At 68.8% G+C, this 57,535-nt stretch carries 48 protein-coding genes and 3 pseudogenes (1 of these 51 cut by a window edge); 20 read left to right on the forward strand and 31 right to left on the reverse strand.

Translation table 11 applies throughout. The features are described 5' to 3' along the window. Positions 1–911 precede the first annotated feature (911 nt). From AC0693_RS36320 to AC0693_RS36330, 3 genes and pseudogenes are all read right to left on the reverse strand, one after another. Positions 912–1,388: pseudogene (locus tag AC0693_RS36320) on the reverse strand (hypothetical protein). A 250-nt stretch (positions 1,389–1,638) separates the two neighbouring features. Further along, entirely contained in the window at positions 1,639–3,558 is a 1,920-nt protein-coding gene (locus AC0693_RS36325; RefSeq protein ID WP_478804254.1) for an ATP-binding protein, read from the reverse strand. Positions 3,559–3,806: 248 nt separating this feature from the next. After that, positions 3,807–4,073 (reverse strand): hypothetical protein, encoded by a 267-nt coding sequence (locus AC0693_RS36330; protein WP_478804255.1) that lies wholly within the window; start codon positions 4,071–4,073, stop codon positions 3,807–3,809. 589 nt (positions 4,074–4,662) lie between these two features. Between AC0693_RS36330 and AC0693_RS36335 the strand changes: the two genes are divergently transcribed. Together AC0693_RS36335 and AC0693_RS36340 are read left to right on the forward strand one after the other, a co-directional pair. Then, complete coding sequence (locus AC0693_RS36335; RefSeq protein ID WP_478804256.1) at positions 4,663–5,025, forward strand: hypothetical protein; 363 nt, start codon at positions 4,663–4,665, stop codon at positions 5,023–5,025. Between the two features lie 5 nt (positions 5,026–5,030). Beyond that, complete coding sequence (locus AC0693_RS36340) at positions 5,031–5,381, forward strand: DUF6233 domain-containing protein (RefSeq protein ID WP_478804257.1); 351 nt, start codon at positions 5,031–5,033, stop codon at positions 5,379–5,381. Positions 5,382–5,453: 72 nt separating this feature from the next. Here AC0693_RS36340 and AC0693_RS36345 read toward each other — a convergent pair whose 3' ends face one another. Then, positions 5,454–6,041, reverse strand: coding sequence for a hypothetical protein (locus AC0693_RS36345; protein WP_478804258.1), 588 nt, complete (start codon positions 6,039–6,041; stop codon positions 5,454–5,456). A 237-nt stretch (positions 6,042–6,278) separates the two neighbouring features. Between AC0693_RS36345 and AC0693_RS36350 the strand changes: the two genes are divergently transcribed. Continuing rightward, a complete protein-coding gene (locus tag AC0693_RS36350) occupies positions 6,279–6,941 on the forward strand; it encodes a hypothetical protein (protein ID WP_478804300.1) in 663 nt (220 codons plus the stop codon). 18 nt (positions 6,942–6,959) lie between these two features. Further along, a complete protein-coding gene (locus tag AC0693_RS36355; RefSeq protein ID WP_478804301.1) occupies positions 6,960–7,289 on the forward strand; it encodes a type I-E CRISPR-associated protein Cas6/Cse3/CasE in 330 nt (109 codons plus the stop codon). Positions 7,290–7,673: 384 nt separating this feature from the next. Here AC0693_RS36355 and AC0693_RS36360 read toward each other — a convergent pair whose 3' ends face one another. The 3 genes from AC0693_RS36360 to AC0693_RS36370 all read right to left on the reverse strand — a co-directional run bounded on the left by AC0693_RS36360 (position 7,674) and on the right by AC0693_RS36370 (position 10,214). Further along, on the reverse strand, positions 7,674–8,138 hold the full coding sequence (locus AC0693_RS36360) for a hypothetical protein (protein WP_478804259.1): 465 nt from the start codon (positions 8,136–8,138) through the stop codon (positions 7,674–7,676). 309 nt (positions 8,139–8,447) lie between these two features. Beyond that, positions 8,448–8,792 carry a hypothetical protein gene (locus tag AC0693_RS36365; protein WP_478804260.1) on the reverse strand — a complete coding sequence of 115 codons (345 nt, stop codon included), beginning with the start codon at positions 8,790–8,792 and terminating at the stop codon, positions 8,448–8,450. Positions 8,793–9,152: 360 nt separating this feature from the next. Then, positions 9,153–10,214: an outer membrane protein assembly factor BamB family protein gene (locus tag AC0693_RS36370; RefSeq protein ID WP_478804261.1), complete on the reverse strand. Its 1,062-nt coding sequence runs from the start codon at positions 10,212–10,214 to the stop codon at positions 9,153–9,155. 560 nt (positions 10,215–10,774) lie between these two features. Between AC0693_RS36370 and AC0693_RS36375 the strand changes: the two genes are divergently transcribed. After that, positions 10,775–11,494, forward strand: coding sequence for a DUF6193 family natural product biosynthesis protein (locus AC0693_RS36375; RefSeq protein ID WP_478804262.1), 720 nt, complete (start codon positions 10,775–10,777; stop codon positions 11,492–11,494). 130 nt (positions 11,495–11,624) lie between these two features. Here the strand turns inward: AC0693_RS36375 and AC0693_RS36380 are convergent, their stop codons facing one another. Both AC0693_RS36380 and AC0693_RS36385 read right to left on the reverse strand, forming a co-directional pair. Continuing rightward, positions 11,625–12,914, reverse strand: coding sequence for a ParB/RepB/Spo0J family partition protein (locus AC0693_RS36380; protein WP_478804263.1), 1,290 nt, complete (start codon positions 12,912–12,914; stop codon positions 11,625–11,627). Next, on the reverse strand, positions 12,911–14,071 hold the full coding sequence (locus AC0693_RS36385) for a ParA family protein (protein WP_478804264.1): 1,161 nt from the start codon (positions 14,069–14,071) through the stop codon (positions 12,911–12,913). Before AC0693_RS36385 ends, AC0693_RS36380 begins: the two co-directional genes overlap by 4 nt. Before the next feature lie 280 nt (positions 14,072–14,351). On the opposite strand from AC0693_RS36385, the gene AC0693_RS36390 reads away from it, so the two are divergent. Then, positions 14,352–14,840: a hypothetical protein gene (locus tag AC0693_RS36390; RefSeq protein ID WP_478804265.1), complete on the forward strand. Its 489-nt coding sequence runs from the start codon at positions 14,352–14,354 to the stop codon at positions 14,838–14,840. Positions 14,841–14,935: 95 nt separating this feature from the next. Here AC0693_RS36390 and AC0693_RS36395 read toward each other — a convergent pair whose 3' ends face one another. Beyond that, complete coding sequence (locus AC0693_RS36395) at positions 14,936–15,820, reverse strand: AraC family transcriptional regulator (RefSeq protein WP_478804266.1); 885 nt, start codon at positions 15,818–15,820, stop codon at positions 14,936–14,938. A gap of 508 nt (positions 15,821–16,328) precedes the next feature. On the opposite strand from AC0693_RS36395, the gene AC0693_RS36400 reads away from it, so the two are divergent. Continuing rightward, on the forward strand, positions 16,329–16,541 hold the full coding sequence (locus AC0693_RS36400) for a hypothetical protein (RefSeq protein WP_478804267.1): 213 nt from the start codon (positions 16,329–16,331) through the stop codon (positions 16,539–16,541). Positions 16,542–16,840: 299 nt separating this feature from the next. Here AC0693_RS36400 and AC0693_RS36405 read toward each other — a convergent pair whose 3' ends face one another. Then, the gene (locus tag AC0693_RS36405; protein ID WP_478804268.1) at positions 16,841–17,002 is read right to left on the reverse strand and encodes a hypothetical protein; all 162 of its coding nucleotides are present in this window, start codon (positions 17,000–17,002) and stop codon (positions 16,841–16,843) included. A gap of 3 nt (positions 17,003–17,005) precedes the next feature. Between AC0693_RS36405 and AC0693_RS36410 the strand changes: the two genes are divergently transcribed. Continuing rightward, the gene (locus AC0693_RS36410) at positions 17,006–17,923 is read left to right on the forward strand and encodes an NADP-dependent oxidoreductase (RefSeq protein ID WP_478804269.1); all 918 of its coding nucleotides are present in this window, start codon (positions 17,006–17,008) and stop codon (positions 17,921–17,923) included. 196 nt (positions 17,924–18,119) lie between these two features. Here AC0693_RS36410 and AC0693_RS36415 read toward each other — a convergent pair whose 3' ends face one another. Continuing rightward, positions 18,120–18,908: a hypothetical protein gene (locus tag AC0693_RS36415; RefSeq protein WP_478804270.1), complete on the reverse strand. Its 789-nt coding sequence runs from the start codon at positions 18,906–18,908 to the stop codon at positions 18,120–18,122. 1,101 nt (positions 18,909–20,009) lie between these two features. Between AC0693_RS36415 and AC0693_RS36420 the strand changes: the two genes are divergently transcribed. Together AC0693_RS36420 and AC0693_RS36425 are read left to right on the forward strand one after the other, a co-directional pair. After that, positions 20,010–20,660, forward strand: a complete 651-nt coding sequence (locus AC0693_RS36420) for a hypothetical protein (protein ID WP_478804271.1) — start codon at positions 20,010–20,012, stop codon at positions 20,658–20,660. 54 nt (positions 20,661–20,714) lie between these two features. Beyond that, complete coding sequence (locus AC0693_RS36425) at positions 20,715–21,131, forward strand: hypothetical protein (protein ID WP_478804272.1); 417 nt, start codon at positions 20,715–20,717, stop codon at positions 21,129–21,131. Between the two features lie 420 nt (positions 21,132–21,551). On the opposite strand, the gene AC0693_RS36430 is transcribed toward AC0693_RS36425, so the two are convergent. Together AC0693_RS36430 and AC0693_RS36435 are read right to left on the reverse strand one after the other, a co-directional pair. After that, positions 21,552–21,983 (reverse strand): VOC family protein, encoded by a 432-nt coding sequence (locus AC0693_RS36430; protein ID WP_478804273.1) that lies wholly within the window; start codon positions 21,981–21,983, stop codon positions 21,552–21,554. A 211-nt stretch (positions 21,984–22,194) separates the two neighbouring features. After that, the gene (locus tag AC0693_RS36435) at positions 22,195–22,677 is read right to left on the reverse strand and encodes a WapI family immunity protein (protein ID WP_478804274.1); all 483 of its coding nucleotides are present in this window, start codon (positions 22,675–22,677) and stop codon (positions 22,195–22,197) included. Between the two features lie 705 nt (positions 22,678–23,382). Here AC0693_RS36435 and AC0693_RS36440 point away from each other — a divergent pair. From AC0693_RS36440 to AC0693_RS36450, 3 genes are read left to right on the forward strand one after another with little or no spacing between them, the layout of a single operon-like run. Continuing rightward, on the forward strand, positions 23,383–24,486 hold the full coding sequence (locus AC0693_RS36440) for a bifunctional DNA primase/polymerase (protein WP_478804275.1): 1,104 nt from the start codon (positions 23,383–23,385) through the stop codon (positions 24,484–24,486). Then, positions 24,483–26,000: a DNA primase family protein gene (locus AC0693_RS36445; RefSeq protein ID WP_478804276.1), complete on the forward strand. Its 1,518-nt coding sequence runs from the start codon at positions 24,483–24,485 to the stop codon at positions 25,998–26,000. Before AC0693_RS36440 ends, AC0693_RS36445 begins: the two co-directional genes overlap by 4 nt. Then, positions 25,997–26,371 (forward strand): DUF6009 family protein, encoded by a 375-nt coding sequence (locus tag AC0693_RS36450; protein ID WP_478804277.1) that lies wholly within the window; start codon positions 25,997–25,999, stop codon positions 26,369–26,371. Before AC0693_RS36445 ends, AC0693_RS36450 begins: the two co-directional genes overlap by 4 nt. A 394-nt stretch (positions 26,372–26,765) precedes the next feature. Here the strand turns inward: AC0693_RS36450 and AC0693_RS36455 are convergent, their stop codons facing one another. The 4 genes from AC0693_RS36455 to AC0693_RS36470 all read right to left on the reverse strand — a co-directional run bounded on the left by AC0693_RS36455 (position 26,766) and on the right by AC0693_RS36470 (position 33,732). Continuing rightward, positions 26,766–27,782 carry a hypothetical protein gene (locus tag AC0693_RS36455; protein ID WP_478804278.1) on the reverse strand — a complete coding sequence of 339 codons (1,017 nt, stop codon included), beginning with the start codon at positions 27,780–27,782 and terminating at the stop codon, positions 26,766–26,768. Then, positions 27,779–28,393, reverse strand: coding sequence for an SMI1/KNR4 family protein (locus AC0693_RS36460; protein ID WP_478804279.1), 615 nt, complete (start codon positions 28,391–28,393; stop codon positions 27,779–27,781). The genes AC0693_RS36455 and AC0693_RS36460 overlap by 4 nt, the downstream gene beginning before the upstream one ends. 69 nt (positions 28,394–28,462) lie before the next feature. Beyond that, positions 28,463–28,960, reverse strand: coding sequence for a hypothetical protein (locus AC0693_RS36465; protein ID WP_478804280.1), 498 nt, complete (start codon positions 28,958–28,960; stop codon positions 28,463–28,465). 14 nt (positions 28,961–28,974) lie between these two features. Further along, positions 28,975–33,732 (reverse strand): RHS repeat-associated core domain-containing protein, encoded by a 4,758-nt coding sequence (locus AC0693_RS36470; RefSeq protein WP_478804281.1) that lies wholly within the window; start codon positions 33,730–33,732, stop codon positions 28,975–28,977. Between the two features lie 181 nt (positions 33,733–33,913). Here AC0693_RS36470 and AC0693_RS36475 point away from each other — a divergent pair. After that, positions 33,914–35,010, forward strand: a pseudogene (locus AC0693_RS36475) (hypothetical protein). Between the two features lie 21 nt (positions 35,011–35,031). Here the strand turns inward: AC0693_RS36475 and AC0693_RS36480 are convergent. Together AC0693_RS36480 and AC0693_RS36485 are read right to left on the reverse strand one after the other, a co-directional pair. Continuing rightward, a pseudogene (locus AC0693_RS36480) lies at positions 35,032–35,539 on the reverse strand (nuclear transport factor 2 family protein). Positions 35,540–35,757: 218 nt separating this feature from the next. Further along, a complete protein-coding gene (locus tag AC0693_RS36485) occupies positions 35,758–36,204 on the reverse strand; it encodes a DUF732 domain-containing protein (RefSeq protein ID WP_478804282.1) in 447 nt (148 codons plus the stop codon). Between the two features lie 205 nt (positions 36,205–36,409). Between AC0693_RS36485 and AC0693_RS36490 the strand changes: the two genes are divergently transcribed. Beyond that, positions 36,410–36,637 (forward strand): hypothetical protein, encoded by a 228-nt coding sequence (locus tag AC0693_RS36490; RefSeq protein ID WP_478804283.1) that lies wholly within the window; start codon positions 36,410–36,412, stop codon positions 36,635–36,637. Between the two features lie 245 nt (positions 36,638–36,882). Here the strand turns inward: AC0693_RS36490 and AC0693_RS36495 are convergent, their stop codons facing one another. From AC0693_RS36495 to AC0693_RS36515, 5 genes are all read right to left on the reverse strand, one after another. Then, positions 36,883–37,416: a CbrC family protein gene (locus AC0693_RS36495; protein ID WP_478804284.1), complete on the reverse strand. Its 534-nt coding sequence runs from the start codon at positions 37,414–37,416 to the stop codon at positions 36,883–36,885. Between the two features lie 112 nt (positions 37,417–37,528). Beyond that, positions 37,529–39,178 carry an IS1182 family transposase gene (locus tag AC0693_RS36500; RefSeq protein WP_478804285.1) on the reverse strand — a complete coding sequence of 550 codons (1,650 nt, stop codon included), beginning with the start codon at positions 39,176–39,178 and terminating at the stop codon, positions 37,529–37,531. Between the two features lie 743 nt (positions 39,179–39,921). After that, on the reverse strand, positions 39,922–40,452 hold the full coding sequence (locus tag AC0693_RS36505) for a hypothetical protein (RefSeq protein WP_478804286.1): 531 nt from the start codon (positions 40,450–40,452) through the stop codon (positions 39,922–39,924). Positions 40,453–40,626: 174 nt separating this feature from the next. Beyond that, positions 40,627–41,706 (reverse strand): NAD(P)H-dependent flavin oxidoreductase, encoded by a 1,080-nt coding sequence (locus tag AC0693_RS36510; protein WP_478804287.1) that lies wholly within the window; start codon positions 41,704–41,706, stop codon positions 40,627–40,629. Continuing rightward, positions 41,703–42,323: a flavodoxin family protein gene (locus AC0693_RS36515; protein ID WP_478804288.1), complete on the reverse strand. Its 621-nt coding sequence runs from the start codon at positions 42,321–42,323 to the stop codon at positions 41,703–41,705. Before AC0693_RS36515 ends, AC0693_RS36510 begins: the two co-directional genes overlap by 4 nt. 123 nt (positions 42,324–42,446) lie before the next feature. Between AC0693_RS36515 and AC0693_RS36520 the strand changes: the two genes are divergently transcribed. Continuing rightward, positions 42,447–43,040 carry a TetR/AcrR family transcriptional regulator gene (locus tag AC0693_RS36520; RefSeq protein WP_069930951.1) on the forward strand — a complete coding sequence of 198 codons (594 nt, stop codon included), beginning with the start codon at positions 42,447–42,449 and terminating at the stop codon, positions 43,038–43,040. A gap of 74 nt (positions 43,041–43,114) precedes the next feature. Further along, positions 43,115–44,089: a WD40 repeat domain-containing protein gene (locus tag AC0693_RS36525; protein WP_478804289.1), complete on the forward strand. Its 975-nt coding sequence runs from the start codon at positions 43,115–43,117 to the stop codon at positions 44,087–44,089. A gap of 67 nt (positions 44,090–44,156) precedes the next feature. Here the strand turns inward: AC0693_RS36525 and AC0693_RS36530 are convergent, their stop codons facing one another. Both AC0693_RS36530 and AC0693_RS36535 read right to left on the reverse strand, forming a co-directional pair. Next, entirely contained in the window at positions 44,157–44,375 is a 219-nt protein-coding gene (locus tag AC0693_RS36530; protein WP_478804290.1) for a hypothetical protein, read from the reverse strand. 89 nt (positions 44,376–44,464) lie between these two features. Next, complete coding sequence (locus tag AC0693_RS36535) at positions 44,465–44,683, reverse strand: hypothetical protein (protein WP_478804291.1); 219 nt, start codon at positions 44,681–44,683, stop codon at positions 44,465–44,467. A 475-nt stretch (positions 44,684–45,158) separates the two neighbouring features. Here AC0693_RS36535 and AC0693_RS36540 point away from each other — a divergent pair, with 475 nt between their 5' ends. Next, complete coding sequence (locus AC0693_RS36540; RefSeq protein WP_478804292.1) at positions 45,159–46,073, forward strand: hypothetical protein; 915 nt, start codon at positions 45,159–45,161, stop codon at positions 46,071–46,073. Next, positions 46,070–46,981, forward strand: coding sequence for a hypothetical protein (locus tag AC0693_RS36545; protein WP_478804293.1), 912 nt, complete (start codon positions 46,070–46,072; stop codon positions 46,979–46,981). The genes AC0693_RS36540 and AC0693_RS36545 overlap by 4 nt, the downstream gene beginning before the upstream one ends. Positions 46,982–47,545: 564 nt before the next feature. Here the strand turns inward: AC0693_RS36545 and AC0693_RS36550 are convergent. The 4 genes from AC0693_RS36550 to AC0693_RS36565 all read right to left on the reverse strand — a co-directional run bounded on the left by AC0693_RS36550 (position 47,546) and on the right by AC0693_RS36565 (position 54,284). Next, positions 47,546–47,842 carry a hypothetical protein gene (locus AC0693_RS36550; RefSeq protein WP_478804294.1) on the reverse strand — a complete coding sequence of 99 codons (297 nt, stop codon included), beginning with the start codon at positions 47,840–47,842 and terminating at the stop codon, positions 47,546–47,548. A 54-nt stretch (positions 47,843–47,896) separates the two neighbouring features. Next, on the reverse strand, positions 47,897–49,372 hold the full coding sequence (locus tag AC0693_RS36555) for a hypothetical protein (RefSeq protein WP_478804295.1): 1,476 nt from the start codon (positions 49,370–49,372) through the stop codon (positions 47,897–47,899). Positions 49,373–49,676: 304 nt separating this feature from the next. Further along, entirely contained in the window at positions 49,677–50,813 is a 1,137-nt protein-coding gene (locus tag AC0693_RS36560; protein ID WP_478804296.1) for a mannosyltransferase family protein, read from the reverse strand. A 306-nt stretch (positions 50,814–51,119) separates the two neighbouring features. Then, positions 51,120–54,284, reverse strand: a complete 3,165-nt coding sequence (locus tag AC0693_RS36565) for a DNRLRE domain-containing protein (protein WP_478804297.1) — start codon at positions 54,282–54,284, stop codon at positions 51,120–51,122. 549 nt (positions 54,285–54,833) lie between these two features. Here AC0693_RS36565 and AC0693_RS36570 point away from each other — a divergent pair. Next, positions 54,834–57,535, forward strand: partial view of a ricin-type beta-trefoil lectin domain protein gene (locus tag AC0693_RS36570; RefSeq protein WP_478804298.1) — the beginning only. Its footprint extends 4,564 nt past the window's final position; only the first 2,702 of its 7,266 coding nucleotides appear in the window; it begins with the start codon at positions 54,834–54,836; its stop codon lies beyond the right edge, outside the window.

The following is a 57,535-nucleotide window of genomic DNA, read 5'->3' on the forward strand; positions in this document are numbered from 1 at the left end:
ACCCATCCTCCCGACCTGGCTCAACGAGTCAGGCCCTCGATGGGGGTCAACTTTCATCCGCCGCCAACGGTCCACTTTTCACCCGCCGCCGACAGTCAGCAGCGGCCCTATGCCTTACCGCGCACAGATTCCGTCGGAGAGCGGTCAGGCTGCACGTCTGCGCCGTGGCTCCATCCACATCGTATCCCTGCCTGAGTGTGCTGCAGTAGGACATCGGCAAGGGCTGCCGCTCGCGAAGGGGCTCAACGAGTCGGCGAATGCGGCCCGCGGTCGTGGCGGCTGGGGACGGGCGAGAGTGGAGATCTGGGCACTGCCCGCGAAGCAGGACCAGCCACCCGCGCTGCTGATGACAGAGGCGGGGCGTCGTGTCGGGCTGCGGCGGCGGCCCGCTCGGCGGCCTCCCGGGCGTGGTGGGACAGGGCGGCGGTGCGCATGTCCTCGCGCAGGGCAGCCTTCCTGCGGCGAGCGGCCGCGGCCTCGTGGTGTCGCCCGCCGCGGGGACAGCTATCGATCGACGTCGACGGGCACTCCACGCATCTGCAGCCGGGCCTTCAGGAACTCCATCTCCCACAACGTCCCCACCAGACCACCGTGGCTCAGTTCCACGACCAGTTCGCGAGCCCGTGGCAACGAAGTCGCTGCGACCTCCCGAAGGACCTTCATCGCTGGGACGAGACTGGGAACCGAACCGACCAACCGCAGTCTGGCGGACCCATGCGCTGCGAGGAGAGCTTCCCGAACGTCATCAGGTGCCGGTCCTGGACCAGCGTGTTCGCACAGGGAGGTGCCACAGGACCCGCAAGAGAACTCTGAATCCCACCACAACTCATCGTGAAGGATGAACTGGTTCACCTGCCGCACCGCCATGCTGCCGCACTCGCAAGGCGTTGCGATCTTCGCGGTCTGACCAGTCACGCGGGCTGCCCGACGTTCCACTCCTTCGGCAGATCCTCGCCGCAGAAGACGCATACGAAGTCCTTCTCCCGCACGATGTTGAGCTCCCTGCAGGCGTGGCATCGGCGAAAGACCACCTCGTGCGTGAATCCGGACGGTCGATGGATCCCGATCACATCCAGAGCCTCGGCCACGGCCGGCCATGATCTGGCATCCGGTCAGTAGCCGGTCGACTGGTTGCTGACCTCCTCGACCACCCACCGCCCGGGCTCCTCACGGAAGCTCATCTCGCCGGCGCTCAGCACCTCTCCGCCGCCGGCGCAGAGCACGTGCTCACTGCGGCGCGGAGCGAGTCGCAGTACCCCGCCGCCATCGACGACGAACGTGAACGGCTCGGCCAACTCACCCAGGGTCAAAGCCGAGACCCACTCGCCGAAGTCCGCCGCCGAGCGGATACTTCGGCCCCCACCACCTGGCCGGGCGAGCTCCTTCAGCTCAGCCGGACCCACATACCGGTACCTCTGCCCCCGCGTCTCCGCGCACACCAACCTAGTGGCTGGCACAGCCAGGACCTGGGGAATTACAGGCTCTGGCAACGGTCGTAATCGTGGATGTGGCGAGGCTTCGGCGTCAGCCATCAAGACTCGGTGCCAACCGTCAAGACCGACTGCGCTGCCATGGTCCTCATCGTCGTCGCCTGCCTGTGAGCCGGGCGGGTCGATCGCCGCCAGTCGACGCTGCTGACTACTGGTCGCGTTCGCTGCGGTTGATGGTATTGAGGCGTTGGCGGATCGCAGCTGCCGCGTCGGGTTCGATGCCAGTGAAGATGGCGAGGGCTTCCTGCCAGGTACGAGTTGCCTGGTCCGGTTCCCCTGCGGCTGCCTGGAGATCCCCCAGATCGCGCAGGACCTCCGCGTAGGAGTACTCCACGCCGAACGGTCGAATGAGTTCTGCGGCCTTGTGCAGGGTGATGACGGCGTCGTCGGTGCGGCCCAGCTGATGGAGGATCGCGGCCAGTCGTTGGAGTGACAAGCCTTCAAGGACCACGTCGCCGATCTTGCCGGCGGTGTCGATGGCTTCCCGCATGTGGGCCGAGGCCTGATCGTAGAGTCCCAGGCCGCTCAGGGCATTGCCGAGGTTGCTCAGGCTCACGGCTTGATTCCGTCGGTGGCCGATGGACCGATAGATGTCGAGGGCTCGCCGACTCTTCTCGGCCGCCTCCGCGTAGCGGCCGAGCACGTTGTACGAACGCGAGAGGTCCCCCAGACAGGCGGCTTCGCCGAAGGCATGGCCGATCTGTCGGCCGATTTCCGCTCCTCGTCGGAAGTAGGCGATCGCCTCCTCATCGCGGTGCGCGTTCTGCAGTGCGCATCCGAGATGGCCGTATGCCCACCGCTGGCCGAGGTGGTGGTCGAGATGCCGGGCGCAGGCCAGACCCATTTGATGAACGGCGACTTGGTCGACGACGTGGCGAACGGTATCCAGGTAGCAGTCGAGCGCGTTGGGGAGTTGCCAGCCCGCTGTGTGCTGGCCGGCCGCGGGGGCTTGGCGGACGAGGGTCACCAGAGTGGTGTGTTCGGCGGCGAACCAGGTGCGGGCGTGGTCGCGGTCGGTGAAGGCCAGCGGGTGGCAGGTCGCCGGTCGCGGGTCGAGGGGGACTTCCGGGTGCTGGGGGTAGTAGGCGTACAGGGCGGCGTGCGCGGTGTGCAGGTACCAGGTGTAGAGCCTGCTGGTCGAGGCGTCGAGGGAGTCGGCGGGTTCGTCGGCGGCCGCGCATTCGGCGGCGTAGTCGCGCAGCAGGTCGTGGAACTGGTAGCGCTCGCCCGCGGTCACGGTGAGCAGATGGACTCCTACCAGGGTGTCCAGCAAGCGACGGGTCGCGGCGCGGGTGGTGCCGGTGAGTGCGGCGGCCGCGTCCAGGCTGATGCTGGGCCCTGGGTGGAGCCCGAGCAGGCGGAAGGCACGGGCTGCCTCCTCGGGTAGGGCGTGGTAGGACCAGGAGAAGACGCCGCGTACCGCGGTGGTCTCGTCGTCGGTGGCCAGTTCGTTCAGGCGCTGGTGTTCGGTCGTCAGGTCGTGGACGAAGTCTGCGATGGTCAGGTGGGGGCGGGCGGCGATGCGTTCGGCGGCGATGCGCAGTGCGAGGGGCAGGTGCGCGCAGTGGTGGGCCAGCTGGGCGGCCGCCTCTGGTTCCCGGTGGGTCCGGGCGTGGCCGATGATCCCCGCCAGCAGGGTGTGGGATTCGGCGGGGGTGAGGATGTCCAGGCTGATGCGGTGGGCGCCGTCGCGGGCGACGAGGCCGGACAGCCGGCTGCGTGAGGTAACCACGACGAGGCAGCCCGGTTCGCCGGGCAGCAGGGGGCGGATCTGTTCGGGTGTGGCGGCGTTGTCGAGGACGATCAGGATCCGGTGTCCGGCCAGGAGCGAGCGGTAGAGGGCGGCTTTGGCGTCGGTGGTGTGCGGAATCCGGTCGGCCGCCGTGCCCAGCTCGGTGAGGAAGGAGTCGAGGACCTGGTCGGTGGAGGGGGGCGGTCCCGCGTCGTAGCCGTGCAGATTGGCCCACAGCTGGCCGTCGGGGAACCGGTGCCGGGTGCGGTGGGCCCACTGCAGCGCGAGGGAGGTCTTGCCGACTCCGCCCGTGCCGGCGATGGCGGAGATGACCACCGCCGCTACCGATGGGGCGTTGTCCTGGATGCCGAGCAGCCGGTCGAGCGTGTCGAGTTCCGCCTCGCGGCCCGTGAAGTGCGTGACGGCCCGTGGCAGCTGCCGCGGAGGGGGCCGGTGTTGCTCGGCCGGGCGGCCGGCGTGGTAGTGGACGACCTGCTGGGCGTGGCCGACGGCGAATCCGCCGTGCTCGGCGGAGACGGCCCGATGGCTGGTGGCGGGTGTGGGCAGTGTGGCGCCGGGTGCGCTCAGCCCTGGGGCGGGCCCGGCTGCGGAGGGTTTCCGAGCGTCACGTCCCCCACCCGCAGGGCGGCCACCGACCCGTGGTCGGCCCTGACCTCCACGCGGCCGCCCACCGCAACGCCGTGGGCTCCCGCCGAAACCCCGCCGGGGGCAACCTGCTCCTGGACCAGGGCCCGCAGCTCGGCCACGACTCGCTCCCGCTCCGCGCCGGCCACGTCTTCCAGCACGGCCTCGAACCGGGTCTGCCAGGAAGCCTCCTGACGCAACCGCACGCGCTCGGCCTCCACCGCTGGCTGCGCCTCCAATGCACCGGCAGTACGGTCCAGCCGCTCCAGTTCCGCGAGCTCCCGCTCTCCGTCCCCGCGACCCAGCAACCGGGCCGCCCGGACTCGGATCGCTTCCCATGCCTGTGTCCCCGCGGCCTGGACCACAGCCGTACCACCTGCCGTGGCTAACGCCACAAGCCCCTCTTCGAGCATCCCCGCCCCTTCACTCACGCCCGACGCACCATCCCTGCAAACCGCAGCTCCGTCGTGATGTCACGCAAAAGCTCCGCGGGCATTCCCTCTCCTCCGACGGTCAGCGTAGGTCGCCTGCAGGACCAAGGTTGGCCGAACCGACGAGGTCACCATGGGGGTACCGACGGCGTGACGGGGTTGCTGCCAGTACTGGGCATGTCCCCCGGACCAGCCGGGAGGGGCGGGCGTCCGTCCGCCGACGCAGGCGAGGTAGTGCGGCCGAGCTTGCCGCCCCGTCCGCGGCGACGACGGTACGGCGGGCCAGGCCGATACTCGCCGTGCCACTGCGGGGGCCCCGAGCACCCACTTCCCTTTCATTATCGAACAGGCATACGATTCAAGAGTGACCAGCGACGCGACCCCCTTCCCGGACGACCTCCTTCAGCTGCAGGAGCGTCTCCACCGCGCACACGCCGAGCACCGCGCCTTCCTCTCCGGGTTGCCCTGGAACATGGATGCCACAAAGGGCTGGGCCAGGCGTGAGCGTTGCTCCCAGTCCGGTGGCATCCCCGACAGCCTCGGGTGGAGCGCCGCGCAGAAGGAGAGGGCCGACCGGATACGGGAGGAGATCCGGGCGCTGTCGATCGCCGTCGTCGGTCACTCCCACTGGGCGACGGTCACACGCGGGTCCGTCGTGAACCCGCGCACGATGCTGACGAAGCAGGGCCGCCTCGACCAACCCGACGGCCGGGCCGAGGCGGCGTAACCGCGATGGCGGACCCGCTCCTGCCCCTGCCACCGGCACTGGACCAGCTCCTGGTGCTACGCCGGTGGCTGGAGCTGACCCTCGCCCGGGTCGATGAGAGGATCAGCGCCGTTCGAGCCGACGAGGCCGAGAGGACCCGCCGCCGGCCGCCGCCGGAGCCGCCGCGCTGGTGGATCGAGTACGGCATCAGCGCCGCCCGCCGACCCGAACGCGTACATACCAGCGCCTGTCCGGTCACCAGCCGAGGCCGTGCGGCCACGCGCGAGACGGCCCGGGACCTACTGCGGGCCGTGCCGTCGGTGATCGCGTGCCCGCTGTGCCGACCCGACAGCGAGCTGGGGCTGCTCGACTGCTGACCGAACTCGAGCAGGGGCGGCAACGGAGGCTGGCGTCGGCCGGTGGCCGCCGCCCTTCAGCTGCCACAGGGCTCAGGGGCGGAGGTAGTCCATCACGTACCGGCGGGCGGCCCGTTCGCTGGTGCCGAGTGCGGTCGCCACCACCTCCATCGGGATCTCTCCGACCTGCACCTCGCGGGCCGCGCCCTGCCCCACGTCGGCGATCATGTGCCGGAGATCTGCCAGGGCTTTCAGGGCCACCAACGGGTCCTCTTCCGCGACCGTGTCCAGCTGTTCCCTCAGGGCGGTCAGGAGCACGAGGAGCGGCTGGGGCAGGGACACCGCGTTGTCCCGGACCACAGTGAGATGCGCGTGGTAGTCCGCGATGGGACCCAGCAGATCGACGTCCGCCTCGTACAGGGGCCGCCGGTCGTCCAGAACCGTCCAGTCGAGCGGATACTCCGCCATGCCGCGCCAGCCGCACGCGCACGCACCGCGAAGCACCGCCGCCCTCGGGCGCCCGTACCGGCCGTCGTAGGCGTGCCAGATCGTCGACGACGGGACGTGGCCACCGCTGCCCACATCGAAGTACACCGGCCCCGGCTCACTGCCGTCCTCCAGCAGGACACCCACCGACCCCTCGTGCGCCGCGCCCAAGTCCGTCAGACTCCGGTCCACCACGACCACCCCCTCCCACCGCGAGCCCGCCGTCCGGTGTGGTCCAGACGGCCCGACCCCAGCCTGCCGCACCTCGCCGGGCCGCGTACCCGGATCCTGAGGAAGCGTCACACTCTCGATGGGCCGCCCCCTGTCCGAAGACGCACCCGGCCTCAAGGTCCCTGCCGGAGACATCGGTGCCCGGCGTAGTCGGCAGGCGGTGAGGGCCTTGGGTGCGCGACACTTCGCCGAGTGATCGTGATGCAGCCCGTCCTGGAGATATACACACCCGACGGCTTCGACCTCTGGCCTGTCGCGGAGAGCGAGCCGTTCAGCTTCCTCGCCCTGAACGGTGAGCTCTCACCCGCCGAGGTCGGGACAGCGATGATGCGCATCGCCGGCTGCAATGACTCCGCCCCCGACGATGACCGCCCGCCTTGTCCGGCCGACGCGCTTGACTGGTTCCTTCAGGGACTGCTGACCTTCGACACCCTCTTCGCAGCCGGCGGTCTGCGGGTCACAGACGACTCCACAGGCATCACGTTTCTGCCCGGTTGCTGCGACGGGCTGGAGGACTGGCGCGACTGGTACCAGCTCGTCGACAGCGACAGCCTGCTCGGGTTCGGTCACGACCCCGTCTCACCAACTGCGGAACGCTCCGGCAAGATCATCCGGCTTACGGTGAACGTCGACCAGGGCGACAGCCCGGTAATCGAGCTCGGCGTAACCGAGCTCAGCCACCTGCTCTCCGGCGTCGAGCGGGACCTGACCGCCTTCTTCACCCTGGCGACCAAATGGTCCTCCAGACACCTGCCTCGCCACTGCGGCTCAGTCACGGCCGCTCTCGCCCGCGTTCTCGACCTTCCCGCGTCAGTCAGTCCCGCGCAGTCGGACACCATCCCTGCCACCCCTCACCGCGGGTGAACGAGCCAGGGTAAGCCGATATCGGAGAAGTTCCGCGGCGCCCGCGTCCCCCACAGCAATCCCGACCACGTCAAGAACTGGTTCCCACGACGCCTCCAGGTCGAGGGAGAATCGCCGTCCGGCGAGGGCGGCCTGGTCCGGATCGGGGCCACCGCCGAACCCGAGGAACTCGGCGTCCGCATGCTCCCGACCGTCTCCGGCTCCGCCTCCCACGAGGGCCTGCGGATCGCCCGCGCGGAGATCCGCGGATCCTTGACGGTCAACGACCCGGAGACCCTGGCGGAGGCCTTCTCCAATGGTCTCGGCCCCGCCCGCGCCTACAGCTGCGGCCTCATCCTGACCCGTTGACGAGCCGTTCGGCCCCCGCGGAACCGACGTGGCCAGTCGTCGTGCTGACGGCCGACTTTTGTCCGCGGACAAAAGTCGGCCCCAACACTTCGTAGAACTGTGCCCTTCCCCCACTCGGTCGGCGGGGCAGCGGCCAGTGCCTCGCTCCGCAGCACCTGTAGCTCATCTGGACACGTACCCCATCGGAGGCCCAGCCACAGTAGAAGCGGACGGCCTCCTCACCCCTCGCTACGTAGATCATCTCCAAGAACGGTGGCCTGCGGCTTCCAGGAACGCTTCACGATCACCGACGTCCGCAATGTCGGCGAGAAATAGGAACGCCCGCCACGGGAGCGCACGGTCGTAGGCTGGACGGCTGGTACGTCGGCGTTGGGGCGCCCTCGGTCAGCGGGGGCTCAGCACCGTGGCGGCCGCGGCGATGAAGGCGACGGTTGCTTCCTTGGCCACATGCCGCCGCGCGTCCAGCTCGGTCCGGTCGATGGCCTTGCGCAGGGCGTACGTGGCATCTGCGGCCTGCTGGGCGGGGCCGGCCAGCTCGGGGACCAGGACCTGAAGGCGGATGTGGGGCGCGGTGATGGCCGCCCGGGTGTCGTGGGACCTCGTCTGGGCCTCCAGCTGGTGCTCGGTGCCGGCCTCGGTCAGGGTCAGACGCTCCCGGTGGAACATCGCCGAGCGGTGCGCGTCCAGGGCGGCCGCGAAGTCGGTGACGGCGCCGAGCTGGTCCTGGCGGTGACTTTCGGCGCGCTCCTCGGTGCGTGCGGTGCGTGCGGAACGGTGCTGGAGGAGTCCGGCGGTCAGGGCACCGGCGAGGGTGCCGAGTACGGCAACGATCGAAGGCCATATGGACATCAGGTACGGGGTCCTCTCGAGCACTTGGTTGCGGTGGTGAGGCCGTCGGACAGCGAGGCACGCGGCGGCGCCTTCCGCGGCAGGGGTACGCCTGCGGCGCGGCGCTCCGGACCTACCCTGGCGGCCATGATCACTTGCCCCGAGCCGACCTGCACACGAGACGCCGGATGCACATACCGGCGCGCTCCCCGTACTCGGCAACATGCTTCTTGTCGCTGACGGAGCGTCTCCAGCCGTGACCACAAACGTTTCTGGCCCTCGGCGCCAAAGCCACACCCCAGCCCCTTCGAACCCACCGAACCCAGCGAGTCAGTCGCTCACCGTGTCGAAGGGCTCGTCGTGCCAGCGCCAGCCGGCGGTGCCGTCGTCGTAGATGTGCAGCAGGAACTCGGCGACCTGGCCACCGTCCGGGAAGGTCATGGTGAGCGCGCTCCGGATCCGATTGAAGCAGGCATCGGCCCGGTCCCAGTCCTCGGCGTCGACGGCTCGCTCTTGTTCTGCGAAGAGGGAGCGGAACTGTTCAAAGCCAGGAAGTGTTTCGACTTCGGCGTGAGTCCACGGCATGTCGGCGCCGGTCACGGTCAGCCGGGCGATCTCGTAGTCGTCGTGGTGCAGCCGCCAGATGCTGCCGGTGGTCAGGTTCTGGTTCGCCATATCCCCATGATGACGATCAGCACTGACAGGCCGGACGTGAGGTGATCAGTTCGGCGTGGACTCGCCCTTGAGCGAGGTCGCGCGTGGCCCGGCCTGCCCCCGACTTTTGTCCGCGGACAAAAGTCGGGCACCTCGCGCCACTGGTGCTGAACGCCTCCAGGGCAAGACGCGGGTGCACTCTGTGGTGATCCGCGCCCGGCATCGTCGCCGACAGGTCCGTTCGCCGCGCCAGGGCGAGAGCGACCCGCCACGTAGGAGAGCCATGTCGCCGGACGTTCGTCGGTCCCCACCAAGACCTCCCGTATGCCAGCCGCTCTGCGCCCTGCGCCACTCCACCCGCGGACCGCGCTGATCGCGAGGCTAGACCGCCTCTTTCGGATCTTGCCGAGTGGGCCCATGGACAAGCGAAGGCCCCGCGTCGCCTCCGGACGTGGTCGGCTGCAGGGATTCCGGGGTGAGAGCGAAGGAGCCGAAGGTTCCCTTAGCCACGAAGAACAGCCCGCCGTCGCCGTTCCCCGCCAGCCCGTCCAGGCGCTGAACAGGCAGCGAACAACCCTCCGCGGTCCTGCCGTCGGGCCCCAGCCGGCGGATGCCGCCGTTCGCGTCCCCCACCAGGAGACCGTCGGCGTACGGCAGCGGGCCGGCCACCATCCGCCGATCCGGCGCGACCGACCACAGTGACGTCCCCTCCGCGGGATCCACCGCGAGGAACCCGCCGCTTGAGCGCAGCATCCAGACCGAACCGCGAACATATCCGACCGCTCCGAACGGACCGTAGGATCCCAGCCGCGCGGGTTCGTCCGCACCGATCCCGAAGGTGACCAGCGAGGAGTCCTCGCAGAGCGCCACCACCCGCTCCGCACCCACCGGGACGAACGCCGTCGCGTCGGGCCCCCTGAGCAGGGCCGGCAGCCGCCACCGCGCCAGGTCGCTCCCGTCCGCAGGATCGAGGAGAACCGCCTCGCACCCGCTGCCGGTCAGCACCCCGCCGCCCCACGCGAGGGTCCGTACGGACGTCTCCGGCGACGGTGTCGTCCACCGGACGCTCCCGTCGGCGAGGTCCAGGCCGGTCATCGGCGTGTAGCCACGCCAACCGCCGATGACCACGGTGTCCGAGTGGACGGCGAGGTTCCCGGTCCACCTCGGTGTCGGGGCGCTCCACAGCAACGCGCCCGTCCGCAAGTCGATGCAGGACAGCAGGTCCGGCGTTTGCGGCAACACCAGTACGCGGTCCCCCGCGAGGACGATCCCGCGCGGCCAGGAACCGAGCGGGACGTCCCAGCGCACCGCACCGTCGGCGCGCTCCAGGCAGACCAGCCGAGTGTGCCTCTCGTGCATGACGACACAGTCCGGCCCCACGACGAAAACAGAAGCGCCGCCCCGCTGGTGCAGTTCGCGCTCCCAGCACACCGTGGCGATCATGCGGGCCATCCCACCACAGACGGCTCGCCCCAACAGCGGCACCCCCGGACCTGGGCCGCGACCTACGACGAGCTCTACGAGCGCTACCTGGAGTCGGACGATGTTGTCGTACCTCCGACGCCTCACATCGGGGCTACGTGGCAGCCCTCCTCGGGCGCTACCCGGACGACGACAGCAGTGTCGTATGGGCGTCACCGCCGGTCATCGAGGAGGCATCGGGGCCGCTGGTGTAGCTGCTCATGTCCTACGGCAACGCTGAGGAAGTTTCCGAGTGGTCCGCCGTGCTGGCGCGCGAGCGCGGACTCGTCTGCTTCGACCCACAGAAGGAATGCCTCCGACCGTGAACTGCCTGTTCCCTCAGGGGCAGACCAGAGGGAGACACCCGACCCAACCTGTCCCCGACTTTTGTCCGCGGACAAAAGTCGGGGACAAGCGCACCACCCCGCGGGCCGGGGATGACAGTCCGAGGGGGCCCTGAACCACAGCGGCGGAGGCGCGCCCGCCTGCCAGACTCGATGGTGTCCGAGATACCTCCCGGCGATGCGGCGCCGAGCGCTCCGATGAGCGAGTACGCGGAGTTCTACCCCGAGATCGTCCGGACCGGGTCCTTGCGGAACGTCCTCCAGGAGCTGGCCGATCACGCCGGTCAAGGGCTGGCGGTCGAGCTGACGTCCGCACCCGGCTGGCGGCAGGTGGCCGCGCGGGTGGAAATGGGCAGGCGCTCGGCCGAGGTCCGGATGGCCCGCGGCGAGCGGAGCTTCTCCGTTACCTGCTGGACCGGTGGAGTCGGCATGGCCATCGGCCACACCCAGGACCTGGCCGAGGTCACCGGAGCCCTGCATTCCTGGATGCGGGGGCCGCGGGTACGGGAACTCGTCGGGCGCTGGTCCTTCCTGCGGACCTGGGAGCTGGCCGAGGCCCATGAGCGGGGCGGGGCGGTCCCGGTGCGCTGGCGTCAACTGCGTGAGTTCGCCGTACGCAAACCGGACCCGGCGCTGCACGAACTCCTTGGAGCTGCCTTCGCGCAACCGCGGCTGCGGGTCCTGTCGCCGGGGCGGAGCATGTACTGGCTCGCCTTCAGCCGTCGTGCCGCACCGCCCATCTGGCACGACCTGCCCCGGACCATGTCTCTCGGGAAGGGCCGCTACCGCATCCGGTTCGCCGACGGCCGACTCCAGGAAGTGGACGACGCGGCGGTGGCCGCCGCGGTCATCGTCGCCGGCCTCCCTGACGACGCGCTCCCCGGCCTTGATCGCGCTGTAGGCGGGGGACAGCGCTGAGGTGGGCTTCCAGCCTCCGCACTACCGCTCCCCCGACACGAGGGGCCCGCCGCACGAGATCTCGTGCGGCGGGCCCCTCGTACAGATCAGCCTCTGCTGTTCGTCACCGGCTCCGTGTCCGGTTGCTCCCCTAATTCGTGTCGATCAGGAGCATCGTCAGCTCGACCCGGTGCTTGGCCGACATGTTCGCCCAGATCGCTTCGTACACGGAGCTGGGGTCCTGCCACGACACTGCCGTCGTGTCCACTCCCCTGGCCTGGGACGGGATGCCCCCCTCCGCCTCGCGCCCGGTCGCGGCCTCGCGCTCGACCTCATGCACCGGGGTCCCCGCTACGGGCGCGGGCGCGCTCGGGGTCGGCTCCGACACCGGCGCCTGACTCCCCCGTACCGGCTCACCGGATTCGGCTGCCGTCACCGGACCCGTCACCGAGCCCGCCACAGCATCCGCAACCGGCCGCACCCCCCGTTCCGCGGCCACCGCCGACCCGCTCTCCGGCTCCCGACTTTTGTCCGCGGACAAAAGTCGGGCCGGCTCCGCAGCCCGATCGGCCGGCTCCGCAACAGCCGGGACTCCCCCGGCCGGGCTCGCCCCAGCCGCCCGCACCGGCTCCGCGACAGCCTCCTGCGCCTCGCGCAGCAGCTCCCGCTGGGCCGCCTTGACCTGAGCCTCCTGGTCCTTGTTCGCCTTCAAGAAGGCCAGCAGCTCGGCCGCGTCCGCGCCCGGCCGGTCCTTCGCCGCCCGGGCCAGCAGCCGGCCGTCGCGCTCCGGCAGCTCCCCCGCGCTGAGCATGCTCTGAATCTCCTCCGGGAGTTCCAGCAGCACCAGCTGGTTGGTCACCCACGACGGCGAGCGCCCCAGCCGCTCCGCGGCCCGGGACTTGGCCCCGTGCTCCCGGCCCTCGTCCTCCACGCAGGTGTCGACGAGCTGCTGCACACCACGCGCGCGTTCGATGACGTCGAAGTCCTCGCGCTCGAGGTTCTCGGCCAGGAGGTGATCGATGAAGTCGGTCCGCGAGGTCGCCAGATCGTCGCGCACGACGACGTCCAGCGATTCCAGCCCGACGTGCTGCGCACTGCGGAACCGCCGCTCGCCGTTGATCAGGACGTACGAGGCCGCCCCGATCCGCGGCGCGTGGTCCGGCCACAGCCCCAGGTACGCCTCGCGGCTGACCGCGACGCATGCCGAGAGCTGGGCCTCGCGCAGCTCCTCGCCGAAGCGGGTCTTCTCCTCGTCCGTGCCGAAGTTCCGGCGGGGGTTGAGGGGGGTCGCCGACACCTGGTCGAGGGGGAGGCGGATCAGTTCGTACGCCGGTACGTCGCCCTGCGCGAGGGCCTTGGCTCGCCCGCGCTCACTCCGTCCGCTGCTGCGGCGGGCGTTGCTGAAGGCGGCGCCGGTGCCGAGGAGGTCGCTCTTGCTCATGCCGAGATCCTCCGGGCGATCTCGCGCATGGCCTCGGCCTGCTCGCAGTCCGGTGCGTAGTGCAGCAGGGGCAGCTTGACGCGGACGGCCTCGCGCTGTTCCTTCAGGTCGCCGATGACCGTGATGACCGGCGGGTCGCCGAACTCCTTCCAGCTGTTGAGAGAGGAGGTGACGACGAAGCCCTTGCGGCTGTCGTAGAGGTTGACGACGAAACCGAGCTGGGCGATCTCGATGTCGAGGTCGTCGATCAGGTCTTCCAGCTGCTCGCTGAGCATGTCGTACGCATCGGCGGAGGTGTCCTCGGCCTGGACCGGAACGATGATTCCGGAAGACTTGGGAGCCTCGTCCTCGCGGGTGCGCGCGTAGTAAAGGGCGGTGTCCATGGTGTAGCCGAGGCTCGGGGGGCAGTCGACGACGATGTAGTCGAACTCCTCCTCCAGTTCCTCCAGCGCCTTCTCCAGAGCGGTTTCCTTCGTCCGGACGTGGCGGGTCGTGGCCAGCCGGGCGTCGAGGAGGAAGGCGTCCTTGCAGGAGGGGAGGAGGAAGAGGCGTCCGGCGAAGACACCGTGCTCGATCGGTACGAGCAGCTCGCGGACGCGGCCCTCGATCTCACCCAGCATGTGCTTGGCCAGGCTGGGTTCCTTGATGCCGAGCATGTCGGCGCCCAGGTGCCGGGTCAGGTGGCCCTGCGGGTCGAAGTCGATGACGCAGACGCGGGCACCCGTCTCGGCGAGGGCCTGGGACAGGCCGTTGCTGATGGCGCTCTTGCCCACGCCGCCCTTCTGGTTGCAGACCACGACCCGGCGTGCACCCTCGCTGGAGGGCCGGCGCCTGCCGGTGGGGGAGGGGTGCGTGTCGAGCCACAGCCGGATCGACTGTGCGACGCCCTGGTTGTAAGGGACTTCGCGCGCCCGGCACTCCTCCTTGAAGTCCCCGTAGAGACCGGTGGGGAGGTAGGTGGAGAACGAGGACGCCCCGGAGGTGTCCACCGCGGTCGCCGCGGATGCGTCGGCACGCCAGGCGTGGATGCCCTCGGTGACGGCGTCCTGGATGTCCACGCCCAACTGGGCCGCGCGGACCTTGAGTTCCTGCCGCAGGGACGCCGGCAGCTTGGCGACTACCTTTTCCCTGACTTCCGGATCGTATGGAGCGGTCATGCGGGTACCTTACTAACCTCTGGCTCGGAAGGCGAAGCGCCACACCGATGTGTTGCCGTCCCGTTGTCCTGTCCTCTCGAAGCCTGGGCGGTCCCGGCACGGTCTGCCCACCTGGCGTGCGTCCGCGTCAGGTAGGGGCAAGTGAGGCAGCGTTCCGGTCTTGCCTGGGTACGCCAAAACGTCTGTCCCTGTTGGCCATCACGGCTGGCAGGAACGAGGGCCGAAGGGGAGCGCCTTCCGGAAGGCGCTCTTGCGTTCGACCCTCTGGAAAGATCGTGTGGTGCTGCGAACCCTTGAAATCACCGCCGAACTCACAGGCCTCCGCCAGAGCGAGCAGTCCCACAACCTGCACTGGCAACGGAAGCTCGAACTCAGCCTGGACTGCTTCATCTGTGAGCGCACCGGGCGCACCACCCGCCTCGAACACGGAGAGGAACGAGCGGTCTGCACGGGCGACCAGCGCTCGGAGCACCCCACCGCGGCCCGGATAAGCGGCTTCGATGTCACCGATGGGCAGGACCGGCTGATACTTCGCTCACTCGTCGACCACTGGTGGGCCCCGTTCCACGACGCCAAGCGAGACCAGCCCGGTAGCGCGCTAACGGACTGGGTCCGCCTGCACCTCGGTTACTACTGCCCCCAGTCACGGCAGACAGGATCTTTCAACGTCCAGAGCAACATGGTCCGGCCGGTGCAGCGAGCCTGTGCTCACTGCACGGAACCGCTCGCTACTGACGTGCAGTCTCCCTGTATCCGGCTTCTCACGTAGTCCCTGCAGACCGGAGACGCTGCACACGGCCTCGATGCCCAGCGACACCTGGGACACCTGGGACACGACAGCCCCACGGCCTCAGCCACCTCCTGTCAGCCGTGCTCCGGCTCAACGGGAAGCCACAGCTCGGCGTCGGCGTCAGCGTCGGTGCCGGGCTTGTCCCCTGACATTCGGATGCGCAGTAGCTCAGGGCCGGTGCGACTGCGGTACGGGTTCGACGGGAACCACTCGGTGAAGACGTCCCGCCACAGCTCCTGGATGGCCTGTGGCGCTGGTCCGGAGGCGGAGAAGACCGCCCAGGTGCCGGCCGGGACGGCCAGCGTGGTCACTCCCTCGGGCAAAGCCGGGGGAGCGGAGGTGATGACGCCCTGGTAGTAGTCGAGTTCGGTGCCCTCGGCGCGGCTGGGGTCCAGGTCATCACAGACCGCGACGATGCCGCGGGGCTCCTGATCCGACAGCTTCTCCAGGCCTTCCAGGGCCGGCCGATCGATCCCCCGGACGAAGTCGATGATCGCCTGGTTGGGTCCCGCGTGCACGAGCGGTACCCGCGCCTTGAACCCGACGACGTTGAACTCCGCCTTGTCCACGATCCGGTATCGCATACTGCTGCTCCCTTCGATGGTGAGGCGGAAGGCCATCCGGGACTGGGAGTTGAGCGCGGCGCCCGTACGGCGGGCCTCGCCCGGCCCGACGCCGTGCATGGCACGGAACGCCCGCGCGAACGCCTCGCCCGAGCCGTACCCGTAGCGCACCGCGATGTCCAGCAACGTCTCACGCCCCGCGATTACCTCGGCGCCCGCGAGGGTCAGCCGACGGCGCCGGACGTACTCCGACAGCGGCATGCCCGCGAGCGCTGAGAACATCCGCCGCAGGTGGTACTCGGACGTGGCCGCGATCCGTGCCAGCTCCTCCACCTCGATGGTCTGGTCGAGATGACGCTCGATGTGCTCCATCGCCTGGTTCAGCCGCTCCAGCATCCCGGCCTCCTTCCTCTTGACGACCACTACGCTAGACAGGAGCCACCGGGGCGGACCCGACATCTCGTGCCCGATCAAGTCGGGTCGACGACGGCCCCGTCCATTGAGGACTGACGGCTGACCAACCCACCGAAGATCGGCCGCCGCCTTCCGGTCAGCGGCAGCTCGAAAGTCGCAGGAGGGCCTCGCTACGGACGTCGGGGTCTTGATCCGACGTCAATGAGTCTCTCAGCAGGATGTCTCGACCCATCGGCGGTCATGCATCGGTGCGAGCGGTCAGCCTCCGGTGGGGACAGGACAGAGCAGGCGCTCCAAGCACGGATTTCCGGCGCACCCGCCCAAAATCGACCCACAGAATGGCCCCTCAGAGGCCCGATCCCAATGGCCCCTGGGTGATGAGACCTTCCGTCGCCTCACAGCCCCTCAGCGGGCCTCTCAGGGCGTTCTTGCCATCCTGAACTGCAAGTGAGGCTCCTCAAACTCCTCTGATCGGCTCAATTGCGAGTGCGTGCTTCAAGCCCTCGCGTTGGCCGGCCACGCGGGCTACTGGGCCAAAACCATCACGAAGATCAAGGGCAGTGCCGTCGCTGAGCTGGACCTCGAAGGGTTCGAGCCGGTACCTGAAGTCCAGGGCCTCGCGGACATCTGGTGGCAGGGCAAGAATTCGCTGGTTGCCGTCTACCACGGCGAAGCCTCAGGCTTTGACGCCCCCACTGTCTGAGGGCCCACATTTACGACGGCCCCGACACATGGGGTCGCAGAGGCAATTGACACGCCGATGACCAAGCTCGTCGACCCGTCGTCGCCAGCTGAGCACCTACTTAAGCGAAGAGGCTTCCCGATGAAGAGGCGGAACCGTAGGGCCTGTTCTGATGGCCCGCTAAGTGACTGCCGCCTGACAGCCACACCTTCCCTTGGAAACGAAGCTCAGGTGCCAGCGGCCATTGAGGTTTCCCCTCGTACGGTCACGTCTGCCGTCACTTTCCGTCGATCTGCCGGGGTCTGAGTTGATGGTGGGAGTCAGGCCACGGATGGGTCCTGGGCGCTGACGGCGTTGCTGTCGGTGGTGGTTTTGGGAATACGGATCCGCGCTTGGTCTTTGAACGCGTTGGCACGGTCGGTGTCGGCCCTCTGCTGTGCGGCGGGCCACGTCTTGTCCGAACGAGAGAGTGCGGTGATCACGCAATGCAGGCGGTGCGGTTTCACGAGTACGGCGGGATCGATGTGCTGCAGGTGGAGGAGGTGGAGCGGCCGGTGCCCGGTCCTGGGCAGGTGCTGGTCGAGGTCCGTGCGGCCGGGATCCAGCCGGGCGAGGCGCACATCCGCAACGGTGCCCTGCATGACCGCTGGCCGGCGGTGTTTCCCTCCGGGCAGGGGAGTGATCTGGCCGGCATTGTGGTGGAAGTCGGCCCGCACGTCCGGGGCTTCGGGGTGGGCGATGAGGTTGCGGGCTTCACTCACCGGCGGGCCAGCCATGCGCAGTTCGTCGTGGTCGACGACGTGAACCTGGTCTCCCGTCCGACGGGGTTGGCCTGGGAAGTGGCTGGGGCTCTGTACGTGGCCGGCACGACCGCCTACGCCACCGTGTTCGCGGTGGACCCCGGCCCGGACGACACGGTCGTCGTCTCCGGTGCGGCGGGCGGAGTCGGGTCGCTCGCCGTGCAGCTCGCGCGGCGGCGCGGCGCCACGGTGATCGGGCTGGCGAGCGAGCGGAACCACGCTTGGCTGAAGGATCGCGGCGTCCTGCCGGTCGCGTACGGGCCGGGTGTGGCCGAGCGGATCCGTCAGGCGTCCGGCGGCAGGGTGGACGCGTTCATCGACACTTTCGGCGACGGCTACGTGGCACTGGCAGTAGAGCTGGGGGTGCGGCCCGAGCGAATCGACACGATCTGCGACTGGCAGGGCGCGGCCAAGGTCGGCGCGCGGACCTACGGAGAAGGTGCGGCGGCGTGTGCCGTCGTGCTCGGCGAGCTGGCCCGGCTTGCCGCGCGCGGGGAGCTGGAGGTGCCGATCGCCCGCACCTATCCACTGGAACAGGTGCGGGACGCCTTCCGCGAGCTGGAGCAGCAGCACACCCACGGCAAGATCGTGCTCCGGCCCTAGCCGCGGCTGCCTGAGGCGGGCACAGATCCATCCGGGCTCTCGACCCGTGCACAAGCACTCCTGCGTCGCACCGGTCGCGGGAGTGCCCCACCCCGCCGCCCACCCCGATCTCACCTCGGCATAGCGGCCATGTGGCGGGCGCTTCATGTGGCTTCTCGGCCACCCATGGTCGCTTCTATACCGCTGGCGGCCGGGGTCAGAGGGCCCAGGGCAGTCGGACGGCTTCGATTTCCGTGTCGTTCAGGAAGGCCTCGATGAGCGGGGAGGGGCCCGCCACCTTCGTGGCCCAGAGGTCGTAGTCCGTGCAGAGGACCCAGGACCGGTCATGGGCCCAGAGCTTGGACGGGGTCCAACCGTCCTCCTCCGGGTGGTCGTACAGCACCTTGGCATCCGCGAGCGTGCCGGTCCGGACGTGCAGGTTGTCGAAGTCCTCAGCCCTCTGCAACAGCGGGTTGTAGTAGGCCAGGCATCGGGTCTGCGCACCCTGCGGGCTGTGCTCGGTGAGGATGTCGACCAGGCGGTTCCAGTCGGTCCGGTCCAGGCTGCCCTCGGCTGGCGCGTCGATGCCGACAGGCCAGCCGCTCGGCTCCCGGAGCGAGGGGAAGGAGCGGTAGCAGGGCAGCTGACCCTCAGAAGCGACTGGATCACCGGTCCGCCGGGAGAGCTCCGCCCAGCGCAGCCGGCGCCAACGGGGGCCGCGGTGCGCGCCCGGCGCCCCGTTGAACACGTCCCCGGGGTCGAGGCCCGGAATGATCTCGGACCCGCCTCGATTCAGCACGGCTCGCCGATACGCGACATAGGACATGTCGGTGGGCCCGAGATCGTGCTCGTACATGGAGTGGAGAACCCAGGCGGCGTCGGGCAGTGCCGGTGGCATGAAGCCGGTAAGCCCGTCGTCATCGGTCAGCTCCCGCAACCAAGCCGTCTCCCCAGCCGCAGTCAGCGGCCACCCAGCGGTCGCCAGCGCAGCGGATCCCTCGTTCATCCGCTCAGGATCGCACCCGCCGCAGCGACAACGGTCCGCCCCCGTCAACGACGGCTGCGTGACCGGTGTTCTTGTCCGTCGTCATCACCGGACCGTGAATCCCAGGGGCCAGCCCCTGGACCCCGCCAGCGCCTGGCCGCGCTGGACCGGCCGTGGCATGGGGGGCTACTCGCCCCCCAGACCCCCTCGCCAGGCGCTCGGGCGCCCTGGACCCGCTCCCCCTCGCGCCCTGCCCCACCTCCCTGACGGTCGGTGGTGCACCCCTCGGGCGCTGGGCGCCCTCACTGGGCACGAGGGCCATGCAACATCCGTACCCCACCACGCATGTGGCTGAGGAGGGGATGGCCCTGTGAGTTCGCTGACCGCGCGCAGAAGCAAGTGCAGGTGCGTCGGCTGGTGTTCGGCGAGTGAGCTAGCAGCCAGGCCAGGGGAGACCGATGTGAAGTACGAGCCGGTCCTGTGTCCTGTGTGTGGGTGTGTCCTCGGGAGCACAGCAGCCGCTCCAGAAGGCCCCCGCAGAGTGCTCATCAGGCGTCAGATGTGCCCGGTCCGAGGGGAGATGAGCGTCCCCGAGGCCGTCGGTCAGGTTGCGCTCTTTAATAAGAGGGCGCCGCGATTTTAAGCCTCTGACCTGCGGGTTCGTCGGAGGGTATGTGTCCCCCAGGACACATTTGGTCCTTCGGAATGTATACCTGGCGAGCACATTTCGCTGAAAACTCAAGCAGCGCTGTACTTTCTGACGCCGCCATACGTCCCGACGTCGTCGCAGGTCAGAGCGTCGGCCCTCGACCCGACACAGCGCCTCGGCTCGAACGCCGAAACACCCGAATGTGCCGCCATCACGACACACAAAAATCAAGGAGCCGTGTACTTTCGGCGCTTGTTCGCAAAATAACTTCACGACTGGTGTACTTTCGGCGGCCGGATCGAACAGTGTCTCCCCGAGACCCCACCCAGAGACGACTTTCGACGCGCCGACGCGGCAAAAGACAAGCAGCAGTTGATTTTTTGGATACCCTCGGACCGCCTGAGTAACAAGGAGGTCCTGTGACATCTGATCCGCCCGCCCGTCGTCGACAGCGCGGGCCGCGGCCAGTCCCCGTGCCCACAGCGGCAGGGAACGAGGCCGAGTACGGAGACATCCTGGCCGTCCTCGGTCAGCAACTCGGGGAGCAGGTGGCCAGCGCCGCCGACCCCAGCGGCCGACGTCGGCTCAAGGGAGTCCACTTCGAGTACGCGGCCGACCCGAAGGCCGTGCACGACATGGCCGGGGGCGCCGGGTACAGCTTGGCCAGCAACTGGTTCACGCAGCTCCTGGCCCAGCTCGCCGTGGCGAACAGCATCACCAAGTCCCAGCTCTGCGTGTTCCTGTTCGTGGCCGGCGGGCAGATGCCGGGTACCGGCATCACCCAGTACACGCAGCAGGAGATCACGGACGGACTGAACAAGATCGCCGCTCAGAAGGGCGGCAAGATGATCACGCGCTCCACGGTCAACCGTGCCGTCCAGGCGCTGTGCGGCTACAACTGGGTGGAGAAGGCGGGCAACGGCCGGATCCAGATCAACGTGCGCCTGTGGTTCCACGGGAACAGCACGGCCCAGCACGAAGTGCTCGCCGACATCGCGGAGAAGCACGAGTACGACCCCGGGGCGTTCCCGTACGCGATGGGGCCGGAAGGCGCCCATCAGGAGGAGCTGGACCTCGATTTCGGGGTAGAGGACAGCTTTCGTGGAAGGAAACGAACCGGGTGATAGCGCAGCCAGGCCAGTACACAGGCGACCGTTCACGAGGAAGGCTGTCCTCCCATGGCTAACGTCATGTCTCCGATCGTCGCGGAGCGCATCTGGGCCCTGCCCCTGTCAGGGTCCGCCGTCAAGTTCCTCCAGTACCTCGTCTCACGCAGCGACTTCGGCGGGACGCTCCCGGTCCGCCAGAAGGACATGGCGGCCGAGTACGGCGTCACGCCCCAGGCCGTCAGCGGGCTCATGGCGCCGCTGTGCGACCTGAACATCGTGCTGCGGCCGCGCAGTGAGGAGCGCACCGGCAACTCCTACCGGCTGCACCCGCTCGCGGCGAAGTACGAGAGCCCGGAGGCCATGGAGGCTGCGTTCCGCGCCGCGCTCGCGCGCATCCAGGCGGGGGACCTCCCGAACCTGAAGCTGCCGACGTACCACCAGGCCCCGCCCGCCCCGACGGGCCGGCCGAAGCTCCAGGTGGCCTGACCGGGCCGGAGACGGCGGCGGTACAAGCCGACAAAACAGCCCGACAAAACAGCCCGACAAAACAGGCTGGCAAAGACAGAAGGCCCCCACCGAGGTGGGGGCCTTCTGCGCCTGAGTAACAGTTGGTGATCCCACTATATCCGCGGACCCCGCATCCTGACAGCTGGATCGCGCCACCGGCGGCCGCCGTGTCACGCACTCGCCCAACCACCCGCCGCAGGAACAGGGCCGATGTTGGCCGGGCAGGACATGTGTTCTGCGTCGGCCCTTCGAGGGTGCGCCGATAGGGCCGAGGTTCGCCCGCCAAGCAGACAGCCGGCCACCCGCGGAGTCGCTGAGCTCAGTCCAGGCCCGGGTGTTCACTGCCAGAGGTCCCCGCAAGACGGCTCGGCTCCCACCCCTCTCAGTCTCGGAAGGGAATCAGGCGAGGCAGAACTCATTGCCCTCGATGTCCTGCATCGTGATGCACGACTCGTTGACGCCATCGGCGCGCTGCGTCAGCACGTGCTTCGCACCAAGCGCCATCAGCCGTGCGCATTCGGCCTCGAGCGTGGCCAGGCGCTCGTCACCCACGAGCCCTGTGCCGACCCGCACATCAAGATGCACCCGGTTCTTGACGACCTTCCCTTCGGGAACTCGCTGGAAGAGCACACGCGGGCCCACACTCGAGGGATCGGTACATGCGAAGTAGACCTCGTCCTCGGGCGGCAGCGAGTGCTGGTAGTCCTCCCACGTGGCAAAGCCCTCCGGGGCCGTCGGTACGACGTACCCCAGCACCTCGGACCAGAAGACACCGAGGCGCACAGGTTCCGCACAGTCGAAGGTCACTTGGAACTGCCTGATCGTTGACATCGGCGCACGATAACAGGGGCCCTGCTCATCTCACCGAGCGGGTGGATCCACACGTTGCCGGGAGGATGGCCCCTGCCATCCGCTGCTCTGCCGCGCGGTCACAGGGGTGAACCGGAGCCGGTGCCTCCCCCAAAGAACGGGACCCAGGCCCGATCTCAGCCTCACTCTCGTGCCAAAGGTCAGTTACGAGACAGTCTTCGACTCACGTTGATCAGCGGGCCGGGAAGGAAGCCAGGGCACCATCCCACTGGTCTGCTGCGTGAAGCAGTGCAGCTGTGTTCACGCGCACTTCCACGAAGTACTGGTAGATGTCCGGCCTGTCATCACCCTGGCGCCATGGAGGTGTCGCTTCCAGGGACAGATGAAGGCGAATCGTCGCCCCGGTTTCGTCTCGCTCAGCGAGGCTGAAGGCCAGGACCGGCTCGTTGAACCACGTGTCCGGGGAAAAATAGCCTTCGGCATCAGGCCACGTCACAGCTATCGTCCCGGCGGCTGCCGCACGCATCCACGCACTGACCTCACGGGCTTCATCGGTCAGCAAAGCCGGATCGCTGAAGGACCACACGCCGTCGGGAGTCGTCACCGTGCCACCGATAACGAGCCAGTTGTCGTCGTAGCGGTCGCCCTGAGCAGCAGGGAACTGATAGGCCAGCGGGCGCAGCTCGACGCTGGTTGCATGATCACTCAAAAGCACTGCCGCAGGATGTCACGGCCCTCGAGGCTTGCCCAGCGTTGGCCGACGATCGGGGCGACGCCGTGACAGGTGGCGGCCTGATCCCGTGGAGGCCACGGTCTCGGAACAGAGCCCACAGGACGTTGACGCGGCGGTGTGCGAAGGCGGCCAAGCCGGTCCAGCCACGGATGGCAGTCCCGTCCCAGGAACGTAAGGCCTCCTACGTCCCTCCCTCGGCTCCACCCGCCCCGCCCTTCAGTCGCTGTCCCAGCCGGTCCTTCGGCCCCCGTTCCTCAGCGACCCAAGCCAAGCGACCCAGCGACTGTTCAGTCGCTGCGCTTGAGTCGCTGCCAAAGGTGCAGGTCAGAGAGTTCTTCCAAGCCAGACAGCGACTGAAGCGACTCAACTTCCGGTATATGAGGACATTCATGTGTGCGCGTATGCGTCATATATAGGAGGCTTCAGTCGCTTCAGTCGCTGTTGAGTGCTTCACAGGTCTCTGACCTGGGATTCTTCTGAAGCGACTGAAGCGACCGAAAGGAGTTCAGTCGCTGAGCCCCGGTCTTGAGTCGCTGCGCGGGCTCTGCGGACCGAGAGGCCGGAAGGTCAGGTCGAGAGGGGCGACACGCCGGAGAGATGCGTGCGACACGCTGCTCACGCTGCCGCGCCACTTTCGCTAGGCTGTGTCCGTTGTTGAGTCGCTTCAGTCGCTGTGAGGGGAAGTAGATGCCCGCTGAGCTGCGGTTTTCTCGCAGCGACTCAGGGCGGCCCACCCCTGAGCGTGCGGTCGCGGGCCTCCGTCTGGCCCGGTGGTGCGCCAGCAACGGCTGGCCCGTTCACCCCCTCGCCCCGGGCCGGAAGACTCCCGCGGCCAACTGCCGGGACTGCAGCGCGTCCGGGCACTCCCACACCGACTGCCCCTGCCAGGCCGCTGGACGCTGGTGTCACGGCTTCCACGCGGCCACCGTGGACCACGACCGCATCCGGCAGTGGTGGGGCGCCAATCCCGCCCTGGGGGTCGGTGTGGCCTGCGGACCGGCCGGGCTGGTGGTCATCGACATCGACGCTCACGAAGCCGAACCGCCCCAGCGGGACAAGGTCCTTCCGGGGATCCCCATCGGCGAGCACATCGACCTCTCCGGCTTGAGCACCGGCTACCACTCCCTCGCCGTACTCGCCGCGCTCCGGGGTGAGGCGACGCCCGCCGAGGACTCCTCCACCCTGCGCGTACGGACCCCCTCCGGCGGCATGCACGTCTGGTACCGGGCCACCGACGGCCGCCGCTGGCAGTGCTCCACGGGCTCCGGCAAGCGCGGCCTCGCCTGGCAGGTCGACGTACGGGCACAAGGCGGGTACATCATCGCCCCCGGCACCACCACCAGCGCTGGCACCTACAAGCCCGTCGGCGAGGCCCGCCAGCCCGCCCCCCTCCCCGCCTGGCTGGCACAGGAACTGCAGCGCACCGGACACCTGCCGGCCGCTCACATCCCCGCGCCCCGGCCGGTACCACCCCGCGCCCGGCAGGCCGTTCTGGCCGCGGGCAGCGGCCCCGACCAGATGTCCCGTCTCCTCTCCGCCCTGCTGTCCGAGGTCGCGGCCTGTGCCCAGGTCGCGCACGGCGCAGGGTTCACGGAGAAGCTGAACCGGGCGGCCTACACGCTCGGAGGGCTCGCCGCGGCCGGTCACCTGGCCGTATCCGACGCGGAACAAGCTCTGCGCGCGACGGCGGAAGCGGCCCGCCCGGACCAGGCCCACCGCATCGAACAGATCGTCCGCAGCGGCATGACCGCCGGCGCCAAGCGCCCCCTGCACCTTGGAGGCCGCCGGTGAACCCCGCACCCGAAACCGACGACGTCCTCTTCGACTTCGACCCCCAGGCCGTGGCCGCGCAGATCCTCGCGCAGGCCCCGCCCGTCCCCGTCCCCGTCCAGGCCGGTGAGCAGCTCCACCTCGACCACGCCACGCCCGCGGGCCTGCTCCCGGACACCCTCAGTGACCGCGGCAACGCCAAGCTCTTCGTCCGCCTCTACTCGGGGGACTACCGGCACGTGCCGGGGCTCGGCTGGTACCGCTGGGACACCACCCGCTGGCAGATCGACGAGGACGACACCGTCGTCTGGGCGGCGGGCGACCTCGCCGAAGCCATCGCCACCACCGACCCGCGCGGCATCCACAGCAACCAGTCGCTGCAGAAGCACCGCCGACGGGCGCTCAGCACCTCCGGCATGAACGCGATGCTCACCCAGGCCAAGTCGGCCCCTGGCATGGTTCTGCGGGCCGAACTCCTCGACGCCGACCCGTACGCGCTCTGCACCCCCGCGGGGATCGTGGACCTCCGTACGGGCCTCATCCGGGCCCCCCAGCCCGACAAGGACTTCCACTCCCGGTCGACCTCCACCGGCCCCACGTCGCAGCCCACGCCCCGCTGGGACCGCTTCCTTGCCGACACCTTCGGTGACGACGCCGACGGCCGCGACATGATCGACTTCCTGCACCTGATGCTCGGCTACTCCATCACCGGCGACGTCGGCGCCCAGGTCATGCCCTTCCTCTTCGGGTCGGGCAAGAACGGCAAGTCCGTACTCCTGGACGTCCTGATGAAGCTCCTGGGGGACTACGCGGACGCCGCCCCGCCGGGCTTCCTGATGGCCCGCACCTTCGACGGCCACCCCACCGAACTCGCCGAACTCCACGGCCGACGCGTCATCGTCTGCTCGGAGGTCAAGCCCGGCGACAAGTTCGACGAGGCCCGTGTCAAGCTCCTGACCGGCGGCGACCGGATCAAGGCCCGTCGCATGCGCCAGGACTTCTTCTCCTTCGCCCCCACCCACAAGCTCTGGCTCATCGGCAACCACCGGCCCGAGGTCGGCACCGGCGGCTTCGCCTTCTGGCGCCGCATGCGCCTGGTCCCGTTCGAGAAGGTCGTCTCCGATGACCGGAAGATCGACAACCTGGCCGACATCCTCGTCACCGAGGAGGGCCCCGGCATCCTCGCCTGGCTCATCGACGGCGCCCGCCGCTATCTCGCCGGCGAGAAGGACCTGACCGGCCCCGCGCCCGTCCGCATCGCCACCACGGCGTACGCGGAGACGGAAGACCACACCGGGCGCTTCTTCGAGGAGTGCTGCACCTTCCACACCGACCATCGGGCCGAGCAGGCCCGCCTCTACAGCGTCTACCGCACCTGGTGCCAGAATGAAGGCGCGCCCACCGTCTCCTCCCGCGCCTTCGCGGCACGGGCCCGGGAGCTCGTGGGCCTGGCCTCACCCAAAGAAATGATCTTGTCCAACTCGAAGAAGTACTACCCCGGCATCGGCCTGCTGGCAGAGGAGGAGAACGCGTGAGCTCCCTCATCTCCGACGACGAGATCCACCACGAAGTCGACCTCGTCTGGCTCGAGGACGTCACCGAACTCGACTACGTCCGTCAGTCCCTGGACCGCCTCCCCACGCGCCGGGGCAAACCCGCCTACCACCGCGACGGCCGCCTCGTCGGCTACGCCCAGCTGGGCGCCCAGGCCAAGCCATCGCGCTCCAGCGGCACCTTCCGCCGCCGCGTCTTCTGGCTCCTGCCGCACGACCGCGACACGGTCCCCGACGGCCTCTACGCGAGCGGCGCCCCCGCCGAAGCGGTGGACCCGACCACGCTGACGGCCGGCAGCAAGGGCCGCAAGACGGAGCGCTCGGAACGCCCGGTCCAGGCGGCGGGGGCCTGAGCCGCCTGGATTCCTTCCGGCGGTGGCAAAAGTGGCGGGGCCGTGGAGTGGGGCCATGTCCGACTTTGAGTCGCTACAGTCGCTGTCTGCCCGGCTGCGCGTCTGTGACCTGCGTTGATGCGTGGAGCGACCGACCTTGCGGGACGCCCGTTCGGAGCTGTCCCGCAGTCGTCGTTGGTCGTGTGTATGGAGGGAAAGCTCCCCGGGATGCGGCCCGCCGCCTGGAGTCGCAGGCCAGGAAGTCCGCTTTCCGCGTCTGCCGAATGACCAGCAAGAGCTGCCGCTTCAAGCGAGGCTGTCCCTCTTCCCGCGGACGCGGGGATGACCCCGCACGCACCCTCTCGACGTGGATCCCACCGTGGTTGTGCAGGCGGGCGGCCGGGCGGCCGGGGTCTTACTGGAAGCTCAGCTGGTGCGGGTGCCAGGGGTTGGCGGGGCAGGTGTGGACGCGCATGTATCCGCGGCCGAGGTAGACCTTGGTGGGGGTGATGACGTGCCGGTAGACGTCGGGGCGCCGGTCCTCCTCGGGGGCCCAGCTGGCGGAGGCGGGGTCCCATTCGACGTGGTGCACCGTCAGGAGGGGTGGCATCGGGGTGCCGCACGTTCGGCAGTCGACGGGCCGGGGGTCGGTGGCGTGCCAGGTGGCGAAACCACCCACCTTCCAGCCGGGCGCGATGGACAGTGCGCTCCCGTACTCGATTCCGAACGGATCCTCGTCCTCGTCCTCGTTGTCTGCGGCTTCGTCTTGGAGGTCTTCCTGCCATGCGTCGATGGCGTCCCGGAGGTCTGCGGGGAGTAGATCGATGTATTCGTGTTCGGTGACCTGCTCGGGGTGGACGACGCAGCGCTCGGGCACGCATTCCTGCCGACCGACGACGACGGGCTCCGGCTGTTCGCTCAAGGTGCCCCGGGTGTCGGCGGCACGCCGCCACTTCAGGACCACTTCGACGCTCTGGTCGGGTCCGTGCGCCTCGAAAGGGCACCAGAACACCTGGAGGAGGTCGTACCCCTCGGGGCCCCGCAGATCGGGAATGTCACGTGCCCACAGCTGCGCGATCGCCAGCAGGGGCACGGGGTCCTCGTCGCGGATCTCCGGGGCGTGGGTTGCCCGCTGGAGACGGGCGAGGGCCTGGCGCTCCTCATCGGTCTTGTTCCGCCCCTGGGAGTCCGCGTCGATGAGGCGGGCACGGCGTACGTCCGCCACGCGGTATCCCCTGCCCTTTCGGTGGACAGCGGTGCACACCGGCCAGGGCTCCTCCGCAGGCCACAGCATCGGCCCGGCGACCGAGCTGTCCTGGGCCGACGGCTCCCCCGGGCGGGGGTGCAGACGGGTGGCCGTGCGCCGGAACGCGGCCAGAGCCGGGAACAGGGCTTCGATGTCGACGGGGCGCGGGGGCGTGATGCGGGTCATGAACGGCTCCTCCGCGTTCCAGCGGGCACTTGAGTCAGTGCGCCGGCGCCTCCCGAGGCGTCAAGAACGCACAGGAAACTGGCGCTCGAAGAGAACTGGTGCGCTTCTTCCGTCGGGGGGTCGTAGAACAGGTCGGACTCGATGTCGCCGGCAACAAGGACGGACCGCAGAAATGCGGAGCACGACAGAGCGTGGAACTCCCATTCCCGTCCCCGTCCCTCCTTGATTGCGACGGTCCACTGGTCGGGTTCGTTGCCGGGGCGGACCAGCCAGTACAGGCAGTCACCGTTCTCCGTCACGGCCCACGGGATGATGCGGGATCCTGCCGGTTCCAGTTCGGCCGGCTTGGGCTCTCCGCCTCGCCACAGCCCCTGCTGTGCTTCGACGCGGTCCCGGTTCTCCGTGAGCAGGTCGTAGTACTTGTTGGGGCAGTCCGGCTCCAGAAGCCAGATGGCGTCGTCGAAGAGCCCACCGCCGTAGAGGTCGACGAGCTGCTTGTAGTCGCCCGGCAGGACCGTGCCGAGTTCCTGTTCAACGCGCGCCCAGTCATGGGTGCGGGGGGCGTCCGCCGGGGGGATGGCTCGGGCGAGGTGGGTGATGGAGGGGTGCACGGTCGCTCCTTCCGCTTGTCCGCCGTTCTCCGAAGGCCGATCACTCCAGCCAGGCGCTGCGGCGGGCGTTCAGGCGGTGGTGCTGAGGAAGTCGTAGTAGTGGGTGCCTGCAACGAGGACCGAGGTGAAGGACAAGGGGAGTCCGGCGTTGTCGCGGGGGACTTCCTGTGAGGTCTGGCGGGTGAATCCCAGCGAGACGCCGGGCACGACCAGGCTCTCCGTGTCCGCGGCCGTCACGCTCCAGCCGCGTGTGCGCACCTGCTGGAGGATCTCCTCGGCGGGGTCGGCGAACACATCGTGGCCGTCGAGCAGGACCCGGGTGCTCGACGTCTTTCCTTCACCCGGCCACCACAGCTCGACTGCCGTGAGGTGTGCCTCTTCGTCGAAGAAAGCGGTGTAGCCCACGCCGTCGAAGGACCCCAGGGCGCGCCTCTTCGGCCGGGTCGGGGTCCCGCCGATCACCCGGGGTTCCCCCCACGGCAGTACGGCGGCCATCGCCTCGTCGAAGGTCATGCCGAGGCGCAGCGGCTCCACGCCGTTCGGGGGATCGAGGATCAGGTCCATCATGTTCTCCGGTTGGTCTATTTGAGGACGTCGTAGTCTATCGACCAGTTGTTCTTGGCCAGCATCGCCTGGAACTTCTTGTTGACCTTGAGGCTCTCGACCATGTCGGCGATGTGCGTGTCGTACTTGTCGCCGTACAGGTCGCGGATTTCGTCGATGTCCATCTTCATGGCCAGGTCCCAGCGGCCGTTGTCGATGTGGGCCCGCTGATCGGCCCGCCATTGGACGGAGTCCGCCCCGGAGCCGGTACTGGTGACGGCACGGTGGTCGTCGTACTCCATCCTGATCGACGGGCCCATGCCCGCCCCGCCGCCCCGTTTGTTCGTCTTGAAGCCGGGTTCGTCGAGGTGGGCGTAAGAGGCCTTCGCGGGGATGTGGTTGATTTCCATGTCCACGTCCGTGACCCGGGTACCGTCGGGCTTCTTGAGGTTCGCGGGCTGCATGCCGCTGTACCAGCCGCCGTCCTCCGTGCACCCCTTGGCGATCAGCCCCTCGGGGTCCGCCCAGGCGTGCGGATTGGTGACGTACGCGACCGGGTTCGGTGACGGCCCCAGACCGAGCGGGTCCGGGCTGGTGTACCGGGCGGTCTCGGGGTCGTAGTGCCGGAAGCAGTTGTAGTAGAGACCCGTCTCGGCGTCGTCGTACTGTCCGGGGAAGCGCAGCGGGGTGTAGGCGGCCGCGTCCCGGTTCCAGGCCGTCGTACCCCACACCGTCGTACGGGTCTGCCACGCGATCCGGCCATCCTCGCCGACGAGTTCACTGGGCGCGCCCACCAGATCGGTGACGATGGCGAAGAACCGCGAGTCCACGTCGCTCCCCGGCTCCGGCACGCCGCGCCGCTCCAGCTGTGTCAGCGGGCGGTGACCGTCGTATTCCCAGGTGGTGACCGTGCCGTGGGCGGTGTCCGTCTGTTCGGCCAGCCGGGTGCCGTCCCACGAGAAGTACACCGAGTGCACGACGGTGCGGCCGTCGGCGGCCAGCCGGTGTTTGGCCGTGCGGCGGCCCAGCGGATCGTAGGTGTACATCCACTGCACGCCGTCCGGGGTCCGGCAGCCGGTCATCCGGTTCTCGGCGTCCCAGGTGTAGTGCCAGACGTCCGCCTTGCGCGACGCCCGGGTCCTGCGGCGCATGACGGTGCGTCCCGCCGCGTCGTAGGAGCATCGCACCGCTCCCGCGGTGAGCAGCCGCGTTCCTTCGTAGGTGCGCTCGCCCCGGACATCGGTGCGCCAGGCATCGTCCGGCCACTCGGCGCTCGTCTGGTTGCCCGCGGCGTCGTAGACGTACGACTCGGTCCAGCCCTCGGCCGTCACGCGCAGCGGCCGGCCCACGGGGTCCGAGGTGAAGGTCCGGCGGGTGGAGTTCAGCTCGTCGGTGATCGACTCGAGGTGGCCGTCCGGGCGGTAGGCGTACGCGCGCGAGTGCAGGGTGCGCGCGGGGGTGGCCAGTACCTGGGCGGCGAGGCGCCCCGCCGCGTCCCAGACCGAGCCGATGGTGACCGGGGCTTCGTCCGGGCCGAACGCACGGGTGAGTTCACGCCCCCGGCCGTCCCGGCTGAAGGCGAGGTGGTGCCCGTCGGTATCCACCCCGCTGCGCAGGCCCGCCGCGTCGTAGGTGAACCGGGTGACCACGCCGGTCGGGGTGGTCCGGGACGTGATCCGGCCCGTCACGTCGTAGGTGTAGCGGGTGGTCCGTCCGTCCACGGTCTCGGTCAGGACCCGCCCCATCAGGTCCCGTTCGAGGACGATGGACGAGGTGGGGGAGACCGCCGACGCGATCCGCCCGGCCGCGTCGTACGTGTAGCGGGTGAGCTCGCCGGCCGCCTCCTTGGCCACGACCCGGCCGTCCGCGTCAAAGCTCGTGGTGATCCGGTCACCGAGCGGGGTGGTGCGGGCCACGGGCCGCCCCGCCGGGTCGGTTTCGTAGGTGACGACGCGGTCGTCGAAGTCGCTCTCGGCGATCAGATTGCCGGCCGCGTCGTAGGTGTAGTCCCAGGTGAGTCCCTGCGGATTGCGGACCTGGGTGAGGCGCAGCTCCGTGTCGTGGTGGAACGTGTAGCGCGCACCGTCGGCTCCGACCCGGGCGGTCAGCCGGTCAAAGGGGCCGTACTCGAAGCGGGTCACCGCTCCCGCCGGGCCGGTGTGGGAGGTGCAGTTGCCCTCCTCGTCCCAGGTCCAGCTCTCTGTCGAACCGTCGGGCGAGACCCTGCGCAGTGCCCATCCCTCCGGACTCCATTCGGTGCGCGTGACGGCTCCCTGCGGATCCGTGCCTTCGACCGGGCGGCCAAAAGCGTCGCGGAGCACGGAGAACCGGTTCCCCAGGGAGTCCGTGAGGGACACGGCCACACCCGCCCGGTCGCGGGTGAAGCGCTCCACCCGGCCGGCCGGATCGGTCCGGCTGACCATGGCGCCGTGCTCGTCGTAGGCGAACCGGGTGACCGCGCCGTCCGGCGCTATGACCGCGGTCCGGTTGCCCCGGTCGTCGAATTCCTGCCGCCACCGTGTGCCGTCGGGGCCGGTCAGCTCCACCGGTTGGCAGAACGCGTTGTAGACGGCCGTCGACCGGGTACCGTCGGGGGAACACAGGGACGTCAGATTGTGCTGCTCGTCGTAAGTGAAGGTGGCGGTCTGCCCGAGCCCGTCGGTACGGGCGAGGAGGTTGTCGTACTGGTCCCACTGACGGTGGACCGAGTGCCCGAGCGGATCGGTCTCGGTGACGACCTGGCCCAGCTGGTTGAAGTGGGAGAGGGTGACGGCACCGGTGGAGTCGGTGAACCAGGTGATCCGGTTGTCCGTGTCGTAGGCGAACCGGGACGACAGGGTGCCGTCCGGACCAACGGTCTCCACGACCCGGCCCGCGCCGTCGTAGACGTAGCTGTACGTCGCCCCGCGCCGGTCCGTCCAGGAGGTGATGCGGGCGGCTTCGTCATAGGTGAAGCGCAGCGGCGCGGAATCGGCGTGGGCCACGCCGTTCAGGTTCCCGGCCTCGTCGTACCCGAAGGTGTGCAGGGTCTGCGGGCCATCGGGCGTGCGGAGCGCGAAGGCGCTGATGCGCCCGGCCGGGTCGGTATCGCAGGTGATCAGGTAGCCACCGGAGTGCGTGGCCGTCGCCAGGCGTCCGTCGTCCTCGCGGTGGAAGTGGACGGCGTTGCCGTTGCGGTCCTCGATTGCGTGGAGCCAGTGCAACCGGGTGCCGTTGTAGGGGTTTCCGGTGAAGCGGCGGGTCAGGCCGGACAGCGGGTCACTCACCGCGTAGGTGACGTCCCCGAAGTCGTTGCGCTCCAGGAACCGCAGCGGGAGACGTGCTCCGGTGAGCGGCAGCACCGCCACGTCGTCCCCCTCCCGCGGCAGCCGCGGGTAGACCAGCAGGGAACCGTCCTCGCGCGCCCAGATCACCGCCCCGCCGGTGTCCGCGCCCCATTCGAGCCGCTCGTCCACGGTGGACGCCCAGCTCGGGCCGAAACTGCGGCCGTACCGGTAGCCGGATATGTGGGTGCGACGCAGGACGAACGGCAGGACGCCGGGCAGCGCGAGATCCGTCTGCGTCAGCACCATCTCGCCGCTGGCGATGTCGACGGGGTCGGTCTTGCACCGGCGCTTGTCGAGCGGGATCCCCTTGCCCCGCGGATCGTCCTTGGCGATCCGGGTCGAGGCGGGGTCCTTCGCGGCGGAACCGGGCTTGCCCCGGCCGCCGGGTGCGCCGGGACCGTTGCCGCCCTTGCCGTCGTGGGTGTCCTTGAGCTTCTGGCGGTTGATGCGGTCGCGGATGGCGTCGTCGTTGTTCTTGTGGTCGGTGGAGATCTGTTTGACGGCTTTGGGGAGGGTTTTGCCGACGTGGTCGCCCATGGACTTGGTGGCTTTGGTGAGGGCGGCCATGGCCTTGTCGGCGATGGGGTCGATGGCGCTGGCGATGGAGTCGCGGCCGCGGGTGCGGCCGTGGTGGCTCTTGGCCTTGCCGAGCTTGGCGGTGGTCTTGCCGTGGATGCGGGTGCTGACGGTGTTCAGCTGGGTGCCGGCGCGGTCGTGCTCGTCGTGGTCGATCTGGAGGTCGACCAGGCCGGTTCCTGCGGGGCCGGTGCCACCTCTGCCGGAGCCTGCGCCTGCGGAGGCGAGGTGCATGGCTTCCTTGCCGCCCTGGACGCCACTGTCGAAGCCGTCCTTGCCCGCCTTCTTGGTCTGGCCGAGGTCGACGCCGTCCTGGAGGCCGATGGCCATGGCGCCCAACTGGACGACCAGGTCCGCAGCCATCTCCTCCAGCGCGGAGACCGCGGGTTCGGTAAGGGCGGAGACGATGTAGCCGACGGCTTCCTCGACGCACTCCTTGATCAGGCGCTTGATGACTTCCTGGGTGGCACGCATCGCACCGGCGCCGATGAGGGCGGAGAGACCGCCGGTCACGGGGATCAGGGATATCGCGATCCCGGCCTCGGAGGCGAGGTAGCCGAGCTGGACGAGAGCGGCCAGCTTCATGCCCTCGACGGCCCCGGCGGCCAGATCCATCGCCCCGCCGATGGTCCGGGCAGCGCCGGCGATGTCCTTGAAATGCTTGCCCTTGACCGTGTTCCAGTGCTCGTTCAGCGCCTCGATCGACTCGCCCTTGCCGGAGGACAGCAGCCGCTCGAAGTGGTTGTTGGCGAGCTGCCCGTCGTCCTCGAGATCGTCCGCGAACTCCCGCAGCGCATCGGCCATGTCGCGGTAGGCGTCCTCGTCGACATTGGGCCAGGCCACACCGATGAGGTCCAGCAGTGTGTCCGCCCAGTCAGGCACCGTGACTGACATGTCCCACCCCCGTGGTCACGCATGATTGATTAACCGAACATTCGTACCACAGATGGTTTCTGACGAGGAATCTGTGCATCCGGATCGGGCTCGGCTTCGGCCCGGCAGAGGGCTTCGAAACACGTTGGCCCGTCTGCTGCCGGGCCGAGACGATGCCCTCTGTTTCTGTGGCGGAGGGCGTTTGTTCGTTTTCGTTTGTGTGGGATGCGGCGCCGAGCTGACCAACCCGCTGTCCCGGGTCGCCCTACCGGTGCACGCTCATCAGGCGTACGGGAACGGGCTTCAGCTTCCGGTGCTGATGGAGCCCGGAACGTTTGCCGTGGACCCGGAGCCCTGGGGGCCGCCGTGGCGGCGATGGGAGGAGATCCATCCGGACGAGGCGGTGACCCGTGGCATCTACGCACCGGTCCACGCGCTCTCCGACGGCGCCCCCGGCTCGATCGTCATCGCTCCCGGCGATGCCCGCGGCACCCTGCTGATCCCGGAGCGGGCCGGCGGCTACTGCTGCGGCCTCGACGGAACAGACGGCCCCAACATGGCGTGCGAGGACTGCGGCCTGCCCGTGGCGAGCCGGATCGACGACTGCTCGCTCTGGCAGGCGGTATGGCTCGCCCCCGACGCCGTGCGCTGCCTCCTCGTCAACGGCGCCGACTCCGCACCGCTCTCCTGGGCAGAGCTGCTGGAGGAAGGGAAGGTCACCCCTCCGTTCGAGCCGATCGCCACATGGAGGTCGCGGTTCAGACCAACCACTTCTGGTCGTGGAGCCCGCAGTGGGAGGCCGCGGCCGGTCGGGCACTCGCCCACTTGCTGGTCGCCTCGGAGGGCCGTCCGGTGACCGTCCCGAACGGTCTGAGCAAGGAAGTGTTCCAACGCGCCCTCGATTCCATGCTGCCCGCGGGTCCGCCGGCACGGCGCGCCGTCCTGGCGGGTCCGGGACAGCCCACCCCCAACGGGGAAGCCGACATCGTCCTCGTGCCGACGCATCCGCAGACCGGAGAGATGTGGCACCCGGCCACGACGGCCTACCCGGTACCTCTGCCGTTCGGGGTGTGGCTGTGCCTGGCCTTCCCCAGGCCGCACCTGCCGGTTCCCACGTCGGGCGGCATGCCCGACGGCGTCCTCAGCGACGACCCACCCGCACCGCGCCCCCGGTACTCGTTCCGGGCCGACCCGGGCACGTTTCAGCACACCCTGGTCCGACTGCCCACCGTCCGGCGTCCGTGGTTGCGCGAGATCATCGAGAACCTCCCGCAGCGCATGCGCGCCGTGCTCTTCTAGACGGGAACGGACAGCAGACGCTCATGACTGGATGGGCCCGTCGAGGCGTTCGGTGGGGCCGGCGAAGGCGAGGAAGAGGGTCCGCGTGGTGAGCAGCCAGGTGTCGTCCACCTTGCGGAACGTGTCTTCGTAGTGCCCCACCTGGACCGGGGGCCGTGGCGGTACGAGGCACTCGCTGTAGCCGTCGACACGGTACGTGGTGAAGTAGGTGGTGGCGGCGGTATCCGCCGAGGTCACGGTAACCAGGATGTTCGTGCATATACGGCGTGACAGACGGTCTGGTGGCCGGTTGCCGAAGTAGGTGCGCAGGGCGTCGTGACCCGCGGTGCGGCGGTCGCCCGCTGGGCCGTTCCCAGGTGCCCTCCCGCGTGAAGAGGTCCGCCACCGAGCCCGGGTCCCCGAGGTCGAGCCGGTGGACGAAATTGACGACCAGCCGCTCACAAGCCCGCTCTACGAGCAGGCGTTCCACCGGGTCAAGAGTTTTAGCGTTCGTGATCGACTCATACCAGGCCACCCATGGCCGAGGCATCCATACCTGAGCTGAGCCCCGGTTCCGGGCGCATGTGGCCGCAGAGGTGGCAGACGTCGGACTCGGTGAGGAGGTGGGGCGCGCCGCTTGCGGTGGGCGTAGGTGGTGAGGTCTGTCCGCTTGGTCCTGCAGCCTCCCCGTCTGCGGGGTGCCACCCGGGGCTCCGCCTCGGGTGGCCGTACCCGCACCCACCCGCACCGTGGTGGTCTGCGGCCCCGTCAGTACGTGGGGCAGAGGTTGGTCTGTATGGCGGCGAGGATGAAGGCGGCCTTGGTGGGGCCGAAGCCGTCCGGATGGTTGGGGCTGATGAAGCGCCGGTTCGTGGACTCGACACGCTTGGTCGGGTCCTTCTCGTCCTTCATGGACTGGCACTGACTCAGCCCGCGGCTGACGGCCTTGTCGTCCTTGCCGTTGACGATCTCGGGGTCGATCTTGTTGAGCGCGGCGAGGTAGATGGCGCGCTGCTCGGGGGCAGGACTGGGCGGGATGCCCGCGGCCGCGGCTGCGGAGCTGAGTGCCTCCGGGGCGATGCTCGCCTGTGATGCGGACGGCGAGGAGGTGACCTTGTCGTCGGGCTTGGGCTTGCTGGTGACGGCCTCGGAGCAGCCGGTTAGGGCGAGGAGGCCGGCAGCGGCGAGGAGGGTGATGACGTGGTGTGTGCGCATGGCGTCATGGTGTCGGCGCCGGGACCGGTGTGGGTGGGCTGTGGCTGATCTGTGACGCGCGGAAGCCCTTCAAGCCGGTGGGACTTCTGTGTCCGGGCACTACTTGAGCAGCCGGGCTCGTGACCGGCAGTGACGCCGATGCAGTCGCTACTTTCCAAGGGCCTAGGTGATGCGGCGAGCCATCGTCAGCGCCTGAATCTGGAGCTTGCAGTCGAAGAGCCTTTCGCTGAGGCCCTGTCAGCTCCGGCGGCAGCTGCTTTACAAGCTCCCAAGCGGCAGCGCGCAGCGACTGGGCCAGCCGTACCTCCTTGTGCCGGAGGGCGACACGCAGGCCCTGGATGCTGGCGTCCAGCCGCTTCAGGGCGGCTCGGTGCTTTTTGGCGAGCTTCTTCTTCCGATGTTGTTCCTGCGCGGTCTTGGCCTGCTGTACTGATCGACGTTCTTCCCAGGTCGGCCCTCCAGTGAACAGGTGGACTCGCGGCCGACCGCGGTTTGTCATGTGGGCTCCTCGTCGCGCTGGAGGCGTGCGCGGCACGCGTAGTGCTGCCACAGCATGCCAGCGTCCCCGACGATGGGGACTTTGGGTGCCGGTAAGAGTGCTGTCACCGATCCTGCTGGCCAATTCCGTTGGGTGCGGATCCTTTGAAGGGAAAGGGTGCCTGCTGGGTTGGGCCGTGGCTATGAAGCGTCGGCGTAAGCGAGATGGGTGCCGCAGACCATGCAGCGGAAGAGCATGGCGTTTGCCCCCTGCCCGAGGTGGGTCAGGAAGGTGTCGAGCTGGGACGCGTCGTGCCAACCGCTCATCCGAAGGTCGAGTCGAAGCTGGTCGAGGGCCTCGGGGTGGGCTGCCAGTTCGGTGTATCCGACCTCGCCGATGAAGGCGGCCGCGTCGTTGCAGTGGACAAGCCAGTGCGGATCCTGCCAGGCGTGGAAACCGGGGGTGCGGCGGGTGACCTGCACCAGGGCCTCCTCGCTGACGCCGTCGAGCCCGTATGCGTCGGTGAATTCACCTTCGAATCGTTCAGCGGCACTGCCGTCGGCGATGCACCAGGGGCAGAACCTCCCGCTGACATCCTGGGCCGTGAAGAAAGTAGCGGTGTAGATCCACCCCGTGTTGCGGTTGCAGCAGGCGCAGGTCTCGGCGCTCTCGCGGATGGACTCGCTTGCGACGGGGTCGGGGTGGTAGCGGAAGTAGGGCAGGTTGGTACTCACTGGTAAGCCCGCTGTTGCATGGAGAGGTCCGCTTCGACGCCGGTGGTCTGTGTGTCGACGGGCAAGCCTGTGAACCTCATGAGTCGCAGTCTCTCTGCAAGCAGGCCCGTGATCAACCGGTGAGGTTGAAGTCCTGCTGGTCGAGTCGGGCGAGGTGGCTGGTGCGGGTTCGGTCGAGGGGACGGCCGTTCCACCAGGCATCGAGACGGATGAGGTTGAGCGCGACCGCTGAGAACGAGTGTTCCAGGTGAGTCTTCTTCAGGCCGCGGTAGCGGGCGCGTCTCATACCGATGACGGCCATGGCCTGGTGGATGGTGCCCTCGACGCCGGCGCGGGTGGCGTACTTGGCCCGCCATTCCTGGCTGGTCTGCTGGGTGCGAGCCTCATCGAGGACCTGCTGCTGCTCGCGGGCGCGCAGGGAGAGTGTGCGGCCGCCGTTTTTGGCCCGTGTGCACTTGTCTCGGACCGGGCATGGCTGGCAGGTCTCCTTGTCGAACTTGACCACGATGGCCTTGGTACCGCGTTGGACGGCGGGGCTCCACCAGGTGCTGGTGTGTCCGTGCGGGCATGTGGCCTGCCGGTTGTCCCAGTCGATGGCGAAGGCGGTACGACCGAAGCCAGCACCGGAGCGGGCCTGGGGTGAGCTGTCCAACAGGACCGGGGTGACCAGGGTGACGCCAAAGCCCTCCTTCATGCCGACGATGAGCTCGGCGGAGGGGTAGCCGGAGTCCAGATAATGCTCGGCGGGCAGCAGGCCGCGGGCGGCGAGCATGTGGTGGATCGACTCGGTCATCTCCGCGTCGGTCACGGTGGCGTCGGTGGTCGCGATGTTGGTAATGATGCGCAGTGGGCCGGCCGCACCCGATCCGGAGGCGAGAGCAGTCCCGCCGACAGCCGGGAGGATCTCCTCCTCCGGGTCGCAGGTCTCGCTGATGTGAACCTTGTAGCCGGTCCACCATGAGCCCTGTTTGAGGCCGTAGCGTGCGTGCAGGTCATACGGTGAGGTCAGACGCAGTCTGCTCGGCGGGAGATCCTCGCTCTCCCGCCGCTGCACCTCCAGCCCGGTCTCGGTGACCGTTCGCGTGTAGTTCTGCACCCACACCATCCGCAGGATCTGCACTGCGGGAAGTTCTCGCAGCCACACCGGAGCGCCTGCGGTATGCGCAGCTTCCAGAAGCGCGAAGCCGTCCTGGCCGTAGGCCAGTGCCATCTCGGTGCGCTTGACCGGGGAAGAAGGCAGCTGCCAGGAGTCGATTCGCGGCCCGTACCGCTCTGTCCACTGTGGGATCGGTACCACCTCGGATAGCCAGCCGGGTGCCGCGCAGGCCAGAGCCTCCAGGGCGGCACGTCGGGTTTCGCCGGCCAGCTCCAGGCGGTTCAGGTTGCGCACCGCGGCGAGCACGCGCGTGGAGTCCGTCCGCTGCTGCCCGCCGGCCTTCACCAGGCCCTTGCTCTTCAACGCGGCCAGCAGCAGGTCCAAGGCCCGTTCCTCCAGGTTGTGCGCCACCAGACGAGCGCGGAACTCGGACAGGACCGACGCGTCGAAACCTGGATCGTCCAGGTCCAGGCCCAGCGCGTACTTGAAGTCCATTCCGAACCGCACCCGATGCGCCGCGGCCCGGTCGGTGAGGTTCTCAGCGAACTGCAGCACCGTCACCAGTGCCAGCTGCCCCGGCGACCACCCTTGTCGGCCTCGTACCCCGAACGCCTGGGCGAACTCGACATCCGCGAACAACTCGCCGAGCTCGTCGCGGACACGCATCGCCAACGGATACGGCCCTTTCGCCGCCGCGGCCCGCGCTGCCCTCCCGGTCGTTTCCGGCACCTGCGGCCACGGCCGCGCCCGCATCGACACCCCGCACCCCACCCCGCGACCGCAGACGGAAGAACACGACCGCTACATGACCAACGAGCGTCACGACCGCCCAGCAACGGAATCGGCCAGCAGGATCGTCACCAGCCGCAAACGGCGAGGATCACGTGCGCCGACGTGCGGCGGGGTCGCGTTCGGCGACGTGCCGGGCGACCGAGTCGACGCCCGGCCGCGCGTATCGCTCCAAGGAGCGGACGGAGGCGTGGCGGGAGCGGGCGAGCAGCATCGGGGTGGAGGTGCCGTCCTCGGCGTCGTGGGTGAGGGCGCTGCGGCGGAGCCGGTGCAGCGTGAAGCCGGCCAGGTCCTCGATGTCCTCGGGTGAGGCGAGCGGGTTGGCCAGCAGTCGGGTGTTCTCCTCGAAGATCTCTTCGCCCCGGCGGTAGGAGAGCCGGGCCCGGCTCGTTTCCGGGCAGACGTCGAGCGTCGGTGTTGCGGCGGGGGCCTTGCGGTCGGTGAGGAACAGGGGGCCGCGGGTGCGGCGGGCGATGAGGCGGGGCAGGAGCTGGGCGGTGCCGGACTGCCAGTGAATTCACTCGGTCGCGCCGCCCTTGGCGGTGATCTTCCCGCGTTTGTCCTGCGGGTACAGGTCTTCCACGTTCAGGCACAGCACCTCATCTGCCCGTGCGGCGCTTTCATAGAGGAGCTTCCAGAACGTCTTCTCCCTGAGCCCGACGTCCAGGCGCCACAGGGCGGCGATCTGGTTCTCGGCCAGGGCCTTGGCGGTCGGGTGGTGCCGGCCGACGCTCGATGCCGATCGTCGGTTCTCCGACGATCCAGCCCTGGCGCTGCCACCAGCCGATGGCCTTGCGGGCGATGGACAGTTCCCGGTTGACGGTGTCGGCGTCCATCTCGTCCGCCCGCGCCGCCGCCAGCTCGGCCAGCACCTCCGGCAGGGCCGGGTCGTCGATCGCGGTGACGGGGAAGACGGGCGGCTTCGCGCCCCGGCGGGCGGGTCCGGTCGGCGCCGGTTCGCCGGCGAGCATCCACCCCCACGTCGTCAGCGAGATCCGGTAGATCCGCGCGGAGGACTTCGCGATGCCCGCGCCGGTGAGGTATCGCTCGACCGCCGCGGTGTACGACGGGGGTAGGGCGGACAGGGGCACCACCCGGGCGCGCGGCAGCCGGAGCGCGCCTCCGCACCGGCGGCCGAAATACCCCGCCACAGGTCGTGGTGACCACCGTAGGGGTTCTGTCGCAGTAAATCCGGCATTTACTGCGGCAGTCGACTGGCGAGCCGTCAGGCGATGGAAGAAGGTGACAGTGCCTCAGGGACTGCTCCTTTCAGGGATGGCAACGCCTACCCGAGATCCACCGCCCGACCGGCAACGGCGAAGCCATCAGCTCCTCAGCAGCCTGTCTGCCTCGTTGACGAGGTCGGCGAGGTACGAGCCCGCCGTCAGCGACTCCCGAGCCAGGGCTGCCGACTGGCCGGCCCACAGGTTCACGTACTCGGGCCGGCCCTGAGCCCCCGCAGCCCGGCGGATCGGCTGCATCAGGGCGTTCTGTACGGGATACGGCGGTACGTGGTCCTCGTGGGCTGCCATGTCGCGGACGAAGCTGTTCGGGATGCCCCTGGCTGTGCGGCCCGAGAACAGACGGGTCAAGACCGTCGTGCGGGCCTCGGGGGTGCCGAGAGCCGCCTTATGGACCGCGCTCGCTCCCGACTCCTGGCAGGCGAGGAAGCCGGTGCCGATCTGGACCGAGTCCGCGCCGAGAGCGAGGGCTGCGGTGACGCCGCGACCGTCGGCGATCCCGCCCGCGGCGATCACAGGCACCGTGACCGCATCCGCCACCTGCGGGACCAGCGAGAACGTGCCCACCAGGGACTCCCGCATGGGCCTCAGGAACGCTCCCCGATGGCCGCCCGCGTCGCTGCCGGAGGCGACGATCGCGTCCACGCCCGAGGCCTCCAGGGCGATGGCCTCGTCGACGGTCGTCGCGGTACCGATCAGCGCGATGCCGAGCCGCCGGGTCTCCTCGACCAGACGTCGGGGCGGTGGCCCCATCACGAGGCTGATGACCGGCGGGGCGGCGGCGAGCAGGGCATCCACCTGCGCGTCGAAGTCCGGCCCGGCGGCCACGTCTGCGGCGGTGGGGGAGGGGATGCCGAGTTCCTCGTAGTACGGCCGCAGCCGCGCCACATGAGCGGCCAGGTCCGTCTCGGACGGCCGGAGTTCGGATTCACCATCGAGCGGAACCCACAGGTTCACCCCGAACGGCCGGTCCGTGCCCGCTTTCAGCCGTGCTACCAGGTCCCCGATCTCCTCCGGGAAGAGGATGTGGGCCCCGTACGAGCCGAGCCCGCCGCCCTCCGACACCGCCACGGCCAGCTCGACGGAGGAAAGTCCGCCGCCGAACGGCCCTTGGATGATAGGCAGTTCAATGCCGAGAAGCTCGCCGAGACGTCCCGGTCTCATCCGGTCACCGCCGAGGCGAGCTCGGCCTCACGACCCAGGGCCTGACGAAACGCAGCCCGTGCGACGCGCTCTCCCAGGTGCCGGGCCGTGCGCAGGTCGGCCGTGCCGGGTGCCTGTTCCGGACCGAGGTCGGAGGGCGACTGGGCCATGGCGCCGACGAAGCCGCCGAGCCGGTTGAGGTCCTCAGGGCTGCCGTTGGAGGAGTAGATCCAGCCCGGCGGCAGACCCAGCAGCACCCAGGCCATGCCGTGCTGGGCGGCGAACACGGTCATCGACAGCAGGGCGTTGTCCTTGTTGCCGTTGACCCCGGCGGAGTTGGTGAAGCCGGCTGCAAGCTTGTCCTGCCAGCCCCGCTCGGCCCAGACCGGCGCGCTCGCCTCAGCGAAGCGCTGGAAGACCGCAGAGGCCGAGCCCATGTAGGTGGGGGAACCGAAGACGATCGCCTCGGCGGCACCGAGGGCGGTCCATAGGCCCTCGTCGAGGACCGACACGTCCCGCAGATCGGCGCGGACGCCGGGCACGGAGTCCGCGCCCTCGGCGACGGCGGCGGCCTGACGGGCGGTGTGTCCGTACCCGCTGTGATGGGCGATGGCGACGGTGATCGGGGGTGCAGCCATGGGGGTGCCTCCTAGAGCGCGGCGAGCCGGTTGCCTGCCGACCTGCCGAACACTAGACGACCGGTCAACTAAAAATCCACTGCAGGAACGCTCCGGATAGTTGACCGCCCGTATAGTGGCCTCATGGGACGCACCAGCACGGCACGCACAAGGCTCCTTGCAGCCACCGGCGAACTCATGCGCAGCCACGGCTACAACAGTCTCGGCATCGCCGAGATCTGCGCCCACGCCGAGGTGAAGAAGGGCAGCTTCTACCACTTCTTCGAGTCCAAGCAGGCCCTCACCGTCGAGGTCGTCGACGCCTACTGGCAGGGCGAGCGAAGCTGCTGGGTCGGGGAGCTGTCCGTCCCCGCGCCCGCCCTCGACCGGCTGCGGCGGCTGCTCGACGCCATGGCTGCTGTCCAGCGGCGGATGAAAGAAGACTCCGGCACGGTCGACGGCTGCCTCCTGGGCAACCTCGCCCTGGAGCTAAGCACCCGGGAACCGGACATCCAGGCCCGTCTGAAGGAAATCTTCGACGAACAGATCCAACTGGTCGCCACCGTTCTCACGGACGCGGCAGCCGAGGGCGCAATCCCGACAGACCGGGCTTCGATGTCGACCGCCCGGGCCCTCGTCGCCCAGCTGGAGGGCATGGTTCTCTTCGCCAAGCTCAAGAACGACCCCGCGGTGCTCGACGACCTCTGGCCTCACACACTGATGCTGCTCGGTGCTTGACTTACTGATCGTTTCAGAATGAGGTTCGGAGTCGGCGGAGGCTGGCGGAAACCCTGTACGAGGGGCCCTCACTGGTGTTGTCCCGACGGCGCCAGATGTGGCCGCTGTGCCGCTCGGTCTATCCGGGCGCCGGAGGGACCGGTGAGGTCGTCGTCCTGGGAGCCCGCGTCGAGGTCCACGTCGGCCGTCAGCTCAAGACCCGCCCCCGTCTGGAGGTCCGCGACGCGGTGACGGGGCGCCTGGTGAAGCATCTGGACGTCGGTCCCGTCCTGGCGGTCGAGCCGATCCCCTCACCCGCCGGTACGGCGTTCGTCGCGGTCGAGAGCCGCAGCACGTGGTCGATCTGTGACCTCGTGTCGGGGGACATCGTTCATGTCGTCGAGAGAAACCCCACGACCTACTTGCCGACGTGCCTCACCAGCACGACGACGGACGGCCTGCCGATGGTCGTCTGGTGGGAGGCGGAGCGGGGCATCCGTTCCGTGGTGTGGGATCCGGTCAGCGGGGTGGAGAGTGACTCTTCCTTCATGCTCGGCCCGGGTATCGGCTCCCCCCAGTCGCTCGCGCCGGTCCCCACGCCGGACGGCACCACCATCGTGATCGCTGTGGTGGGGAGCAGGGGCATCGCTCTGGTCGACCTCACCTCCGGAAGCACCGTCACCACCTTGAGACCCCCGGGCCGGCGGGGTGCGCTCTTCCTGCGCCCGTGCGTCTTCCCGTCCCACGGCCGGACGCTGCTGGCGGCCGCGACCTCCACTGACATCCAACTCTGGGACACCGCCGACGGCTCCCCGGTCGCCCACAGGCGCACCCCGGACACCCTGGCGCTCGCCGCGATCCCCCTGGACGACGGCCGCACCCTGCTGGCCTCGGGGGACCGAAGCGGCGTCCGCATCTGGGACCCCCTGACCGGCGAGCTGAGGCACACCCTGCTCACCGGTGCCCCCGTCCACGCCCTGGCGTTCGGCACGGGCCCGGAGGGCCCGGTCCTCCACCTCCACGGCCCGGCCGGCCTGGCGACGCTGACGCTGGACCAGCGGCTGCTGTGACCGGGCAAGCGCCTTCGTCATGGCGATGCCGGGCCAGTGCCGAGGTCGTAGGCGCTCTGGCGGCGGCTCAGCGGAGTACGACTGTGACGCCGCATCGTTCAAGAAGCCACACGATGTCCTCGAAGTAGGAGAGCCCACCCTCCGGATCCCCCACCACGTCGGCCAGAGCGCGCCGCGCGATACATACGTCGGCCCCGATGAACCTGGGGATGCCTCGCACATCACGGTCGGGCTGTTCGGACGTTCCAAGCGCCACCGTGACGGCACGGAACTTCACGTCATCCATGTCGAGGACAAGCGACGCTCAGCGGCCTCGGCGTAAGCAGCCGCGCTTCACCGCTGGTGGTCGTCCGGGGCGTACCGGCTTCCGTCTGGTCAAGGAGTCGTATCCCAGCGATGACGGAGCGAGCCGTCTGGGCCGAACACATCCATCAGGTAGCCACGGCTCAATGCAAGTCCTTCCTTTCTCGAGAAGAAGGAGACGACGGTTTCCGTAAGCTTGCGGAAGCTTTCATTGTCTCTACCAGGATTGCGTGTACGGATAATCAGCAGAGGGAAGCCACCTGGGGCATCTTCCTTCTGGATGGAATACACATCCGAGTCTCCTCCATCCTTTCGATAGCGTTCCGCCAAAGCCATCGCGGCTTCCGGCGCAGCCGTGGTGGTCGCGGTGGGTCGAACGGGAGTGGTCGACTCCGGACTGGGGCGAGCCACACTGACGGGGTGCTCCTCAGCCGTCTCCGTGCATGCGGACAGAACGACCATGAGGACCAGCGCCATCAGCCTCGCAGTGCGCCTCACGGCTCGCTCCGCGGCTTGGCAGCCGGCACATACAAGGCAACGTGCGTAGGCATCTCACTCACAAGACTCTCCGAATTCCGGGCATAACAGCCAACTTGGGATGTCGATCTTCGAAATCCGACGCAACGCTAGGCGCCTGGCCAAGTTCGAGCACCCGAGTTTCCAAATTTCAAGGTCCACCTTGGCGAAAATCCGCTTATGGCGCATCGCCGCTCGCTTACCCGGAGGGCCTCGGCCCGCCTCATCGTGGTCTCGGTAGCGTGTCCGCATGGAACACGACGTCACCGCGCTGGTCGAGGAGTGGCTGGCCGGCCCCAACTCCGAGGCCTCCGGTCACTTCAGCTACCAGGCCCTCGAGCACTACCGCCCCGCCCTCCTGCACTGGCTCACCATCGGCTGCGGCGACGACGGCCGCCCCGAACCCGGCCTGTACCTGCGGCCCACGCCGACCGCGCTCCAGGAGTGGGCCATCGGCTACGCCTCGGCCGCCCGTTCCCGGGACGCCGCCTGCGGGGCCGTACGGTCCTTCTACCGCTGGGCGGAGACTCCCGCAGCCGCGGGCGGGCCCGGGCTCGTACGACCGAAATCCCTGCAGTTCCAGCGCGGCGGCAACTTCGCCGCGGGTCTGCCGGGCCGCGAACTCCTCACGCCCGACCAGTGCCGCTGGCTCGCCCAGGCCGCCGACCGCTACCCCGGCACCCGCCGCGAAGGCCCCCAGCGCGCCCGCGCCCTGGTCTACCTCGCCCTCAACCACTACCTGTGGGGCCGCCACAGCGAGGACGACGTGCTGCGCCCCGGCCAGATCACCGCCATGCGCCTGACCGGCCGCCACCAGGAGCAGCACCGCACCACCTGGGACGTCCCCCAGAAGAACGCCGCCTCCGACGCCACTCGCCTTCAGCCCGTCCACCGGGACACGGTCCGCGCCATCGATGAGTACCTACCGCACCGCGCCACCGGCCGCGATCACACCACTCACCTCTTCACCACCGTCAACGGCCGCCCGCTGGAACCCCAGAGCCTCATCCGCATCCTGCGCACCGTCGCCGCCACCCACCCGGACCTCGAGGAGATGGCCCCCCACCTCTCCGCGGACGCGGTCACCCACTCACCGGCTGATGCGAACGCCAACGCGGACGCGGACCGGAAGGTGGCCACGAGCGGCAACGGGGCGTACCAGTGACCTACAACCTCCTTGCCGTCGGCGCCATCAGCACGCAGACCATGGGCGCCGCACTTGCCGGATGCCTGGGCATCGAGACCGTTGACGTGGAAGTGGCCGGCCCTGACGGCGACCCCGACCTCCGCAACTGGGATGCGCCCGTCGCATGTGAGTACAGATCGGTCCAGGGCGACGTAGCCCTGTCCCTCGACATCTACGTCCAGGGAGAGGCCGCGGACCGGCCGAGCGAAGCCGACCTCGCGGCGCGGTTCGCGAAGGCCGCGACGACGACCGTCCTGTACCCCGCCGCGGAGGCGCCCCCAAGCGCCTACTGGGCCGTGACGCCGGACGGCCTCCTCACGCGTGCACGGCTCGAACTCTCGGACGACGAGCTTCCCCTCTACATGGTCACCGCCGTCGAGGCGCCGGTGCCCCTGCTCCCTCGAGCCGTGGTGACGCGATTCGCCGAGATCGTGAGGGAGCAGCGGCCGGACACCCCTGTGGCCGAGGCGTTCGCAACCTCGGTCGAAGTAATGCGACAGGCCGCCTCGGGCCTGGCGCAACTCGGTCTTGAAGACGAGATCGGGAGCCCCATCTGGTCCGCGAGGGGCAACCTGATCGTGTGGGAGCGGCTCATCACGCAGATGGAATCCGGGTGGGCGCCGTCAGGCTGGTACCCGGCCGATCTCTATCGCGAACGGCTGGAGGCCCGCGACGAACTCGCCGGCATCGGCCCCCGCCTGCCCCGTGACGTCGCCGAGCTGTTGGCCAAAGCCTTGGAGCAGTTGGACGGGCGGTTCGCAGCGGCGACCGAGGAAGACCCGTCAGAAAGCCTTCACCGAGAACTGGCAGGCGGCTCCGTGGAGGGGCTTACAGTCGGCTGGTGGCGGCGACGCCGCCCGGACCGCACGCCTTGGGCGCAGGCTTAACGTCGAGCATCGACGCAAGGTCGGCTCATACATGCCTGCCTGTCGAGAGTACGAGTGTGGAGATTCGCCCATGAATATCGCGGTGCCGGCCACCCTTGACGGTGCCTCAGTCGAGCTTGATGCGCGGATAGGAGGAGCGCAGCGGCCTACCGGCCGGACCAGGCACTCGCTTAACACCCTCGAGGAAGAACTCTCCTATCTGGCGACCGCACGGTACGACGGAGATCCGGATTATTACCTGTTCTATTGTTCTATTGTTCTGTTGACTGGGAAGTGTTGGCGGACACGTGTCATCCCACGAGACGGGAGGCAATAGAGCAGGCGAACTTCGAATTCGAGAATGTGGAGTTCGTCCCGCGCCCTACGGATTCTGATCCGCGTCACCCTCTCAGGAAGACCGGTTCCAGACGAGCGTGAGTATCCGCTGTGGAGGGCCGAGGCGATTGTTGCAGTACCGAGTATCCAGTACACCGTCGATTTTGCGGGCGCGCGAGGACAATGGCGAAGGGGAGGGGATGCGAACGGGAAGGCAGCGGCGAGCAGCTGACGGCCCGTGGGGGCCGGTCAGCAGCTGTCAGACCAGCGGAACCCGAGTTCCTCGGCCCGTTCACGGCTGCCGCCGCACACCTGGCCGTAGGTCTTCGGGTCCTCTTCGGCCAGTCTGCGTAAGGCAGCGGCGGCCTGTGCCTCGGGCGGGGTGCCGTTGTCCGGGACGACCCAGCGGAACTGGAGCGGGCGGTCGGCCCGTTCCGGACTGCCGGACGCCAGCCCGGGCACGTACCAGAAGGTCACCACGACGGTGCCGGGGTCATCGACATCGGGCCTGATCCACCCTCGGCTCGCGTCCCACCGGCCCAGCACGTCAGGGTCCTCGACCAGCCCCGCCTTGATCAGACGGGCGATGGTACGAGTCCGCTAGGACCAGGAGCACTCGGTCTCGGCCCGGGCGAGCTCCGCCTCGTAGACGGCGGCACCGAACCGCTGGGCGGCCATCGCGGCAGTGGGATCGCGGACGCCCGGCAGGCTCTGCCGCCAGTGCTCCCACACCACCTGGTCCGCGTCGCGTCGGATGGTGACGTAGAGCGCCCCGCAACAGCCCTCCGTGCAGGAGGCCTCCGCGAGCTGCACCTCGCGGGGCTCCGCACCGGCCCGCAGCCGACCGGCGTCCAGGAGGTACTCGGGGCCTTGCGCGGGTCCGCGCCCGAACGCCGCCGGAACCACCGGCCGTCCATCGACCAGCACACGCGTCTCGACGGGCACCTGGTCGGCGGGGTCGCCGGCCACCACCTCGATACGGAACCTGTCGGGCGTGACCGGATGCCTGAACGGCCGGCGGCCGGTGCGGCGGATCCAGTCGGCCCGCCGCCGCTCGTCCGCCTCGCTCGCGGTCGCACCCGCCGCGGCCCATCGGGGTTCGGCCAGAAGCCGTCCGAGTGATTCCAGCCGTGCCGCGCGCCGTCCCGGCGGCCAGGCCAGCAGTACGCCGGTGCCACTGGACAGGTCCAGGGCGAGCGACAGCAGCATGGCCGCGTTGTCGAGGGTGGGCGGCAGCAGACGTGCTCGTGTGACGACGAGGTCGTACACGAGCAGCACATCGCGGTACGCGAGCAGGGCGTCTGGGTCGTCACCGGGGCACCCCATGCGGACGAGCAGCCTGCCCGCGCGGGCGAGCAGGCCGGTGTCGTGGGGGTGGCGGTCGAGCAGCTCGGTCAGCCGGGAGGCCTCGGCGATGCGACGGGCGACGCTGCTGTTCAGGACGTGGGGTGGAGCCGGGAACGCGACCAGCTCAGGCCGCACGGCCTGCTGATCGCCATTCCACAGGGCGCGGACGAGCGGCTGGAGTGCGTCATGGCGAGCGTAGAGCCCGAGCCACACGGTGGCCGCGGTCTCACGATCGAGGACGTAGAGCGCTTCCACCGCAGAGCGCCTGAATTCCCTGAACAGGCTGAGAACCCTGAGGTACGGGACGTCCTCGGGCTCGCCGAGGCGGACCAGCAGGGCAAGGCCCGTGGCGACGGCGGGCGCCGTCGTACCGGTCCGGACCAGCTGACGGCCCAGGGCGCGGGCCGATTCCGTTTGGTCGGCCGCCAGTGACAATCCGGCGACGGTGGACCGGGTGAGATGGAGGTGGTGGCCCCCCTGGACACCGAGTCGTTCGAAGCGGCGGTACAGAGCGGCGGGGCCCTCGGGGAGCGGGCTCAGTGCCTCGCGGACGGCGCTCTTCGCCTCGTCCTGAGAGAGCCGGGCATCACCGGCCGCCTCGGACGCCCGGGGGACTGAGGAGGCGCGCCGGGGTGGAAGCCCATGGGGGGACGCGCGCAGCTGCCGCGCGGCAAGGTCGTACAGGGCGAGCGGGGGAGTGAGCGCAGCGCGCTCTTCCTCGGCGCTCACCGGGCGAGGTGGGACTCGATTCCGTAGGTCGTGCGCCCAGCTTGCCCTGCCGCTGGCGTCGTGTCGAAGCAATTCGTCGGGGGCCGCTTCGCTTACCTGCGGGCTGCGTTCGGGGTCGGCGTCCCCTCGCGCGGGCATCCCTTCGCACTGTGGTGCGCCAGTTCGACACGCTCAGAGCGGCCCGGAGTTGCAGGCTGGTGCATGGCCCCTGACCTGCGTGTGATCGCGTGCCGGCCGGATGGTGGCGGCCGCCGTAGCCGTTTCTGCCCGGCGAGGCGCAGCGACCGCTGGGCGTTGCGCCTTCTCAGGGAGACCGGTTCCAGACGAGCGTCAGGTATCCGCCGTAGAGGGCCGAGGCGGCTGTCGCGGTACCGAGGATCCAGTACACCGTCGACTTGCGAGCGCGTGCGAGGGCGACGGCGAAGGGGAAGAGGAGGGGGAAGGCGGGGAGGAGGAAGCGGGCCTTCGAGTGGAAGAAGCCGGCTCCTCCGACGGCGATGAGGACGAGCACCGCCGTGTAGATCCAGACGACGGCGGGCGGGCGCTGCCGGGAGAGCAGGACGAGCAGGACCAGGGCGGTGACGACGGTGGTGGAGACCACCATCTGGTTCAGGGTGAGGCCGGACTGGGTGACCAGCTCGCGCAGGCGCTGCGCCGTGTAGACGCCGCCGTCGAAGGTCGAGCCCCACTGGCTCTGCTCGACGAAGTACCCGTCCCAGCGGCCCATCCGGTGCCCGACCCAGGCGAAGAAGGCGAACCAGCCGAGCGGCGCCATGAGTACGGTCACCCACAGCCGGGCGGTCGGCCGGCGCGCGCCGCGCCGCTCGCGTCCGGTGTACAGGGCCCACAGCGCGCACAGGACGACGGCGGCGACGACCGCGGCGCCCGAGGGGCGGGTGGCGCCGACCAGCAGGGCCAGTATCCCGGCGGTGAGCCAGCGGCGGGTGAGTACGGCGTACACGGCCCACGCGCTCAGGGCGATGAACACGGGCTCGGTGTACGCCATGGACAGGACCAGGGCGTGGGGTACGACCGCGTAGAGCGCGACGGCGAAGAAGGCGACGCGGGCGCTGTGGAGCTTCTCCGCCACGGCGAAGATCCCCCAGGCGGCGAGCACCGAGGCGACGAGGGAGATGGCCCAGCCCGCCCAGTCGGCCGGCACTCCGGTGGCGGCCGACAGCCCGCGCGTCAGCAGGGGGTAGACGGGGAAGAAGGCGAGCTTGCAGGTCGGGCCGCCGATGTGGCACGCCGGGACCATGGCGCTGGAGTAACCGTGGTCGGCGATGTTGAGGTAGTAGACCGAGTCCCATCGCGTCGCCAGGATCTCGTGGAGTCCGATGCCCTTGCGCTGTCCCCAGGCGGCGACCACGCCGACGCCCACCAGCCGCAGCGCGATGTGTACGAGCAGTGCGCCTTGGGCGCGCCGCCACGAGGCCCACACCGCTCGCGGACTTCCCTTGCTCCGGTGGTCACCAGTGCTGTCGGATTGCGGTGCCCGGCGGGCCCGGTGAGTCCGATGCGTCCGGTCGAGCGTGTCGACGGGTATGTGAGGTGCTGGCACTGGCCGTCCTGGTTCCTCGCGGGAGTCGGGGGTCCCACACCCTACCGGCACGCTCCGAGTCGTCGGCCGGTCGAGGGCGGGAGGTCGTTACGGCGGAGCGCCCGGCCGGATGGTCCGGCCGGGCGCCCCTCATGTCTGCGGCTGTGATCCGCGGTCGACGATCCGGACGACGATCCGGATCCGTGATCAGCCGATAGCGGGGAAGGTGTTCCAGCCGTCTTCTTCGACGTTCCCGCCGGTGCCGAGGGCGGTGGTGCCGCCCTTGTAGAGGTAGATCATGCCGTTGGTGTTGGTGAGGTAGAGGTCGGGGATGCCGTCGCCGCTGACGTCGGGGACGCCGCGCAGGAGGGGCCAGGTGGCGCGGCTCCAGCCGGTGGTGCCGTAGGTGATGTCCTGGGCGCCGTTGGAGGCGGCTTCGGTGGAGAGCGAGGAGAGGTCGACTCCGCCGGTGGCGCCGGGCTTGCCCTTGCGCAGGGCGAGGCCGCGGCTGGGCATCGATTCGTCGCGGAAGATCAGGTCGGCGACGCCGTCGCCGGAGATGTCGCGTACGCCGACGATGTCGCGCTGCTTCCAGCCCGCGCCGCCGATCTGCTTGACGGCGCTGAAGCTGGCTCCGGTGTAGCCGGTGAAGGCCCAGAAGGTGTCGCCGTTGTCCGCGAGGGCGAAGAAGTCGGGCATGCCGTCACCGGTGACGTCGTCGCCCGCGACGAGTTGGCTGAAGGTGGCGGGGTTCGGCGAACCGGCAGGCAGGAGGATCTCGAGGCGGCGGCTGATGTCGACGCGGCCGTTGCCGTCGCCGGGGTAGACGTAGAGCTTGCCGTCGGGCATCCGGGCGATGAGGTCGGTGAGGCCGTCGCCGGGGAACCAGTCGGTGGAGTGGGTGATGAGGGCGCTCTTGCCGCTGACCGGGTCCTTCCAGTACCCGCTGGGGATGGGCTTGCCGGCGTCGGTGGCGGCGGGCATCCAGGCGTCGATGTCGCCCGTCCTGTCTCCGGCGTAGATGCGCAGGTCGCCCGAGCCGTCGATGGCGAAGGTGTCGCTGTAGCCGTCACCGGTGGCGTCATTCGACCTGTCCTGACCAGCCCGGGGACGGACGTAGAAGAGGTAGACGGTGGGGGTGGAGATGTTCCCGGCTTGGTTGACGGTACGGACGTAGAGGACGTTCGGGCCGCTGTTGTCCGGATTGATGTCGAGGGTGACGGCGTCCTGGCCCGCCGCGGGCACGGCCTTCTGGTTGTAGACGGGGTGGTTGAGCGCCCACTGGAACTCGCGGATATCGGCGGCGTTGGTACCACCGCCGGTGATGGTGACCTTGCCGGGACCGAGGGTGTTCTTGCTCCACTCGGCGCCGTCGGGGCCGGGAGCGGGGAAGTCGTCGGAGCGCACGGCCGGGGGGTTGGGGGCGGTGTGGTCGACGGTGAAGGTGCACCATCCGCCGCCGCCGGAGTCGCTGGGCCCGCTGCCGGACCACCAGCCGGTGGTGTCGATGGCCTGGGCGAGCCAGGCGTACGTCTTGCCCGGGGTGAACCGGTCCCAGCCGATCTCGGTCGTTGCAACGCCGTCGGTGTCGGTGTCGATGGTGTCGGTGGCGATGGACTGGGTGCCGTCAGAGGACCAGACACGGAACTGAATCTTCTTCAGGTTGCCGTCGCCGTCGGTGGCCTTGGCCCTGAGAGTCACGGGGGTCTTGCCGACCTTGGTGAAAGGCTCACGGGTGACGCAGGGGCCGCCGGGGGAGCTGCTCATATTGGCCTGAAGGGGGGTGTCCGGGGGCCTGTTGAATTCATAATCGATGAATGGGGCCATGTCGCTGTTGGCCTGGAATTTTTTCCAGAGATAGGAGTCCGATTCGTTCGGTGCGCGCAGGCCCAGGGATACGGCCTGCCACCTGTTGGCTGCGGCCTCCGTGATGGTGTTCTTGACGTCGACCATGGTCCAATTGTCCGGGCAGGAACTGTTGTACCCGTGCCCGGCATTGCCGCCACCGACGCGCTTGCCCCAGAAGGTGTTGTTGTTGGTGTTGTCCCACGTGCTGGAACTGCTGATGTAAGGGGTGTTGTAGACGTCGAAGGGCTTCGCCTCACACGACCACGAATAGGTCTGCAGGACATGCAGGTATGCAGATCTGATGACAGCGCCGTTCAGGGTGCTATCGAAGTCGAAATTGAATACTGAGCGGGAGGTGCCGCCAGAGGTCGATTCGTAACCGACGCGGGCCTCGTTGGTGCCGCCCGCATTATAGTTCTGGCCGTTGAAGAAGCTGGAAGACCCGGCGGTTTTGTAGAGGAGGGTCCAGCCGCGCGAGTGGAATGAGGGGTCGATGAATACGGGGTACACGGTGTCGGCGTCGTTCAGCAGGCCGGCATCCGGCGTGATGCTGAGCGTGTTGGTGTTGTCCGCTGTGGCGAGGGCCGCCTTGGCGGCGACGGCGTGGGCCCCTTCGGCGCCGCGGATGCCTGACAGGCCGAGCGAGGGGTGGTCCTTGGCCGCGGGCCCGGGTGTGGGCTGGGCCTCGCCTTCGGTGGTGATGACCTTGCCGGAGTTGTCCCACATGTAGGGGGTGGGTGCGCCAGCGACCTCTTCGCCCTTGGCGTTGCGGGCGCTGATGGCGCCGGACGGCTCGTCGAGGACGAAGCTCAGGTCGGGGGAGGCGAGACGGTAGTTCAGCTCGCCTATCAGAGGGTCGGCGGCCGCCTGCTTGTTCTTGACGATGACCAGGTGGGAGTAGCCACCGTTCTGGGCCGTCATCAGCAGGTCGATGCCGGGGCGGATGTTCTCGTACAACGCGCGCGGGCCGTCGATGACGGGCTCCGGCAGGGCTCCCGGCCAGCTCACGACGATGTCGTGGCTATCGACGCTAAGGCGTACGAGTTCGGTCCAGACAGCATCGGGGGCGGGAGCGGTGAGGGCGTTCGGCAGCGTGGTGGCGGCGGTGCTGAACGCGGCCTGTGACAGCGTGCCCCGCGACGTGGAGCGCGAGGCCCGCGGGCTCTCGGCAGTCCCGGCCCCGGAAGCGGCGGCGGGCTTGCTGCCCGCGCTGAACACGAGCCGTTCGTTGACCGCCCTGGGAGCGTAACCGGCTTCCACCCGCTGCAGGTTCGTGTCGATCGGCTTCCAGTCATTGCCGACCCTGGCTCGGATCGCACCGCTGTACACCCGAGCCTTGAACTGGCCGCTCGGCTGCGCCCACGTCGTGATCTTCGCCGTCCGGTCGGCGGTGACCTCGACCTCCTTGCCGGACTCCTTCGCCTGCTGACGCGCCTGAGCGGCGGTGACCGGCTTCCCCGTCTCGGCCTGCGGCTTCGCAGCGCTCTTCGGCGCGCTCTTCGTCAGCTGGAATCCGACGGGCACCGCAATGGCTACGGCCAGCAGGGCGGCCAGCGCGCCGACGGCCCGGCGACGCTTCGGGCGCTGGCCGATCGATGCAACTGCCGCATGCGATTGCGGAGTTGGTGAACTCTCATCCTTTGATTCACTGGTAGACAAGCTGATCTTCTCCCCCCTCGGGCGCGCGAACGACACCCTTGGTACTAGCGGTAAAGCGGCCATCTCGGCCGGAAATGAAGGGTCCGCTCCCCACTCGCCCTCCACGCGTAAATGTGCGAGGTGAGCATGAATCATCACGCCTGATTCGTCACCCCCGCACCCCCTCCAATCGTGCCCCGAATGAACCAATATGCGGCTTACCTGCTATTATTTAAGATCAGTAAAGTGATCATGGCCACATAGGTGATCGGGCTATGGATTTCATGTCGTCTTTACGCGCAGAATCAATCTCTAATTTGTCAGTTTCCTGCCACCCGTCTGCCTCAGGCGCGGCTGGCAGAGCGTGGGGGGGTCCACATGTCGCCGTTCTCGGCGCACAACTTCCGCCTGCCCAGAAATGGGAAGGCGCGTGCCGTGCGCAGTCGCATGGCAAGACGCACCGGAGTCACGCTTTCGGTGCTCCTCGTCGCCAGTCTCTTGCCGACCGCGGCTTGGGCCGCGCCACCGGGCGACCGCGACGGGGTCGACCTGCCCGGCCTCCAACAGGAGATGAAGGCCAAGCTCGACAAGGTCGCCGCAGCCAAACTCGAAGGTTGGGACGGCGCACCCGTCCAACCGCCCGCAGGTTACGAGCCGTCCAAGGTCGCTCCGCCCGCCGCCGGATCGGCAAACGTCGCGCTGAGCCCGGCCACCGGAACCCAGCTGGTGCAGGCCGGCTCGCTGCCGGTCAGCATCGGCAAGGCATCGCCGACCGAATCGAACCCCACCCCGGCCGAACCGTCGGGCACCTGGGGCGTATCGGTCGAGGCCCGCACGGCCACCGAGGCTGTCGCCGTTGACGGCGCGATCATCAAAGTCACGCCTCCGGCGACCGGCTCGACGCCCGTCGACGTCCAGCTGGACTACAAGAAGTTCGAAGACCTCTTCGGCACCGAGTGGTCCACCCGCCTGGAACTGAAACAGCTCCCGGAGTGCTTCCTGACCACCCCGGACACCCCCGAATGCACCACCGCGAAGGACGTCCCCAGCACCAACGACCCGAGCACTGGCACCGTCCGCGCCACCGTCGACCCGGCCACCGCGCCGGGCCAGGGTCTGCGGACGATGGCAGTCGGAGGCGGTGGCCCGATGGTCCTCGCGGCGTCCGACTCGGGCTCCGGCGCGGGTGGCACATACAAGGCCACCCCGTTGTCCCCGTCGGGCAGCTGGACCGCGGGTAGCAGCGGCGGTGGGTTCTCTTGGAACTACCCGCTGACCGTGCCTCCGACGCCAGCCGGCCCCGCTCCGAAAATTGCGTTTTCGTACTCCTCGCAGTCCGTAGACGGTAAGACCTCGGTAGCCAACAGCCAGGCGTCCTGGATCGGCGACGGCTGGGACTACAACCCGGGCTTCATCGAACGCCGCTACCGCTCCTGCTCTCAAGACCTGAAGGCGACCTCAGGTAAGCCGAACAACGACAACGCCACGGACAAGAAGAAGGGCGACCTGTGCTGGTCGGGCGACAACGTGGTGATGTCGTTTGGCGGCAACACCACCGAACTGGTCCATGACGCCACCACGGGCCAGTGGATCCCGGCCTCCGACGACGGCTCCAAAATCGAGCACAAGACGGACGCGTCCGTCCCCAACGGTGCGAAGGACGGTGAGTACTGGGTCATCACCACGCGCGACGGTACGCGCTATTACTTCGGACGCCACGACGTGGACGGCGCGGGCATCCGACCGGTCACGAACTCCGTTCTGGCCGTGCCGGTCTTTGGTAACCACCCTGGCGAGCCCTGTTACCAGACCGCCTACGCAGATTCGTCCTGCACACAGGGCTGGCGGTGGAACCTCGACTACGCCGAGGACGTCCATGGCAACGCGATGATCATCGACTGGGCCAAGGAAACCAACAGCTACGCGAAGAATCAGAAGGAGAAGGCAAAGGTCGCCTACGACCGCGCCGGCTACCCCACCCAGATCACCTACGGTTTGCGCTCCGACAACCTCTCCGGCGCCCCGGGCGGCAAGGTCGCGTTCACGGTCGACGAGCGATGCATCAAGGAAGGCAAGACCACCTGCTCGGACACCGAGTTCGAGTCGAAGAACTACGGTGACAAGCAGCCCTGGTGGGACACCCCCTCCACGCTCTACTGCAAGGCCGACGCAAAGGACTGTTACAACTCCTCGCCAACATTCTGGACCCGTAAGCGACTGGCCAGCGTCACTACATTCGGTCAGCGCACCGAAGGGTCCACCACCCTGGACCTCGTCGACCGGTGGAACCTCACCCAGTCCTTCCCCAAGCAGCGCACGGACACCCACCCGCCGCTGTGGCTGGAATCCATCACCCGCACGGGATACGGCACCCGCAAGGATGAGAACGGCAATCAGCTGAGCACCACGCTGCCACCGGTCTCCTTCCTCGCCAACATCCAGGACATGCCCAACCGGGTTGCGACCGGCGCGAGCGACGCCACCCCGGACTTTGACCGGCTCCGTGTCGAGACCATCCGTACGGAGACTGGTGGAGAGGTCTACGCCGACTACTCCGACCCTTGCCCGGTGGGCGGAACCCACCCGAAGCCGGAGGAGAACACCACCCGCTGCTACCCGGTCCACTGGTCACCCGACCCGGAGCTGGAAACCCCTCCGCTGCAGTGGTTCAACAAGTACGTCGTCGACCGGGTCCTAGAGAAGGACCGGGTGGCCCGCCAGGCCGAAGTGGTCACCAGTTACACCTACGAGGGCGACGCCGCTTGGGCCAAGGACACCGATGAGTTCTCCAAGCCCGAACTGCGTACGTACAATCAATGGCGCGGATATGCGAGCGTCGTGGTCAAGAAGGGTGCCACCGCCAACACAGGCGCGGCGGACGCAACCGAGCAGTCCCAGACCCGCACCCGCTACTTCCGCGGCATGTCCGCCGACGCCGGCCGTCCGAAGATAACGGTAAAGGACTCCACCGGCACGGAAGACCTGGGCGAGGACCTCTCTCCCTACCAAGGCCGCGCCTTCGAAAACATCACGTACACCAAGTCCGGTGGCAACGTAATCTCCCGCACCCTGACCTGGTCCGCGAACCAGAAGACCGCCAGCCGGCCGCGCGATGGCACTACCCCGCTCGAGGCGTA

The organism is Streptomyces sp. NPDC043876 (assembly GCF_056435825.1).

Bases quoted from the DNA above. Each gene is read 5' to 3' on its own strand.
- AC0693_RS36340 (WP_478804257.1), top strand. From the start codon at position 5,031: ATGGCGGACCCGCTCCTGCCCCTGCCACCGGCACTGGACCAGCTCCTG.
- AC0693_RS36350 (WP_478804300.1), top strand. From the start codon at position 6,279: ATGCAGCCCGTCCTGGAGATATACACACCCGACGGCTTCGACCTCTGG.
- AC0693_RS36360 (WP_478804259.1), bottom strand. From the start codon at position 8,138: ATGTCCATATGGCCTTCGATCGTTGCCGTACTCGGCACCCTCGCCGGT.
- AC0693_RS36365 (WP_478804260.1), bottom strand. From the start codon at position 8,792: ATGGCGAACCAGAACCTGACCACCGGCAGCATCTGGCGGCTGCACCAC.
- AC0693_RS36370 (WP_478804261.1), bottom strand. From the start codon at position 10,214: ATGATCGCCACGGTGTGCTGGGAGCGCGAACTGCACCAGCGGGGCGGC.
- AC0693_RS36375 (WP_478804262.1), top strand. From the start codon at position 10,775: ATGAGCGAGTACGCGGAGTTCTACCCCGAGATCGTCCGGACCGGGTCC.
- AC0693_RS36380 (WP_478804263.1), bottom strand. From the start codon at position 12,914: ATGAGCAAGAGCGACCTCCTCGGCACCGGCGCCGCCTTCAGCAACGCC.
- AC0693_RS36385 (WP_478804264.1), bottom strand. From the start codon at position 14,071: ATGACCGCTCCATACGATCCGGAAGTCAGGGAAAAGGTAGTCGCCAAG.
- AC0693_RS36395 (WP_478804266.1), bottom strand. From the start codon at position 15,820: ATGCTGGAGCGGCTGAACCAGGCGATGGAGCACATCGAGCGTCATCTC.
- AC0693_RS36410 (WP_478804269.1), top strand. From the start codon at position 17,006: ATGCAGGCGGTGCGGTTTCACGAGTACGGCGGGATCGATGTGCTGCAG.
- AC0693_RS36415 (WP_478804270.1), bottom strand. From the start codon at position 18,908: ATGAACGAGGGATCCGCTGCGCTGGCGACCGCTGGGTGGCCGCTGACT.
- AC0693_RS36425 (WP_478804272.1), top strand. From the start codon at position 20,715: ATGGCTAACGTCATGTCTCCGATCGTCGCGGAGCGCATCTGGGCCCTG.
- AC0693_RS36430 (WP_478804273.1), bottom strand. From the start codon at position 21,983: ATGTCAACGATCAGGCAGTTCCAAGTGACCTTCGACTGTGCGGAACCT.
- AC0693_RS36440 (WP_478804275.1), top strand. From the start codon at position 23,383: ATGCCCGCTGAGCTGCGGTTTTCTCGCAGCGACTCAGGGCGGCCCACC.
- AC0693_RS36455 (WP_478804278.1), bottom strand. From the start codon at position 27,782: ATGACCCGCATCACGCCCCCGCGCCCCGTCGACATCGAAGCCCTGTTC.
- AC0693_RS36465 (WP_478804280.1), bottom strand. From the start codon at position 28,960: ATGATGGACCTGATCCTCGATCCCCCGAACGGCGTGGAGCCGCTGCGC.
- AC0693_RS36470 (WP_478804281.1), bottom strand. From the start codon at position 33,732: ATGTCAGTCACGGTGCCTGACTGGGCGGACACACTGCTGGACCTCATC.
- AC0693_RS36485 (WP_478804282.1), bottom strand. From the start codon at position 36,204: ATGCGCACACACCACGTCATCACCCTCCTCGCCGCTGCCGGCCTCCTC.
- AC0693_RS36500 (WP_478804285.1), bottom strand. From the start codon at position 39,178: ATGCGTGTCCGCGACGAGCTCGGCGAGTTGTTCGCGGATGTCGAGTTC.
- AC0693_RS36510 (WP_478804287.1), bottom strand. From the start codon at position 41,706: ATGAGACCGGGACGTCTCGGCGAGCTTCTCGGCATTGAACTGCCTATC.
- AC0693_RS36515 (WP_478804288.1), bottom strand. From the start codon at position 42,323: ATGGCTGCACCCCCGATCACCGTCGCCATCGCCCATCACAGCGGGTAC.
- AC0693_RS36520 (WP_069930951.1), top strand. From the start codon at position 42,447: ATGGGACGCACCAGCACGGCACGCACAAGGCTCCTTGCAGCCACCGGC.
- AC0693_RS36530 (WP_478804290.1), bottom strand. From the start codon at position 44,375: ATGGATGACGTGAAGTTCCGTGCCGTCACGGTGGCGCTTGGAACGTCC.
- AC0693_RS36540 (WP_478804292.1), top strand. From the start codon at position 45,159: ATGGAACACGACGTCACCGCGCTGGTCGAGGAGTGGCTGGCCGGCCCC.